Origin of the sequence: Mesorhizobium sp. M0062 (genome assembly GCF_040323125.1) — a bacterium.
In the GTDB taxonomy this organism is placed as follows: domain Bacteria; phylum Pseudomonadota; class Alphaproteobacteria; order Rhizobiales; family Rhizobiaceae; genus Mesorhizobium.
In genome coordinates this window covers 219,145-275,608 of the sequence record NZ_JAMYUO010000005.1, presented here as the reverse complement: position 1 = coordinate 275,608, position 56,464 = coordinate 219,145, and the positions used below count along the sequence as shown (strand labels likewise).

Sequence of the window (56,464 nt, the reverse complement as noted above, 5' to 3'; positions counted from 1 at the left end):
GCCACGCATGCGGCCCTATGTGGTCGCCGGGGACGGCAGCCCGTTTCGCGCGGCAAACGGCATCTGGGTGCGCCCAGATCACAGCCTTGCCGATTGCCCGCCACCCGACATCGTCTGTATTCCAGATTTCTTCGTCAATCCGGGCGAAAGCGTTGCCGGGCAGTATGACGCCGAAGCCGCGTGGCTGAAGCGAGCGCATGACGACGGCGCCATGCTGGCCAGCGCATGTTCGGGCGCGGTGCTGCTCGGTGAGGCCGGGCTGCTCGACAATCGCGAGGCCACCATTCACTGGGGCTATGTCGAGACGCTCACGAACAACTATCCCGGCGTGAAGGTGAAGCCGGGCCAGTCGCTCGTGCTGAGCGGCGAGGCCCAGCGCATCGTCATGGCCGGGGGCGGCTCAAGCTGGCAGGATCTCGCCCTCTATCTGATCGCGCGCTTCGTCAGCCTCAGGGAGGCGATGGAGGTCGCCAAGGTCTACATGCTGCAGTGGCACGACATGGGCCAGCAGCCCTTCGCAGCGCTGATGCGCTTTCGCCAGACCGACGACGCGGTGATCAACCGCTGCCAGAAATGGGCCGAACGCAACTACCGGACCCCTTCGCCCGTCACCGCCATGACCAAGCTGTCAGGCCTGTCCGAGCGCTCCTTCGTGCGCCGCTTCGCAAGGGCCACGGACATGAAGACAATCGACTACATCCACGCGCTCCGGCTCGAAGCGGCCAAGGAACTGCTGGAGACCGGCGACCTGGCGGTCGAGGGTGTGGCCAATGAAGTCGGCTACGAGGATGCGAGTTTTTTCGGGCGTCTCTTCCGCCGCAAGGTCGGGCTGACGCCGGCGCAATATCGCATTCGTTTCAGTGCTCTCCGGCGAGTTCTGAGCCGCGGTTGAATCTCAACCGTCTAGGCGCGATGCCATATTCCGCTATGCGCCGCAATTCGGCCATTGGGCCGAGCTCTGCCGCCGATTGAAGCGGACTCTGGTAGCTGGTTGCGCGTAGGCAGGGGTGCCACGTTAGAGCAAACCCAGGTGTAGGGCCGGAGGGGATCGTGGCGCGCCCAGAACGAAAGCTTGTGGCGGTTTTGGCAGCAGAAATGACCGAAGCGCCGTAAGATTGCGGCAATCCTGGTGGCGGACATCGTCGGGTTCAGCCGTCTGGGGCGAAACGACCAGGATTGTAGGCCCCCTTCACGCACACTTCTTGCGCTCAGCCACCTCGACGCTAAGGCGGAAAGCCTGGCCATCCGCATAGGAGCGTGCGTAGCTTTCTGCCTCGAAAGCGAAGGTCAGCGTGTTGCTATAGGCCGGCACGCGGACGGTCCAATTTCTTGTAGCGGATGATTTCGAAAGCATGCTCGGGCGATTCCATAGTTCCTCCCGCGATCACCGACGAGAGCTCTCAGATAGCGTCGCAAAAACCTTTGAATGCAAACCATCCGACACATCGGTGTCGTAATGTTTCAACGTTGCCCAAAGCTCCGCCAGTCCGGCCGGTAACCAAACAGTTCAGGCGGCGCTCCACATCATCAGCGCTTTCGCGACTCCGTCGAGAAGATGGTCAGCGTCAGATTCATGCTCGTAAAGCATGCTGGCCCGGATCGACTCCAGTGGAGTGTAGGATGGCGCGATACGCTTGAGTTCCGAAACGAGCCGCGATACCGCGTCCTGGTTGCCCAACTTCGCCTGTGCCGCCGCCAGCCATGTGAGCCTTACGGCCGAAGTCATGGGCAACATCGACCAACTGACAACGGCTCCCTTGTAGTCTCCCGCCGCGTATTGGGCGAATGCACGGTCGGAATGATACCAGTCTGGATGTATCGGATTGATCTGAACCGCCTTGTCGATCCAGGTCAGGGCTTCGAAAGGCTTGCCCCTGATGGCAAGCAGATAGCCGATCTGCGCGATCGTGTCCGCATCGAAGGGATTGAGGTCATAGGATCTTCGAAAGTGCCGCTCGGCGGCATCGTATGTGCGCGTGCACAGCAGTGCTTGGGCAAGAATCCGATGGCAGCGAGGCTCCTCTGGTGCGAGTCCTACCGCGAAGCGGGCTTGCTCTACTATGTCGGCCAGCACCTCCGGAGGAGCCATTCCATAATCGCCGATAATCAGGTCGGCAAATGCAAGGTATGAGCGCGCGAGCGCATAATGCGTATCCTTGGTGACGGCCGCAGCAAAGTAGTTCCGTGCTGCCTGATTATCGTCGGCGCCGTAGCCACGCAAATGCACCAGCCCCTTGAGAAGAAGCTCATAAGCCGCCAGGCTTGCTGGAGGCTTTGGACGGGCGCGCGTCAAGCCCGCATCGTCGAGCCGTGCGACAAGACGGTTCGTCACACGCAGCGCGATCTCTTCCTGCATGTCGAAAACAGCTGAGCCCGATGCTGTGAACTTCTCGCCCCACAAGACCGCGCCGTTTGCCGCTTCGATGAGGTTGATCGCCACCCGTACGGTGCCGTCGCGAAGGCCCATGCGTCCCCGAACCAGGAAGGTTGCCCCGAGTCTCCTGCCGACCTCGGTCCAGTTGCCGGGGTCCTCCGACGCAAAGGAAAAGCTTGAGTTGCGCGCCAGGACAACAGCAGTGCGAAATCGCGCCAGAGCGTTGACAATGTCCTCGGCAAAACCATCGACCAGAGGCGTGTCGGTCGCATCGCCTTCATTAGTGAAGCGCAGCACCGCTACAGAAGGCAGGTCGGACGGCGGCCTCGCCGGCGCGCCAAGCGGTGAAAGGAGGTAGCCGCGGCCTGAGACGGTGCGAATTATACTTTGTGAGTCATCGCGCAGCGCCTTGCGCAACTCGCGCACGCCTTGGGTGAGCGAGTCTTCGGTTACAAACAGCCCAGGCCAGACGGACTCCATCAGCTCCGACTTGCTGACGACGTGCCCTGTTTTTCCAACGAGATGGCTCAGGAGTGCAAATGTCTTGGGACGAAGTTTGACGGGATGACCCTGGCGCAACAGCAAGCCGCGCGAAGTGTCAAACACGCACTCGCCGATTGCTATGCTCCCTGATTCTGTATGCGACATTCAGAAGCGCTCTGCCAAACCGAGCCGGGCTCGTCGACATACAGGGGCCATCCGCGCTTACGGTCAAGACCTTTGCCGCAGCCGCAGGTTCTGCCCCCTCAGGCACGGGTTCATGGCGAGCCAGGGCGCCCAACTCTAGAAGTTCGAAGAAGGTGCCGGGCATTGGCGCGCAGGCCAAGCTGTTGACCCCACTGAAGTACAACTCGTAAAGCTCTTGCCGTATGCGGAGCCTTTCGACGTCGTTTTCCATGATGGCCACTCCCTAGATTGTAGGGATCATGGCGCATGTGGAGCGGTGCGTACCGGCGAAATTCTGAAACTTTTCTGAAACCTGGTCGCTGGAGTACAGATCGGCCGGCGCCGAGAAGCCAATGACTGGCTCGCCGGCGGCTATCGCGAAATGCGATCACGCGAATCGGGCGAACTATTCCTCGTCTTCCACTCTCGGCGAGGCGCCTTGGGTCGCTGCCTCGATGCGATCGACGACGCGCAGCTCTTTACGATGGCGAGGAATTCAGCTGCCAGGTGCTTGAACTTCACCGCGCCCCCAGAGCGAAGATCCTCGCCTTCGATATCTCTCAAGGGCATGGAAGTTGCGGCAGCGCCTTTGAGGAACCGCAAATATCCCGCTGCAGCTCGTCTTTCGTTCGTTCAGGGTGTGAGGCCGCCACATGATTGAAGACCCACCGCTGCTCACCATCAAAAGCCGTTTCGAACGGCCTGCGGCAGAGATCATCAGTGCCTTTTCCGGCTTGCCCGTGAGCCTAGTTGTTTAGTCCCAAGGTTTGATGGGTTGGATCGAGCCTGAATCGTTCGGGCTCTTTTGTCCAGATTTTGCAGATGTATTCAAAGGGCGTGAGGCCCTTGAGGGTCTTCAGTCGACGGCCGAAATTATAGGCTAAGACGAAATCGGCGAGATGCTGGCGCAGTTGGTCATGGCTCTCGTAGTAGAAGCGTTTGACGGTCGCATCCTTGATCGTGCGGTTCATGCGTTCGACCTGGCCGTTGGTCCATGGGTGCCTTGGCTTTGTCGTTCGGTGGTCGATATCGGCCTTGGCGCAAGTATGTTCGAAGGCGTGCGCCCATATGATTTCTCCCGCCGCCATGGCTTCCTTGATCAGCGGAACGGCCGAGCCGCCGGCACCTGGGGTCGTGAACTGAATGCCGTTGTCGGTAAGCACTGTGTGGATCTTGTAAGGGACAGCATCAAGAAGATGGCGCAGGAAATCGGCGGAGACCGCTGTCGTTGCCTTCTCGTGCAGCTCGACGAAAGCGAACTTCGAGGTCCGATCTATGGCCACGAACATATGCAGCTTGCCCTGCTCGGTTCGGACCTCGGCGACGTCGATATGGAAGTAGCCGATTGGATAGGCCTTGAACTTCTTCCTTGCCGGCTTGTCGCCCTCGACATCCGGCAACCTGCCTATCCCGTGACGCTGCAGGCAGCGATGCAAGGATGACCGCGACAGATGCGGGATCGTCGGTTGGAGAGCATAGAGGCAATCGTCCAGTGGCAGCAGCGTATAACGCCGAAAGGCGACGATGACCGCCTCTTCCTCAGTCGATAGCACTGTCGACTTCGGATCTCTGGGGCCAGTCGGAAGATCGGCGGCCGACGTCCGGTTCCTCCACTTCCTAACCGTCTTCTGATTGATGCCGTAGCGCTTCGCCAGCGCCCTCAGGCTCTCTTGACTATGCTGTATCGCTCGACGGATCGCCTCTGTCGTCGTGGCGCTCCCATGAAGAACCTGGCCCATAGCGCATCCTTTGATTCGGACGAAAAGTATGCGCCATCAAAGCCTGGGATCAAACACCTAGTCCTAGACGCCATGGGCGGGCGAGGGGCGTTGCACCAGGGATTAAGGCACTCTCGCCAGGTACTGCGATACTGGCCGATATCATCGTTGCGGCCACCGACAGCTTTGCTGGTGCGGCGGTCACTGAGGATCTGGTCCTTGGCATGGTGCGAAACAAGGGGTGCGCCTGCCTCGTGCGCGATGTTGTCGGGATCGAGGCGGGCGGGTGCCGGTTTACTGTGCCGGGATCGTCGCGAACTCGCCGGCGCGCAATGGTCCAGGCACGGCCGGGTTCCCGGTGGTACTGGGAGGAATGACCATCTCGCGGGGAGACATACTGGTCGGCGACCGCGATGGTATCGCCGTGGTGCCTCGCCTCGAGGCTGAAACGGTGCTGGCGCGGCTCACCGTATCAGGGCGGTGAGAAAACTCTTGATGGCCTGGTGCGGCAAGGTCTCGCCCGATTTCGCCGAGGTCATCATCAAGTCTGACAGGACGCGCTTCGTTGACTGAAAATTTTCAACGGCACCTAAGGTCCGCCTCGCCAACAGATCGTGGTTGCCGTAATTCACTTCCAATCAGATCCCGCGCTGCTTTGTTTGAGGCTATCTCGGAATTCACCTATCGAACGTCGCCTTCGAAAACGGGATTTTGTAATCTGTGCTATGCCACTTAGTCGACAGGAGTGGGCAAAGTGAGCCAGACGCGGAAACTTGCGGCGATCCTGGTCGCCGACGTGGTCGGATACAGCCGGTTGGCGGGGTCGGACGAAGATCAAACGCTGGCGCGGCTACGGGCGCTCCGGAGCGATCTCATCAATCCGACCATCGCTGTCCACAATGGGCGCGTTGTGAAGCTTATGGGTGACGGCACCCTCGTAGAGTTCCGGAGCGTTGTTGACGCCGTACGCTGTGCAATCGAAATGCAGAACGGCATGATTGAGCGCAACGCTGGCTTACCGCCCGGGCGACGCATTGAATTTCGCGTCGGCATTCATCTCTGCGATGTTGTCGAGGAGAGCGACGGCGATCTGATGGGAGATGGTGTCAATATTGCCTCCCGTCTAGAAAGCATCGCTGAGCCGAACGGCATCTGTTTATCGGCCGCCGCTTACGAACAGGTGCGCGACAAACTGAAGGAAGAATTTGTCGATCTGGGCGAGAAAGAGCTCAAAAATATCGCACGCCCGGTGCGCACCTATCGCATATGTATGCGCGACACGGTCCCAAAAACCGATCTGGCTGCGACTGCCGGGTCCTCCGAACAGCTGGCGCTGCCCGACAACCCTTCGATTGCTGTCTTGCCATTCCAGAACATGGGCGGCGACCCCGAACAGGAATACTTCGCCGACGGCCTTGCCGAAGACATTATTACTCGGCTGTCGCGTCTTCGTTGGCTCTTCGTGTCCGCCCGGAACTCTTTGTTCACCTACAAGGGAAAAGCGGTCGACTTAAAACAAGTCGGTCGAGAGCTTGGTGTGCGGTATGTGCTGGACGGAAGTGTAAGGCGCTCAGGTCATCGACTCAGGATAAGCGCGCAAGTCAGTGACACATCGACCGGGGTACAAGTGTGGGCTGAACGATACGATGTGGAATTGTCGGAATTCTTCGCGCTTCAGGATCAGATTGCCGAAAGTGTCATCGCTACGATCGAGCCGCGGCTCTACACGGCGGAACAGCAACGCTTTCAGAGCAGGTCCCCCACCAATCTTGACGCTTGGGGATTCGTCATGAAGGCGATGCCATATGTCTGGACCTGGAGTTCGGCTACGGAAATCGAGATTGCACAGGGATTTCTGAAGCAGGCTACGGACCTCGATCCTGACTATCCCCGCGCCAACAGCCTGTTGGCGTGGGCTCACGCGGCCCGCGTTTTGTCAGGATGGGCCAACGCAGCAGACATTCTGCCCACCTCTCGCGCCCTCGCGCAGCGGGCAATCCAAGGCGACCCCGAGGACCCGTGGACGCATTTAGCGGCAGGGTTTGTCCACATGATTTCGCGCGGCTTCGACTCTGCTGTGAGAGAACTAAATGAAGCGATCGAGCTAAACCCGAGCTTCGCCTTTGCGCATTCGATCCTGGGCTCAACTTACGGATATGGGGGCATGCCCGCCGAGGGGCTCGACCATCTTGAAATCGCGGGTAGGCTAAGTCCTCGCGATCACACATATGCTGCGAATTTCTCCATCCTTGGCTTATGTCATTTCATGGCTGGACGATATGCAGACGCGGTCGAATGCGAATGTCGCGCGGTTGAACTCCGGCCCCATTTTGGGTCTGCATGGCGGACGTACGCGGCGGCCGCTGGGATGGCCGGTGAAATGGACATCGCGGTTCATGCGCTTTCGCAGGCCAAGCGCCTTCAACCGTCCCTATCCCTTCAATGGGTAGACAAGTTTCATCCGATCGTTCACGACAAGCACCGGGCTCTCTATGTAGAGGGGCTGCGCATTGCCGGGCTTCGATAGTTGCGGATCGTGCCGTGCTCGTAGCTCGCTATCGGACCTACTATACCGCACGAGCGTGCGCTCAGCGCCTCAACTCGGTTGTCAAAGCTTCGGTGGGTTTCTTCCAACAGCAGACGTTCCTCACGATGAATCCGAAGAGCCGGCCGACCACTTGGAAGTATGCATTCGAATCGCTTCGGCGCGCTAGATCTCTGAAACCAAGGCGCTACTGGGGATGGCCCTGAGTTCGGCTGATCAATTGCCGCCGTCAAAACGGCTTCCGATCCCGGGGCTCTCCCTTCTCACCAATTTCCCGTGCGGTTCTGCGCTGCACTCTGGAGCGCGCGAGAGGCGGACCTATCGAAGCTGTCGGCGCAGGCCGCTTCGACGTCCGCTTCGGTCAAGCCAACGTCCCGCAGAAGGAAGTTGGACAGGTGACCGAGCCCGCGCTCTATGTTGCGGCGGGTCCTCCACTCACGGACAAGGGCCAGCAGGCGTTCGAGCGGAGGGTCAAGAAAAGTGCCCGGCAAGCGCCGTGCGGTCTGGCCTATTGTCGTTTGCGTCATGTTACGCCAAGTCATGGTGAACCTCCGTTGATCGGGAATGCGAATGGCGATCACGTGACGGCAGAAGGCGAGAAGGCGCCAGGGCAGCTTCGGAAGCGTTCCGCTTCAGATTGTGAACTGGCCTCAGACCTCCGAAAGGCCTAACCTGCGGCAAAGGAGCGGTCAGCCATGACGCGACGGCCTTACGGACTGGTCTGCCCGATCTCGCACGCCTGCGAGTTCCTGGAGCCACGCTGGACAATTCAAATCCTGACCGAGCTCTGGAACGGCTCGACCCGCTTTAATGACATTCGCAAGGGGGTGGGCAACGTCTCGTCCGCCCTCTTGTCGAGGCGGCTCAAGGAAATGGAAGCGTTGGGCCTGGTCGAGCGCGTCGAGGACGAGGCGACGGGCACCATCAGCTATTTCCGTACCGAAAAGTCGATAAGGCTCGAGCCGGCGATGAACGCGCTGGCGGAATGGGCGCAATGCAACATCGAGGCGGAGATCGCGCTCGCCGACGTGGATGTTTCGACCCTCATGTGGGCCGTGCGGCGAAAGATTGACCTCGCTGAACTGCCGCGGCGGCGCGCCGTCATCCGCTTCCATTTCCGCGACGATCCCCCACCGAGGTGTCCCCATTACTGGTTTGTGGTCGAGCCAGGCTCAGACTTGCCCGAGCTATGCACGCTCGACCCCGGCCGGGACGTCGATCTTTACGTCGAGACCGGCGTTGTTTCGCTGGGAGCCATCCTGGAGGGCCGCTCCAGCATCGAGCGTGAGAAAGAGAGGGGCGGCCTTTTCCTCATCGGCGACCCCGGCCTCGCGCGAAGCATGGACCGTTGGCTTCGAATCTCGGTCTACGCGGCGCTTGAGGGAATCGTCCAGCTTCCTTGAAAGCCATGTTTGGAGTGCAGCCTTATGCAACCCGCCCAGGACGACAAAGCCATTTGGCTGGCCTCAAAAGCTATGGTGCAATCGTCCGTTGTTGATTGCTGCTCAGTTAAAGCCGCCAGTCCGCATTCGGCCCCAATGCTGCCCGAGGAGCAATGCGCCTCTGAGGTGACCAGAGTGAAGAAGCTAGGCCAAACCCGCACGACGGGCGCCTTCTCTGATTGCAGCAATGGCGACAGGATTGGTAACCGGATAGGTTCTGATGAACACCTCAGCCGTGAAATTCGGGAACTCGTCCTTCAGTCGCGAATTGATCCTGGCGACCTGAGGAGTTTCATTGAGCATCGCATGAGCCATTGCCAGAAACAGAAGGGTGGCGGGCGAATCTGGCGCAGATTGACGTAGCGCGACCAGTGATTCACGGTAAAAGCCAAGAACGTAGCTGCATCGAGCGAGCATTCCATGATACCAGGGAACATAAGGATTTAGCCGGACCGCTCGCTTGGCCAGTTCGTAGCCACGCTTCGGGTCGCTGCCAACAAGAGCAAGGCTACCCGCAAGAAAGGCAAGTGAGTCCGCGTCATTTGGAGCAGCCACCAACACTCGGTCATGTTCTTCGACAGCAGCTTCGACATCGCCCTGCAATGCCCGAAGATCGGCAAGCATTATGCGGGCGTAAATGTCGGACGGATCGAGCGCCAGCGCTTGCTTGACACATTGGCTCCAGCTCTCGATCGAGCCGGAAAGGTTGTCGGTAAACCCGTTGATAGCTTCCACAGCATGCGCAAGTGCCAGCGCGGTCCAAGCTCTTGCTAGACCCGGGTCGAGTTCGATCGCACGCGCCAGTAGCCGTATCGCCTCCTTGTTCGACTCACGGGTGAAAAGGTGCTTCTGCTCAAGCCCAAGCAGATAGCAGTCATAGGCCTGCAAACTTGCTGGAGCCTTCCGACGAGCCGCATCGCGTCGCAGATTGGCGAGCTGACCGTGGCAAGTTGCAAGGACATTGATGACGTTTTCGGTCACGCTGTCCAGCATCGCAAACAGGTTGTTCGCGGAACGATCGTAACGCATCGTCCAGACATCGACCCCTGTGTGGGCGTCGACGAGTTGGACGCGGATGCGCACCCGCTGCCCGTCCACTTGAAAACTTCCCTCGATCACATAGTCGGCATTCAACTCTCGTCCGAGAGCTCGCACGTCAACATGCCGTCCCTTGTAGGAAAGCATTGTTTGGCGGGCGATCACCGCAAGGTCCCGGTAGCGAGAGAGATCAACTATGAGGTCCGCCGACAAACCATCAGCGATACGAGTCCAGCGTTCTTCTCCGCTTAAATTGTCGAACGGGAGAACTGCGAGGACCGGCGGACCCGGCTCATCGGTCGAAAGACTTCCGGGTGGTGCATGGCTGCGGTCCTGCTGGCGGTGATCGGCAAGTAACCCAGCAAGCGCCACTTTACTACGAACATCGAGCTTCCGATAAATGGCCGAAAGATGGGTCCGAACGGTGGTAGGCGCTATGAAAAGTGTTTCGCCGATTTCGCGATAAGTCATGCCCTCCGCAAACTTTGCCGCGACCATCAACTCCCGATCCGATAAGCCGGCGAGAGGATTGCCTACGGCACGAAGCATCGTTCCATTTTCCTTGCTGCCGACCTGTGGCCAGAACCCGATGGCCTTACATCAGGATGAAAATACTACAGATGCGATATCGAAAACACTGCATTTGCACGATTCCATGCGACGGGTCAGCATCCTAGTCTCTGCAGATCGGCAGGGCAGGTTGCTTGGCAGGCCTGGTCGATTCAGAACACGGAGGGCTCCATGACAAAGTTGTCTGTCTTGACCGTAATACTGGTGCTTTTGGTGTCGGTGGGGCGATGCTTGTCCGAAGGTACCCAAACCAACAGCAAACTGACTTCCGAAGAAGCGGTGAAAGCTGCCAGCTCTGAACTGTATTCCGACATTCTCGTGCGAGCATGCAGGAACGGATGGCGGTATCCGCGCAGCTACATCGAAAATGGATTCAGGCGCCACCTGGCGGAGCTGAAACTGCAGCTTGTCGATCAGGGTTACAGTTTCGTACCCAACATGACCGCGAATGATCTGCCCGTCCGAGGACCGATATCTGAGACCAAACGCCGTCTGGTTGGCTCGCGCCAATTCAGCTGTTCCCACCCATACTGGCGCGATGAATGACTCCACGCGACGGTGTGCAATCTGACAGCCTGATTTCCGGCGGTTCTCCCTAGGTTGGAAGGAGGCGTTGACGAATGGCAGGTTGTTATTCGAGGAGGAGTGACACTCCTCCTGGAGCTGTAAACAACGTCATGGAATGACCGCTCTTCGGCTGCGTGGCTCCACAAGCTGCCGATCCGCTACCGGCCCTGTTCCAGCCGTCAAGGTGCCGGCCGGTAAGAGCGCCCGCTAAACTTGGTCGTCAAAGCAGCGTATTCGTCAGTTGACAAGGCAAACTTCGCTCGATGACCGTGAACTCGAACGGCAGCTTACCGACGAGCGCTTCCTAGAAGCAGACCGTCCGGATACGGCTCCGAAGCTGCCGGACCGCTTTGCGGGTCATCTCAGTCGTAAAGTTGCATTTTCGTTGCCGAGAAGCAGACATTTTCTGCAAGGCGCTTCGAAGGGTTGGATAGGCTAGGCTCACGCGGACCTAGACCAGGCGAAGTTTATCTCGAGCGATCTGCCACGCCGATTCGACATGTCGCCGTGCCGCCGCTTCCGCTTCATCGGGCTTGCGCGCCCTTATCGCATCCATGATCTCATTCATCTCGGTGATCGCCGCTTCGCGCCGGTTGGTCGAGACGATGGTCATCGAACGAAGCTGGTTGATGCGGACATTCAGCCCGGAGACGATTTCCCAGGCGACACGCTTGTCGGCGGCCTCGAACAGCGCCTCGTAGAATTTGGTCGTCGCCCGCATCACCGCAGGCGGCGTCGCCGACGCCCACGCATCGAACAAATCCGCCAGCGCCCCTTCGAGCCTTGCCAACTGCTCGCCGGTGGCCGACAGGGCACAGGCTCGGGCCGCGATGCCTTCAAGCAGAGCCCGAAGCTCGTAGATCTCGTCGGTACGGCCGAGGTCCGGCCTGGCGACGGCCGGCCCATGCCCAGGGATCATCTGCACGAGCCCCTCTGCCTCCAGCTGCCGCAGAACCTCACGCACGACGGAACGGCTGACGCCGAGCTGGTCGCAAAGCGGCCGTTCGACGAGCCTTTCGCCAGGCTGGAAATGGAAATCCATGATCGCTTCGCGCATGCGCTCCAGCGCCAGCGTCCTCAAGGTCTTGGCGCTGCGGTCGATGCGAAGGTTGTCGTCTGGCATGTATGCCTCCTGCGCCCTACCAAAACAGATTCGACGCCCGGTTGACAAGGTACTTGGCGCTCCATATCATGGTATACCATAAGATGACAGCGGGATTGGACGTTCCGAGGCATCACCTACCCGAGGAAATCCAATGCAGACCGCCATCCGTAAGATCGTGACTTATACCGAGAACACGCTGATCGAAGGCGGCAAGGCCACCCCCCGGCCGCTGCGCCTTATCGGCGTCGCCGCGGTGCTGACCAATCCCTGGGCAGGTCGCGGCTTCACCGACGATCTGTCGCCCCAAATCCGAGCCTGTGCGCCGGTGCTGGGGGAGATCCTGACCCGCGAGATCGTTGCCGTCGCCGGTTCCGGCGAGGCTATCGAGGGCTATGGCAAGGCCGCCATCTGCGGTACGTCGGGCGAGATCGAGCATGCGTCGGCGCTGATCCACACACTCCATTTCGGCAATCATTATCGGCGTGCCGTCGGCGCCAAGACCTATCTTGCCTTCACCAATCTGCGCGGCGGGCCAAACACGCCGATCATGATCCCGCTAATGGATAAGAATGACGAGGGACGGCGCTCGCATTACCTGACCGTGCATTTCCAGATCGGCGATGCGCCGGCGCCGGACGAACTGGTGGTCGCGCTTGGCGCTTCGATCGGCGGTCGCCCGCATCACCGCATCGGCGACCGCTATCAGGACCTCAAGGAGCTTGGGGACGTGCATGGCTGATGCTTCCGCATGGGCTCGACAGGGCACGGCGCCCGACGGCACCGGCTTCATCCGGGCCGGTGTCGGTGCCCCAGTGCTGTTCATCCATGGTGTCGGCATGAACGCTGCGATCTGGCAGCCGCAGCTCGAGCGCATGGCTGGCCGCTTCGACGCGATCGCCATCGACATGCTCGGCCATGGTCAGTCGCCGCTGCCACCGCAAGATCCGGAACTGGCCGATTATGCCGACCAAGCCATTCGCCTCCTCGACCATCTCGGCCTCGACAAGGTATCCGTCGTCGGCCACTCGATGGGTGCACTCGTTGCTCAGGAACTCGCGCTGCGCGCACCGGAGCGCGTCCGCCGCATCGTTTCACTGAATGCCGTGTTCCGGCGTACACCTGAACTGGCCGAAGCCGTTCGCCAGCGCGCGGTGGCGCTCAACGGCCGCAGCGATACGGCCGGCACGGCACGGACCATCGCCCGCTGGTTCGGCGATCCGGTGCCGGTCGAGTTGGAAGCGGCAGCGCAGAAGACGGCATCCGCACTGAGCGCGGTCGACCCGGAAGGCTATGCCCGCACCTATCGCCTGTTCACTCGTGCCGACGGCGATCATGCTGATCGCCTGCCGACGCTGGCCGTGCCGGCCCTGTTCATGACCGGCTCCGAGGACAGGAACTCTTCACCGGCAATGTCAGCCGCGATGGCACGCCTGGCGCCGCATGGCCGCTGCACGGTACTGCCGGGTGAGAAGCACATGATGGCGGTCGCGGCACCGGACCTCACCACGCGCTGCATCGTTGACTTCCTCACCGAGGACGAAGCGACCGAACAAGACGGCCCTGCGCAAGCGAATACCGGGTTCGACAGCGGCGAATTCCGCCGTGCGCTTGGCTCCTTCCTCACCGGCGTCACCATCGTCACCACGATCGGCCCCGAAGGCGAGCCGCGCGGCTTCACCGCCAACTCCTTCACCTCGGTCTCGCTCGATCCGCCGCTGGTGCTGGTCTGCATCGCACACAAGGCGCTTGGCCATCCCGTCTTCGCGACATCGAAGAGCTTCGCCATCAACGTTCTCAACGAGGGTCAAAAGGCAGCGTCCGGCATCTTCGCCTCGAAAGTGGCCGACAAGTTCGCCGCCGTTGCCTGGCGGCCGGGACGGACCGGCAGCCCTGTGCTGGACGGCTCCGTCGCGTCCTTCGACTGTGACATGGAGCGACTGGTCGAGGCCGGCGATCATTCGATCCTCATTGGGCGCGTCCGCGATTTCCAGCACAATTCCTCGCAGCCGCTCGGCTATTGCCGCGGCGCCTATGTCGCACCCGGCCTCAGCCAGGACGCGCTCGCCGCAACCCAACCCGGCACCGATGTTGGCGCCATCCTCGAAAATGGCGGCCGGATCCTGTTCGTGGAAACCGCGGACGGTTTTGAACTGCCGCGTGGCCGGGGATTGGGCTCGGCGGGCGATGGCAATAGCCTCCGAGGGTTGCTTGTGGCAAAGGCCATTGAGGCTCAGCTCGGCTTCCTTTTCGCCGTCTGGGACGATGCCGGAACTGTTTCACGCACGCATGTCTACTATCGCGGCACGTTCGACGTGCCCGCTTCCAGCGATCGCGGCATCCGGCTGATCGAGATCGACGCGATCGAAGGATTGAAGATCGCCGATCCGGCCATCCGCTCGATGCTCGCGCGCTATGTCAGGGAATGCTCGGTGGATGCATTCGGTGTCTATGTCGGCAACAATGTCGAAGGCGAGGTCCGGCCGCTCGCCAGCGCCGGCGCTTCCGCCGTCAATACAGGTGACCAGCGATGAAATTCTCGCTCTTCGTGCACATGGAACGATCGGACCTGGCCAAGCCGCATTCCGAGCTTATGACCGAGCTAGAAGAACTGGTCCTGCTGGCCGAGCAGGCAGGGTTCGAGACCGCCTGGATCGGCGAGCATCACGGCATGGAATTCACCATCTCGCCGAACCCCTTCATCAACATCGCCTATCTTGCCGCCAAGACCAGCCGCATCCGCCTCGGTACCGGAACCGTGATCGCGCCCTTCTGGCACCCGATCAAGCTTGCCGGCGAAGCCGCGATGGCCGACGTAATCAGCGGCGGCCGGCTCGACATCGGCATCGCGCGCGGCGCCTACAGCTATGAATATCAGCGCATCTTTCCAGGCCTCGACGCCTGGGGGGCCGGCCAGCGCATGCGCGAGATCATACCGGCGATCCGCGGCCTCTGGGACGGCGACTTCGAACTCTCCGGCGAGTTCTGGCAATTCCCGGCCACCACCTCCTCGCCCAAGCCGCTGCAGAAACCCTACCCGCCGATCTGGGTGGCGGCCCGCGACCCGAATTCGCATGATTTCGCCGTCGCCAATGGCTGCAAGGTCCAGGTGACGCCGCTGGCTTCCGGCGATCACGAGGTGACCAGCCTGATGCAGCGCTTTAACGGCGCCTGCACCGCGCATCCCGAGATCGAAAGACCGGAAATCATGCTTTTGATGCACACCTTCGTCGCCGAAGACGCGACCGATGCCGATCGCCTCACCCAGGACCTGTCGACTTTCTACTGCCAGTTCGGCGCCTGGTTCCAGAACAAGAAGCCGGTGCATCAAGGCATATTGGAGCCGCTGACGGCGGATGAGATCGCCGCCATGCCGCAATACGCGCCGGACAAGATCAGGCAGAACCTGGTAATTGGCGAGGCTGATGAGGTCATCGCCCGGCTGAAGGCTTATGAGGCGCTCGGCTACGACCAGTATTCGATCTGGATCGACAGCGGCCTTTCGCACCAGCGCAAGATGAAATCGCTGCAATTGTTCATCGACCGGGTGATGCCGGCCTTCCTCTGATCGCGAGCCCATGACCGACGCTGTTTTCAGGAACTTCATCGACGGCCGCTTCGACGAGCCGTCCGCCACGTTCGACAGCGTCGACCCATCGGCCGGGACGGCCTGGGCCAGGATGCCGGCGGCGAGCGAAGCCGATGTCGACCGTGCCGTCGGGGCGGCGCACCGCGCACTGCGCTCAGACCTATGGCGAAGGATGACTGCGACAGCGCGTGGAAAACTGCTGGTCAAGCTCGGCGACCTCGTCGCCGCCAATGTCGGGCGCCTTGCAGAACTCGAGACGCGCGACACCGGCAAGATCATCCGCGAAACCCGCGCCCAGATCGCCTATGTCGGCGACTACTACCGCTATTATGGCGGGCTTGCCGACAAGCATGAAGGCACGCATGTGCCTGTTGACAAGGCGGATCTCGACGTCACCATACGCAGCGAACCGATCGGCGTCGTTGCCGCGGTGGTGCCGTGGAATTCGCAGCTCTTCCTCTCGGCCGTCAAGCTCGGCCCGGCGCTCGCCGCCGGCTGCACCATCGTGCTCAAGGCCTCCGAAGATGGGCCGGCGCCGCTGCTTGCCTTTGCCGAATTGGTTCATGAGGCCGGCTTTCCAGCCGGTGTCGTCAACATCCTCACCGGCTTTGGCCATGATTGCGGCCGGCGCCTGACCAGCCATCCGCTGGTTTCGCGCGTCGCCTTCACCGGCGGTCCGTCGACGGCGCGCGCCGTCGTCAGGAACACGGCGGAAAACCTTGCCTACACCACGCTCGAACTCGGTGGCAAAAGCCCGGTCGTCGTCTTTGCCGACGCCGACCTCGACAGTGCCGCCAATGCGGTGGTCGCCGGCATTTTCGCGGCGACCGGCCAGAGCTGCGTCGCCGGCTCGCGGCTGCTGGTTGAACGTTCGGTGAAGGATGAATTCCTCGCTCGCCTGAAGCGCAAGGCCGAGGCGATTCGCATCGGCGATCCGCAGGATCCGGCGACCGAAATGGGTCCGCTCGCCACGCTGCGGCAGCGCGACTGGATCGAGAAGGTTGTCGCGGAAAGCCTCACCGCGGGCGGCATGCTGGTCACCGGTGGAACACGGCCAGTCGGCAGCGGCTTCTACTACGCACCGACCATCATCGATGCCGGCGGCAGCGACCTGCCCTGCGTGCGGGAGGAATTGTTCGGACCGGTGCTCAGCGTGCTTGCCTTCGACAGCGAAGCGCAGGCGCTGGCACTCGCCAATGACACTCCGTTCGGCCTGGCTTCCGGCGTGTTCACCAGCAATCTCGGCAAGGCGCATCGCATGGCGCGCGACATCCATGCCGGCGTTGTCTGGGTCAACACCTATCGCGCCGTATCGCCGCTCGTTCCGTTCGGCGGCTACGGTCTGTCGGGCCTCGGCCGCGAAGGCGGTCTCGACGCCATCAGAGACTACACGCGCTCGAAATCCGTATGGATCAACACCTCGGACGAGCCGATCCCCGATCCCTTCGTCATGCGCTGAGTTGCGCAGGACGCAGGTGCACTGAGAAAAACAAGAACAGACCAACAGAGGAGAATGACAATGAAATTGATTTTGACCGGCCTGCTGGCCGGACTGCTCGCGGCGACAGCCGCCAAGGCCGATGAGATGGCGTTCACCAGCTGGGGCGGCACCACGCAGGAGGCGCAGACCAAGTCCTGGGCCGCCCCCTTCGAGGCCAGCTCCAGCATCAAGGTTTTGCAGGATGGACCGACCGACTACGGCAAGCTCAAGGCCATGGTCGACGCCGGCAACGTCACCTGGGATGTCGTCGACGTGGAGATGGATTTCGCCATCAAGGCCGCCAAGGACGGACTGCTCGAGCCGATCGACTATGCGGTCGTGCCCAAGACCGATCTCGACCCGCGCTTCAGCAATGAGCATGCCGTCGGCAGCTTCTACTATTCCTTCGTGCTCGCCTGGAACAAGGGCGCGGTCGCGAGCGAACCGGCCGGCTGGGCCGACATGTTCGACACCAAGAAGTTTCCCGGCAAGCGGACCTTCTACAAATGGTCGGCGCCGGGCGTGATCGAGATCGCTCTGCTGGCCGACGGCGTGCCGGCGGACAAGCTCTATCCGCTCGACCTCGCCCGTGCCTTCAAGAAGCTCGACACCATCAAGTCCGACATCGTCTGGTGGGGCGGCGGCGCCGAGTCGCAGCAGTTGATCGCCTCCGGCGAGGCCGCCTTCGGGCAATTGTGGAACGGGCGCGTCTTCGCCCTTCAGCAGGACGGCACCGATGTCGGCGTCTCCTGGAACCAGAACCTCACCGCCGCCGACGTGCTCGTCGTGCCGAAGGGTACCAAGAACAAGGCCAGCGCGATGAAGTTCCTTGCCGCCGCCACCAGCCCGACCGGCCAAGCGAAATTCGCCGAAGCAAGCGGCTATGCGCCCATCAACACCAAGGCCAAGGCGGAGATGCCGGCCGATTCCGTCAAGGCCCTGCCAGATGCCCATGTCGAGGGCCAGATCAACCTGGACATGAACTACTGGGCCGAGCATCGCGACGAGATCGCGACGCGCTGGTATGCCTGGCAGACCAAGTAACACCGTTGCAGACCGACGGGGCGCGGCTTGCGCGCCCCGTTTCGAGACAGGACCGCTCGATGCAAGGAAATTCTCCTAGACGCGGCTCGATCGTCGGCCTGCCGACCGGCAGTGGCAGCGCCTTGCCGGCCCTGTTCCTGGTCGGGCTGTTCTTTATCGTGCCGGTGGTCGCCCTGCTGCTGCGCAGCGTCACCGATCCCGAACCGGGCTTACAGAACTACGCGGCGCTGTTCGGCAGCGGCACCTATGTGCGGGTGTTCCTCAACACCTTTCTGGTTGCATCGGTCGTAACCGCCGTCACCATCCTGGTGGCGTTCCCCGTCGCCTGGATGCTGGCGATCATGCCGCCCGCCCTGGGCTCGATCGTCTTCGGCATCATCATCCTGTCTATGTGGACGAACCTTCTTACCCGCACCTATGCGTGGATGGTGCTGCTGCAGCGCACCGGTGTCATTAACCGGGCACTGATGGGCCTGGGCATCATTCACGAACCGCTGCCGCTCATCAACAATCTGGCCGGCGTCACCATCGGCATGGTCTACATCATGCTGCCCTTCATGATCCTGCCGCTGGTCGGCACACTGAGGTCGATAGACCCGATGACGCTGCGCGCGGCAGCCCTTTGCGGCGCAAGCGCGTTCGAGGCCTTCCGCCGCATCCTCTTGCCGCTGTCGCTTCCCGGCGTCGCTGCTGGCGGCCTGATGGTCTTCGTCATGTCGCTTGGCTACTTCGTCACCCCGGCCCTGCTCGGTGGCACATCGAACATGATGCTGGCCGAGATGATCGCCCAGACGGTGCAGTCGCTGCTCAACTGGGGGCTCGGCAGTGCGGCCGCCTTTGTCCTGCTTGCCGTCACCATGGCGCTCTACGCGATCCAGTTTCGCCTGGTTGGGGCCAGGCGCGCCGGGGGAGGGACCTGACATGCTGCTCGACTATGAACGGCTCGGATGGCTGCGGATGGTGCTTGGCGGCTTCACGGCGGCCGTCACGGCTTTCCTGCTGCTGCCGGTGGTCTTCATCGTGCTCCTGTCATTCGGCTCGTCGCGCTGGCTGGCCTTTCCGCCACCCGGCTGGACGCTGAAATGGTATCAGCAATTACTGGGCGACCCGACCTGGATCGATGCCGCTCTGACCAGTGCCCGAATTGCCGCCATGGCCGCTATCCTCGCCGTCATCATCGGCCTGTTCGCCTCCTTCAGCCTGGTCAGGGGTGAGTTTCGCGGACGCCAGGTCCTGCGCGGCTTGCTGTTGACGCCGATGGTGCTGCCGGTGGTCGTTTTCGCCATCGCCATCTACGCCTTCTTCCTGCGCATCGGCCTTGCCGGCACCACGGTCGGCTTCGTCATCGCCCACACCATCTTGGCGCTGCCTTTCGCCATCATTCCGATCACGGCCGCGCTCGAGGGTTTTGACAAATCCATCGAGGACGCGGCCATCGTCTGCGGCGCCAGCCCGCTGCAGGCGAGGCTTAGGATCACCTTGCCGTCGATCAGGATCGGCATCTTCTCGGCGGCGATCTTCTCTTTCCTGGCCTCATGGGACGAGGTCGTGGTGGCGATCTTCATGGCGAGCCCGAGCTTGCAAACCTTGCCGGTGAAAATCTGGGGCAGCCTGCGCGCCGACCTCAGCCCGGTCGTCGCCGCCGCCTCCAGCCTGCTTGTCGGCTTGACCTTGTGCCTGATGATCGTGACCGCACTCCTTCGCAGAAAATTGACCAGATGATCCCTCCCTTCCTGTCCATACGCGCAGTAAGAAAGACGTTCGGTGCCTTCGTCGCCGTCCACGACGTCACCGTCGATGTGCCCAAGGGCGAGTTCCTGACGTTCCTCGGCCCGTCGGGCTCCGGCAAGTCGACCACGCTGTACGCCATCGCCGGTTTCCAGGATCCGAGCTCGGGCGATGTGCTCCTGGAGGACAGATCGCTGCTTTCGGTGCCGTCGCACAAGCGCAACATCGGCATGGTGTTCCAGCGCTACACCCTTTTTCCGCATCTGAGCGTCGCCGAGAACGTCGCCTTTCCGCTGCGCGTGCGCCGCCGGCCCGACGGTGAGGTCAAGCGCAAGGTTGCCGACATGCTGGCGCTGGTGCGCCTCGAAAACTTCGCCGACCGCCATCCGGGCGCGCTGTCTGGCGGCCAGCAGCAGCGCGTGGCGCTTGCACGCGCGCTGGCCTACGACCCACCGATCCTCTTGATGGACGAACCGCTGTCGGCACTCGACAAGAAGTTGCGCCAGGAGATCCAGGCCGAGATCCGCCGCATCCACCGCGAGACAGGCGTCACGATCCTCTATGTCACGCATGACCAGGAGGAGGCGCTGCATCTTTCGGATCGCATCGCTCTGTTCAGGGAAGGCCGTATCGAACAGATCGGCACCGGTGAGGATCTTTACCTCCGGCCGGCGAGCGAGTTTGTCGCCGGCTTCATCGGCAACTCGAATTTCCTGCCGGCCGAGCATCTGCTAACCGCAGGTGGCGCGTCGACGGTCCGCCTGGCCGACGGCTCGATCGTGACCGGCGTAAAGACGACAACATCCTTTGGTCAAGGTCAAAAGGTGCGCCTGATGGTACGCCCCGAAGCCTTCCGCCTGACGCCCGGGCCAGCGAGCGCAGCACTCGGCGTCGAGATCGTCGATACCGCCTTCTTCGGCGACCGCCGGCGCATCGTGGCGCGCACGGCGGCCGGAGAAGATATCGACGTCAGGCCAACCTCCGATGCAGAGGAAGCGGACAGCGCCATCGCACCGGGTCAACGCATTTTCTTCGATCCTGCCTCGGCATTCCTGTTCCCTGGCTAGGGCTTGGATTGCGCCCTGTCAGGTCGATTCCATTGCGGCATGAAAGTCCGCTTGTGAAAATTCGTGCTTAGAAGCTGACAGTCCCCTTTCGGCCCCTTTTCAGTCGTTCAATGTCACCTGTGCGGATGGCCGCACCTAGTGCAAAAAGCAAGCGGGACGTCGGCGATGAGATTTAGACGATCGCTCGAAGCTGCGCGTTGTTCGCTATTGCCGTTTGGCCAAGCGCACGCCAGCGCCACCGCCGTTTTCCGAAATGAACTCGATGCCCGCCCTTTCCAGGGCACCACGGATCGCATTCCGATTTGCTATTGTGATTGGAGGGACGCCATCCGCAGCTTCTGCGCGCCTAACTGTGGCTACTCCCACGCTCGCCGCATCGGCCAAATCTTCGGCACTCCAACGTATTAATCCTCGCGCTCCTCTGATCTGGGCGCCCATAATTTCTTTCATATCATCTAATTTCAAGTTGATCACTTATGGCTCATGTGATATGAAATAGCTCACATAGTTTTTCTGCTTCCAAAGTTTCATAGGAGCAGGGGCTCACATTTGGACTCGGCTGAGGACGTGCGTCGGGGAGTCATCCCAGCCTGACCACAACCAAGCTTCAGGAAACTCGGATCATGGCTGATTCCGACAATACCACGACTTTGCCTCTCGTCACCCGCCGGAGGGTAGTTGTGGCGGTTGCAGCTGCGAGAACCTGTCCTTCCGCCAACGGGACATTCAAGCCTGAGGATCTAAGAGCCGAACACCTTCACCCTTTTGACCAGCGGATAAGAATTCGACACCCGCCTTTATCAGGGCCGCCTCAATGGCCTGCAAAGTGCTGATCCGGGAATCTACCTTGCCGTTTTCCAACCGGGTCAGAGCGTTCAGCGACACGATTGCCTTGTCCGCAAGCTCCTGCTGCGACCAACCAAGCAAAGCTCGTGCGGCTCGAATCTGTCGTGGACTGACCATGAGGCCACAATCGGCAGGCAGATTTTCTTTGCCACCAATAGGGTCATTTTGCACCCCATAAGGTATATAAAATGGCGAGTCGACCTGCAGATCACATCGGTGCGGAGAGCCCGGCGCGTGGCGACAGACTCTCTGTCCGGCTGACTAATGGAGGATCGAAAGGCCTTGTTGAAACCGCAACGCTCAGTCCTCCTTCGGACGGGGCCGAAGCCGAAGATCGAAAGCGACCCGCATCCCGCCGATCAGCATGTCGGCAGGCAGATTGCGACGGTTCGCGTCCAATCGGACGTATCGCAAGCCCAGCTTGCCCGATCCATCGGCATCAGTTTCCAGCAGCTGCAGAAATACGAGAACGCGCGCAATCGCGTGAGCGCGTCGATGCTCTACGAGATCGCCAGTTCGCTCGGCGTTCCTGTCGGCCGCTTCTTTGAAGGCCTGCCGGGAAACGATGAAACCCGCGTCGAGGCGCGGCCCCTGCCGGTCGATGAGCGCCTGGATTTCATTGCCAGCGCGGAGGGTCGGCGACTGATTGAAGGGCTAGTGAAACTTCCGCCGCGTGTGCGCGGTCGCGTCTCGTCCCTGATCGCGGCGTTAGGAGAAGAACTGGCCCAGCTAGACACAAAGGCAGATAGCGAGACGGGCGGCGAGTCCCCGCCGGCGGAATGCAAGACGGTGTGAGCGGTCGGTCGGGCCGTCAGCCGAATTTTCGTGCAGCGGGCAGGGCGATGCGGCCGCAAGTCGGGGACACTTCGATTTCGACGCCGAACGCCCGCGATCGGGTCGCGAATCCCTCGAGGATGTCTCGCGCCGCGCTTCCAGCGACGGCGACGGGTACCAATCTGCCCGTTGCTGATCCGAGAGACTGAGCTTTCGCGCCGATCACGACGGGCAGGAGGTCTATTCCTGCGAGGTTTCCGCTCCCATCATAGCGGCAGGCCGCGACGATGCTTTGCCAGACTTCCGGTGGATCCCATTCGGTTTCCTTCGGGTGGACGTGGAAAAGGAAATTTCCGAGGCCGTAGAAGATCGGCGAGCCATTGTAGATTTCCACTGCCTGCAGCACCGGAGCACCGTGGCTGACGAACAGGTTGGCGCCGGCGTCGATGCACATCCTGGCAAAGGCCTGCACCCAGCGCGGCACGTTCTGCCAACCTGGTTCCCAATGATGGTGGTGCAGATAGGCAATGACGAAATCGCCTTGTGCCGCGGCGTGCCGGATGGCGGACAGATGGATGGCTGCGCTCTGCTGGTCGACTTCGATGAGGCGGCCGAAATCGGCGGCTTGCGTGAACACGGTGCCGTAGAAATTGATCTCCTTGCCGGCTGCCACCTCTACCGGGTCCTCCGGTTGCGCATAGTTGGCCAGTTCAAACGGGGAGCTTTGCAAATGGGCGCCCAGCCTTGCCAGTCTGCTGAAATGTCCGTCCGGCACCCCCATCTTGCGAACGGTGCTCAGGCGATTGACGCCCGGCCGAACCGGCCGGAAGGCCGTACGGTCTTCGGCATACATGTTGGTCGGGCCAGGGCCTGCATCCATCGCAAGAAGTGCGACCTCGCGCGCGCCCAGCTGGCGGCGGCCCGGTTTCCTCGCATCCGTCTCGTCGGCCCCGATGCCGGCATGGAGGAAGCCCCGCGCTTCCACCTCCTCCAGCGTCGACAGGATGCCGCCAACGCCGAGATCGAAGGCGTGGTTGTTTGCGAGCGCAAGCGCGTTGAAACCGTTCGCCTGCAATGCGTCGAGCACTTCAGCCCTGGAATATCCGAAGTATTTGCCCTTGGTCGGCCACCCGCCGTGCTTGCCCAGGATCGTCGACTCGAAGTTGGTGAAGACGACGTCGCCTTGTCGCAGGAAGTCCGTAACCGCGATGAAGCGTTCGTCTTTGATGTCACGGATATCGTGCTTGATCAGGGATTGGCCGGTAACGACCGCGCAGAACTGGTCTTTCATGGGGCTCGCCTTGAAGGAGGGGAGGGCGCTGGCATTCCGGCCGGCGCCACGTCAATGTCGAAGTCGGTTGCTGCCTATTGCGCGACTGCAGGCGAGATATCGCTTTTGAACCATTTCAGGCTCAGCGCCTTGATCGTCCCATCCTTGGTGGCCGCGTCGATGGCCGCGTTGAACCTGGCGAGCAACTCCGTATCGTCTTTGCGCAGACCTGCGCCGACGCCCGGCCCCCAGAGCCCGCCATTCAGTTCAGGGCCGAAAAACACCACATCCGAGCCGGAAGGCGTCTCCAGAAAATCTCGCCACGTGAAATAGTCGGCCAGACCGCCGTCGATGCGACCTGCAGCAAGATCGAGCTTCATGTTGTCCTGGCTGTCATAACTGCGGATGGTCACGACATCGCCCAGCATTTCCTTCACCACTGCTTCCGAATTCGACGAGCGCAGGGCCCCGATCGCCCTGCCGGCGAGTGTCGATCTGAGGCGCTCGATGGTCGCCTTTTCCTTGTCGCCGATGGTCGAAAGGTTGACCTTCTGCTTGATGTCGCCGGCGTCGAGGCCCAGGTCCTTGCGCACAACGAACTGGTTGAAGCCGGTGGCGTAGGGGATCGAGAACGCGATCGACTGCTTGCGTTTTTCCGTGATCGCCATGCCGGACATGATGACGTCGAACTTGCCGACAAGCAGTGCCGGGATGATCCCGTCCCAATCCTGCGGGACGAAGGTACATTTGATCTCGATGCGACGGCACAGTTCCAGTCCGACATCGATATCGTAGCCATAGAGTTGACCGTTCGCGTCGGTGCTGTCCCAGGGAGGCGAGGCGCCTTCGGAGGCGATCGATATGACGCGCGCGCTTTCGGCGCCAGCGGGGAATGCCGACATCAGGGATGCGACAGAAACAGCAATAGCCAGGGGTATGCGCATGATGCACCTCTTCTTTGGTTTGTGATGGAGGGAGCCCAGAACCTGCGGCGTCAGGGCAGGGGCGTCGTGATCTCTGGATCAGGTAGGGCGGGGCGCAATCGCGCCTTTCGTCGACGCACCGGATGGCCGTCGCCCGAGAGCCATCGCTCCAGCAACTGGATCGCTTTCACCGCGATCGAGGTGAGCGATAGGTAGATCGCTCCGGCGACGACGAAGATCTCGTACGGCGCGAACGTGGTCGACACCATCTGTCTCGCCATCCCGGTGATCTCGAGAAGCGTCACGGTGCTGGCCAGGGACGAGCCCTTGATCATCCCGACGATCTCGTTGCCGTAGGCCGGGAGCGATATCCTGAAAGCGATCGGGAAGGTGACCAGGCGAGCGATCTGGAAGCGTTTCAAGCCCAGAGACGTGGCCGCCTCGGTGACACCCTTAGGCACGGACTGGAGACCACGGCACAGGATTTCGGTGGTGTGTGCCGCGCTGTTCAGCGAAAATGTCAGAAGGGCGCACCAAAAGGGGTCGCGCAGGATCACCCAGAAGATGCTGGCCCGCACCGCCTCGATCTGAGCGAGGCCGTAATAGAGCAGGAAGAGCTGAACAAGCATCGGCGTTCCGCGGATCACATAGGTGTATGAGAGCACTGCGAGCGAGAGGCCGGGGCGTCCGAAAGCGCGCATGAAGGCCAGCGGCACGGACAGAAGAAATCCGGCCGTCAGCGACAACACCGTCAGGATCAATGTAAGACCGATGCCCGAGGGCAAGACAACCAGTGCGTCAAATATCAAGCCGAGGTTCATGGGCCTTCCCTCCTACCGGCCGAGAGCCGGATAGCGCCGCTCAGTCAGCCGGATCGACAGCAACGTGACGGTGGTCAGCGACAGATAGAGAGCGGAGGCCGCAAGGTAGAAGGTCAATGGTGCGCGCAAGGATCCGGCCCCCACATACGCAACGCGCATGATGTCGGTCAGGCCGACGATCGAAACCAGTGCGGTATCCTTGAAGAGCGAAATCCAGAGATTGCCATAGGCAGGCAGCGCCAGCCGCAGCATCTGCGGACCGATGACGAACATCCAGCGCTGCCAGGCGTTCAGCCCAAGCGACTTTGCCGCTTCGGTTTGGCCCGCTGGCACTGCCGCAATCGCGCCGCGAAACACTTCGGTCGCATAACCGCTGAAAATGACCGAGAGCGCGATAACCCCTGCGGTGAATGCGTTCACCTCGACATACCGGCCGGCGATCTTGCTGGCGAGCGTGGTTCCGCCGAAGTAGATGAGCAGGATAACGAGAAGTTCTGGTACACCACGGACGACTGTGGTGTAGGCGGCCACGACCGCGTTGAGGCGCGGCTTTGCCGTGCCCTTCGAAATCGCCAAAAACAGCCCGAATGCCGTACCCAGGCAGCCGCTGACAAGAGCCAGGCTTATGGTCACGGTAAGTGCGACAACAAACTGAGTAGTAAAACCACCCATGGGGCGCTTTCCTCGGCTCGCAATTGCCGCAGGATACGCCGGTCTTTATTGCCGAGACCAAGCCATATAACCCAAGGTTGCGAGTTGTTATATTTCTAATGTGCAGTTAATTTGAGATACTGGCCAATTCTAACGCTTAAAATTACACACTCAATCTATAACTTTTATTATTTTATCTATAACGCGTCGTTATATACTGAGGCAGTTCGTTGCTCCCCAGGTTGGCGTTGTCTGCCGCCGGGTGGTTATCAGGGAAAGGCGCGCAGGGAATGGAGTTGTTGCAGAGCGACCTCAAGCTCCGTCAGCTGAAGGTCTTCCGGGAAGTGTTGCGGGCCGGTTCGACTAGGCGGGCGGCGGCTGCGCTCGGGATAAGCCAGCCGGCCGTCAGTCAACATGTGAAGCAGCTTGAGACCACGCTCGGCATCACACTCTTCAAGAGATCAGCCAACCGCATCGTCCCCTTGCAGGAAGCCTGGGAACTCCTGCGAAACGTAGAACTGGCCCTGACGTCGCTGGATCGCCTGGACGCGTCGATCTTCGCTATGAAGAACGAGGAAAAGCAGCGGATTGCGATTGCCGCGCCCTCTGTTTTCGGTTTCGTGACCTTGCCCAAGGTCGTGGCGATTATCCGCTCAAAGACCGCTTCGAATGTCCGGTCGATTTCTGGAAGCTACGAGCAGATCGGCGAACACATCCTGGCCGGCCGCGCCGATCTTGGAATTTCGAGACTGCCTCTGGATCCAGGCTTGTTTGAATGGGCGCCGCTTGGGTCGGCACGAAACGTATGCATTTTTCATCCCGACCACCGCTTTTCAAAACAGACCTGTATCGAGGCGCAAGACCTGGCAGGCGAAACGATCGTCGATATCGATCCCCAGTTTGCCGCCCACCAGATGAACTTCAATGCCTTGCGCTTCGCCGGCGTTGAGCCGGACATACTGGTGGAATTCGATTGCAACGGTCACGAAGCCGGATACGTTTCGGCTGGCCTGGGCATTTCGATCACAAACGAGATCATCGCACGTGAGTACGCGGCGTTTCAGCTGGGAGTAAGGCCAGTGGAACCGTCCGCGCTCTATCACTACGTGGCGATTTGGCAGAGGGGAAGGACCTTTTCCAACGCCTTGAATGTATCGCTCGAGGCGATAATCACAGCGTTTTCGAAGACGCCGACGAGAGAGCAACAGTTTCTCCAGACGTCGTCCTAGCCGGCCATGGTTTATTTCGGTTGGGACGTGCCGCATAAGGCCCAACCGGGAGGCTTTCTGCGAAGTGGCGCGAATGGCTAGCCTGAACGGCCAAACTGATAGCGAGCGCTCCGCGAACGGCTGGATCGACGGCCCCTATCCGGCGCAGATGGTGCCGTTGGCCGTTCCCGAAGCGGTGCAGGAATTGGTGGCTTCCAGTCTAGAAGTCCAGTCTCGCCCAATGGGCGGCCCTACGCCGCCTTAAGCGCAGGCAATTGCGGGATTACGCTCACCAGGCAGGGTGCTGGTCTGGACTGGCACTGGCAATCCGAAAAGCGGACAGACCTCCCAGAGCGCCGGCAGCTTGTTGCAGAGCTTGCGCGCTCCACGCCGTCCTTTCATGGCGCGGCGAAGTTTCTGTGTCGCGCTCGCAGGGCACCAACTCGCCGCTCCCTGGATCCTTGGGGAGCGACGAGCGCGGGTTGCTACCGAACCTTCCGCCGTCGTTGAACTATGCTGGATGAGTCCAGCTACTCCAGATCGATTGCCCGCCGGCTCATGCTGGCGGGCTTTTTGCGTCAGCCGGGAACATTCCCGCTCCAAGGCAGTTCGGTCACACCCGGCTCGTTCTTCAGCGGTCCGGCCGGTGACCAAGATGCGTCCCTCACTCGTCATGGTCGGCCCGCGCAGCCTCGGAAGCCGGCGCGGGCCATCCATCACAAAGCCCGCTGATCCGACCGACGGGCTTCTTCAGTTTCACCACGCAAAGAAAGGCCCGGTCGTGAACTGACCCCATCGAAGTTGGACGGTTCATTGAGTTGGTAGGTTTAATGGCTGGTTCCTGTATTGCACAGGGGCAAGCCCTTTCAAGCCCAGATTCCAATTTCCGGAACCATTCAGCGCCATGGATACACGCTCTGCGGGGTGGCTGATCAAGAGCCGATCTGCCCTCACATCATACTTGACGCATCCTCCCTGGGGGGATACCGGTGGGCATGTCCGAAGGCATCCATAGTTCTCATCCGGCTATCGTGAAGCGCTTAAAGCGCGCACAGGGGCATCTTGCATCCGTGCTTGGCATGTTCGAGGCGCAGCGATCCTGCCTGGACCTGGCGCAGCAACTCCATGCAGTGGAGAGCGCCATCAGCAGCGCAAAGCGAGAACTGATCCACGATCATATCGAACATTGTCTGATCGACACGGAAGCGGGAGGCAACTCGCTGGCAGAGCTCAAGCAACTGGCGAAATACCTATGACCAGTATCGGCGCACGCGTCTTGGATTGGTTCGGCTTCGGGTCACATGATCATGACGCGCATGCTCATGACGATGGCTCGCACGGCCATACGCACGGGGTCATCGACGCAACGATTGCAACCACTGACCGCGGCATCTGGGCCGTCAAATGGTCGTTCGTCATCTTGGCCATGACGGCGGCATTGCAGATGGCCGTGGTGTTGGTGTCACGCAGCGTGGCGCTGTTGGCCGATACGATCCACAACATAGGCGACACCACAACCGCCATTCCGCTCTGGATCGCATTCATGCTGGCACGACGCAAGCCGTCACGGACCTTCAGCTACGGCCTTGGCAGGGTAGAGGATCTGGCCGGTATCATTATCGTGCTGATCATTCTGTTCAGCGCCATCGTCGCCGGGTACCAGGCTATCGAGCGCCTGGTCAGTCCGCAGGCAGTGACTCATCTCGGTTGGCTGACCGCGGCGGGCATTGTCGGCTTCCTCGGGAATGAGGCCGTCGCGGTGTTTCGCATCCGTATCGGCAGGGAAATCAACAGTGCGGCGCTCGTCGCCGACGGCTACCATGCCCGCACCGACGGGCTTACCAGCCTTGCAGTGGTCATCGGCGCCATGGGCGTCTGGCTCGGATTTCCACTGGCCGACCCGATCATCGGGCTTCTCATCACGGTCGCTATATTCGGTATCGTCTGGCAATCGGCGCGCTCAGTGCTCACCCGCATGCTCGACGGCGTCGAGCCGGGCGTGATGGCCGAAATTCAGCATGCCGCTGCGCATGTGCAGGGTGCTCGCGTTGTCGACGCCAAGGCCCGCTGGATTGGCCACAAGTTGCATGCCGACATCGCTATTGCAGCCGACGGAACCTTGCCTCTCTCAGAGGCAAACAAGATCACGGCGGCGCTGGAGAACGAACTGTTCGAACACATGCCGGCGCTCGCAGCTGCCAACATCCGGTTTTCGACCGACCAAGGTGAGCACGAGCATCCGCACTCTCATGATCAGGGCGAACATCACGGCCACCAGCACTGACAACTGCCGGAAACCACTCGCTTTTGCCGGTCTCGGCTGATGTTCCAGGCGCTTGTCGAATTTCAGCGCTCCATATACCTGGCGCTCGCAGATCAGATAAAGCTGCTGTCAGTTGGCGGTGATTGGCTTGCGTTCCTTGCCTTTCTGCCGATGGGCCTCCTGTTCGGTGCGGCACATGCTCTGACGCCCGGCCACAGTAAGGCTGTCTTGGCGACTTACCTTGCAGGTTCGGATGCGAAGGTTTCGCGCGGCCTCCTGGTGTCGATTACGCTGTCCTTCACTCACGTGGCGACAGCGGTGCTGATCGCCGTATTCTCCCTGCCGCTCGTCTCGATTGCATTGGGCAGCGTTGGACGCGCACCACTGCTTGAGGGTGTGAGTCGCGGTCTGCTCGGGCTGATCGGCGTCTGGATGCTTTGGCGTTCGGTGAGCCACGGCCACCATCACAAGCATGAGGGCGAGGCCGTTGGAGTCATGGCCGGTTTGATTCCGTGCCCGCTGACCCTTTTTGTCATGACCTTCGCGATTTCCAGAGGGGTGCCGGGAGCTGGAATTCTGTTCGCAATCACCATGATGGTGGGCGTGGCCCTAACGCTGTCCAGCGTGGCGGTACTGTCGATCTTGTTTCGGGAGCGCCTGGTGCATTTTTTCGACAGCAGGCCACGGCTGTTCGATACCATATCGCGAGCAATCGAAGGCGCAGCGGGCCTTGCCCTCGCCAGCGTAGCGGTCTGGCAACTTACAGCCGGATAGAGCCACAGCTGTCCACAGACCCTCTCCTTTCTTAGGAAAAGGCGAAGAGAAGCTGCGGCACGCAAGGCTGCTGGATTCCGGGAGGATGATGCAAATGGCCATGCCTAAGAAAGATCAGGAACGCGCCACCTACGCCTGGATGTACGGCGCCTAAGCGCGCAAGGATGGCAAGGAGCGTGAGGTGCCAGCTTACTGGCAGGAACATGCCGACGCGTGGCTGCAGGGCTTTGACGGTGTGGCGATGGACGGTTTTGGCAAGACCAAGACCGTCAACGACGAGACATGGAAGCCGAGGTCGACGAAGCTGCCGTCGAGCGCCCCGACGAATAGCCATTTTGCCGTATGCCGTATGGTCGTTTTTAATTGGAGAAGGGTTTGGTTGGGCCTATAAAGATTGCGTTTACCATTGCCTTTTTAGGGAGAATGCGATGGTTGCAACGCCCATAGAAATCGCCCAAGCCGCTACTGCGACTACGGCCACCTTGCTGAAGTGGCAGAAGTCCATGGAGGAACGCGCCACATTTCGCCAGAACATGGATCAATCGCGCAGGGCGATCCAAGCCTCACGCGATCTGCTGAAGCGCCTTCGCCAACGTCATCGCGACGACATGGCGGAAAGTTCGGAAATGCCAACCCGTCTACTGTGCCGATATCGCAACGCGCCGGCAGCTAGCGGGAGGCGACCAGAGCCGATGTGAAGGAGAAAGTTTCAGTGGGCTGTTCCTGGGGTCGGCAACGAAGTTTAAGCCTTGTCAACCAGCGACTTTTTTCGCCCGCGTGGAAGCGCCACATGTCTTTCGACCAGGCGCACGTGCTCGGCGTCGACAGTCACCAATGGCCGGAGGCTGACGGTTACCTTGTCCCCGTCGATGCGTGTGACAGGGCCGATCAATTCCATATGCTGGCCAATTACAGCCTTCGAAGTCGAATCGACAACAGAATGCGGGAAGTCGTAGGAGGGGATCGTCACGCTTATGCGATCGGGCGTCACGCGGCCGCGCACAATCGCCGTGACTGCGACCTCGTCGCCAACTTTGATAGTTCCCCGAGCCATGCCCAAGACTTTGGAGCAGCCGGCGCCAGCGTCAAGATGAGGGGGAGCTAATAAAACCCCTCCGCGCCGCGATGCAACATCCAGCGCTAATGCGGATTCCACCTTGAGAGATCGATTCCCCAGGTCTTATAATCCGTAATTAGCCTATTGGAGGTGGAGGGAACTGCGATGGGCGGCACAGTTCAGAACACACACTCAGACAGTGTGGAGTGGCCGAAGCCTGCTGAGAATGGCTGGTCCGCGTTATAGAGAAGGGCAAGGAAGACAGCTGATCGAGCTCGAATCTTATGCCATGGCCTCTGCGGAAGGCCAACGGATCCGTCTAATCTCGAGAAGTTCGGTCGCGAGGCTTTGCCGGTCCTGGCCCATTCCACTGGATGAACTGCGCGTTCTGGCCGGTGATACGAGCCTTTGAGCTACGGCCGAGTATGGTGAGGCCACGGAGACGATCCGGATCGAAGGGCAAGGAACAGCTTGCCTGCCCCCTTCAGCATTTGGACTTAGGTCTGATTGCTCCGCGTAAATGGCCGAAGCCGGAAACATTTCTCCTTCTACTTTGTTGCAGTGGCCGTGCCGCTGAGGAGAACATGCACAGCGCCTCTATCAAATGAACTTCGCGACGTACCTTTAGAATTCCAATGCCCCTCCTGTTCACGCGCTATGGTGAGAAGGGGATCCTGGCTGAAACGATTGCCGGTTTCAAATGCGATAGTTGCAGGTCCAGAGTGCGGATCGGCTACCAAGAGAAGCTGGCCATATTCGAGCGGCACCTTAGAAAGGTGAGCGCCAGCACAAAGTCAGTGAACAACCGCCCTTGTTAGCGGCCGCTTTAGAGATCGGGTGCAGTGGGTACACGGGCTTTTCCCCGCTATCCTTTTTTCTCCCGGCCCCGCCACCGTCTATTATCGGCGGCTAGGCCGCTATCACCTTCTGAGCGGGCTAGCGATGGAGTGCCTTGGACGGTGAAAACGATTCCGGCATCCTCAAACGCTTTGCGGATGGCGGCGATGTTGTGGGGACGCGGCTTCCTGAATCCGTTCTCAAGATCGCTGATCACCATTTCGCTAAGATTGGCCTTGGCGGCAAGTCGCACACGCGGCCAGTTCAGTAGGGCTCGTGCTGCTCTGACTTGATCTGCTGAGAGGAAGGTTCGGCTGTCCATAGCCAGTCGAACATTTAGTAACGCTAAACTGTTCCTCTTGACCTTCTGCGATTTCTAACGGTGTGAGGCCGGCCTGTCGCAAGCCGTCATCGATTGTGGCTGCAACCTTTCGGACGGTTGTTACCTCGGCTCCAACAAGACGTGCTGCCTGCATTCTTGCTTGGAGATCAGCCAAGCGGGCAGCCAGGGCTTGCGTCCTCTCGAGTTCAGGGTTCGTCATGTTCATTGTCCGGCTGAGTGGCAATTTGAATTTGTCCGGCTGAGTATCGTTTGAATGCACACACTCGCCACCCAAGGGTGGCGAGCGTGGGTTCGTTCGAAATCTCAGTCGTAAACTTTCACGATCTTGCGGGTGCCCGGATCGACCAGGACCGTGCGGTTGTCGACCACCACGTAACGGTATTTGACGTTCGGGACCTCGTGGATCTCAACAGTTTCCGGCAGAGCTGTCCCGACGTTCAATTCCACGCCGGGAAGGTTCACCGAAGCCAAGGGCTGCTTCTTGACATACTCACGGATGACCGTGTCCTGTTCCGGCTGGATGATAATGTCGTCAGCGGCGGCGGAGCCGATCCCCGCCAAGAGCAACATGGCTGCGGCGGTGTTCACGAAGTGCATCTTCATATCTTCTCTCCTGCAAGGACCGGCACACGACGATCATCGTCCCGCACTGCCCGGCAACCAACTTTGAACCGGGGTAAACGTTCCCGCCTACGCACCTTTGTCTAATCCGATTGGTCTAAAGTCCGACCGTACAACGCAATGGTCTTACCTTTGGACTAGGCGGAACGGATTAGGGCTTCAGGTTGTTGGTTCTCCACAACGGGAGAGAACAAATGGATCAAAGTGTTGGCCAGGCGCGATGGTTGCTCGCACCGATTTTTGCAACAGCCGTTACCTTTCTGGTAATGGCGGTCGTCCTTAGCTGACATGTCTTGGATCGGCGCAGCCAGGTCCCTTCCTGCGCTGATAGGATTCGCGAGTTGCTTGAGCGGCTGGCGAATCCTCTATTTTACCGTGCGCTGGGCCTGCTCCTTCAGCAGGCGGGGCGCTTCGTTCAGCTCATGTAACTTGGGAGGTTTACTATGGATCGGCGATCCTTTTTGACAGCGATATTTGGCGTTGCAGGGGCAGCAGCCTTTGCAAGCGCGGTCCGGCCTATCAACGCATTGGCCGGTGTTCCAGCGGCCAAAAGCGGCATTCTCGAAGAACTCGACGCGCCAGACGCCTTCGACAACGAAGGTACTCACGCGGAAGTGGAGCCGGTCAACCATCGGCGCTACTACGACCAAGATTACGACCCAGACTACGACCCAGATTACTACCACCGGCGCCGCCGCCGCCGGCGGGGCTGGAGAAGAGTCTGCCGTAGTTACTGGCGACACGGGCGCCGTCGGGTCCGGTGCTATCGCCGACGTGGTCCTTCGATCGTCTTGCGATTTTAGCTAGTCGGCTGCTTCTGCCCATGGCCCGTTCCGGCTGACGTGCTGAGAACGGGCCGGTACGATTCCTTTTTCGTGGCAAACGCAATCCATCTGTCCAAGGGCACTCATCAGCAGGGCCGATGGACCTGACTTACAGCTTGGTGGTGTCGCTGTGGTGCGCCAGGAGCGGTCTGACGATCCCTCTTGTGCAGCCCTTCGGCTGCCGCCCAGCCTAGGAAGGCTTTTCGGAACGTTTGGTTCTGGCCGTTAGGCCACGGGGCCAAGCTCAGCCATCAGGACACCCCGCAAGCGATGAGCAGCGGGGCCTGGTAAGGCCCGGCGACCTCCTTTTGACATACGGGGAGAAACCAAGAAGGGCGCCGAGCCTTACCGGCGCTGCTTTGAGGGAGCGACGCCGGACGAGATGAGAGTAGGCGATAATGCTAATCTCTGCGGACCATGCAAATGAAGGAAAGCCGTGTGCGATTCTTCGCTATCCAGCCACGAACCTCTGCCTTTCGGACATGGCGGTCCGTCGCTCGATCGAAGATGAAGAACGCCTGATGTAGCTGCTCGACTTCGTAGAGCCCGACCCGGATCTCGAACCCTGTCTGGCCGGTGGCATCGAAGTCACCGGGACCGATGACAGGGAAGGCGACGACCATGGCGAAGCGGACGACGAGCGCGAAGCCGCCGATGCCGAGTATGGCTTCATAGAGGGAGGGCAAGGCCTCTAATTGTCCGGTCGAGAATGAATAGCCGGCTGCCTGACGGTGGCTGGCTTCAGTTTTTGTGTGGCACGATGTAGCGACTGCTCACCGCACCCGCCCCTGTGCCCCGCGTGACGACAATCGTGCTATACCCGGCTGGAACGGAACCTGTAGCGGAGGGATCGATCGAACTGCATCGCCCCACGATCTCCCCGTTGGGAGCGCCCTCGAGCCTCACGGATAACGCCAACTGGCATGTGTCAAGGGATCCGAACATGGACGGTGATGTATCGAGTGGCTTGCAGACTCCCTGGGCGGGACTGCAAGAAAGCAAAATCATCACAGCTGCAGTTGCCGGATCCATTCGTGAAGCTCCGTTGTTCGACGAGCCTCAACGCAGAATAGCGAGCTTTGTTTCGTCGGTGCTAAAATACGAGTTTTCTGGTCTGGCTCACGGTGGCGGGCTTTCCATTGTCACAGCTTTCGCCTCTCAATTGTCCCGATCCCGACCGGTAAAACAGCGCGATCGGGTCTCAGCCACAGGCCGACGACTATTTCGACCTAATGGTCTCGGAGCGAGCGCGGCTGCCCCATCCACGGTGTAGAGCGTGCTCCAGCTCTACAACTTACAGCGAAGGTTTCGTCTTTGAGATCGTCGAGCGCCGCGGCTGTCGCGGTTACCGGGCTCCCAACGCTCTCTTCCGCATTGCCGGCAGAGGCGAACACTGCGACCAAAAGGCATGCCAAGGATCTGACCGTTACGACGTGAGATGGCCACTGGACGGATATGGCAAGGGAACCTTGGATCGATCCTGACCATGCCGGGCCGATGCTGACGCGCATGCCGTTGGCTCATCGAGACCGAGGAATTCGCAGAGACCATTCATGCTCGCTAACTGCGCATCTCCATGTCAGTCGTCGTAGTCGGGAAGAAATCGATTTCGTTGCCGAAGCAAGTTCGTGACCGTGAAATCAGCTAACCGGCGCCGAAGGAGCGTCAGCATGGCGACGCCGCAGGCGAGACGCCGGGCCGCCGCCCCAAACGAGGGTGCCGTTTCAAGGCTGGTGATTTCGCCAGAGCACAGGGTGCGATTCTGACTACCCACAAGCCAGACGCTGTCATGGCGATGCTGGGTTGGCCGGGCGTAGCGGCTTCGAAGCCGCCGATTACTAGTATTCTCGCTCTGTGGCTGCCGATTCTGCGATTAAGGATTGGATGAATAGGCATGGGGGAGAAAGGCCGCTATTCTAAGCCTCATTCCCCCTCGATGCAGGAATAACGAGATCATGGAGTAGGAAAATCTCATGCTATACGGCGGAGGTTCTTACACGGGCGAGATTCACACCCGCCCAACCACAAGGCGCCCATCCGCTGCCCGATGGACGGTGGATAGAGTTTTGGTGCCATGAGCCAAACCCACACATTACAACCGTCATCTATCCGCTTCCCGGTACAACCACGGCTGGTGCCGGCGATCAAGGCGGCGCGTTATCTCCACCTGACGCTGCGGGAATTCATGGAATTGCTGCCCGAGTTGCAGGATCAAGGCTTTCCCAAGGCCTGCCCAATCACCGGCAACTACGACATGGTTGCGATCGACGCCTGGCTCGATCAACGCTCGGGTCTTGCAGGATCAGGATCCGGCGCGCAGTCTAGCATTGACATTGCAAGAGCGAGGCTGGCGACCCTTGGGTAAGATCAAGTTGAAGCACTACGTCATCCGTAAGGGCAAATACGGCTACTGGCTGCCGACGCCGAAGATGGTCGAAGCTGGCTTCAGATGCATTTCCTGTGGAATCGACGGGCCTGAGGCTTGGACGATAGCCCGGGAGTGGGAAGACCGCTGGCAGGAACTCCGCAAGGGCAGGGAGCCGTCGCGCCTGCATGTATGGCCAAAGGATTCCATCGGAGACGCCTTTGCACGCTATCGCCGCATGGATGCATGGAAGCGCAAGCCACCGCGCACCCGCGAGGATTGGGAGCGCGGTTGGACCTTCATCGAGCCGTACTTCGCCGACCTGCCGCCAGCCGACATCACCCTCGAGCTGCTCGACGACTGGTATGGCCGTCTGCTGCGGGTCAAAGGTGTCGACATCGCCTACCGTGCCGTAAAGACGTGGCGTTCGCTCTATAATGTCATGGCCGGCATGAAGCTATGCCCGCCCGGCTCCGACCCATCGCAGGCGATCCGCCGCCAGACGCCACCACCGCGCCACCAGACCTGGACGGCAGGCGAGGCGGTGCGCATGGTCAAGGGCGCCTGGCGCGCCGGCTACCGCGGACTGGCCTGCATCATCGCCGTTGCGTGGGACACGAGCTTCTCACCCGTCGACGTGCGCACGCTCAAACCGGCGCAGGCAATGCAGACAGCACAGGAATGGGGTTTTCTGATTGCACGCAGCAAGAGTGGCGAGGCGGCTTTCGGCACGCTGTCGTCACGCACGCAGCGCCTGGTGCTGGCCTATGTCGAATCACTAGGCGTCACCCTGCTTGACGATGCGCCGATCTTTCGCTCGCGCGGTTTCGCGCCGGGCCTGAAGGGCGGCCGGCCGCGCGCCGGCGTGCCTTACACGAAGGATTCTCTGGTCGACGACTTTGCCGATCTGCGCACGCTGGTATTCGGGACATCGGAGAAGCGGCGGCTGATGGACATGCGGCGTTCCGGCGCGGTCGAGGCGAATGCCGGAGGCGCGTCGGTCGAGGCAATCTCGGCCAAGATGGGCAATTCGATCGACGGGAACAAGGCGCTGCAGAAGACCTATATGCCGGTCAATCTGGCCGCCGTCCGCTCAGCCGATGCCAGCCGCCGCAAGGGCAGAAAGCTGCTTGGCCTGGAACGGAACGAATACAGAAAGTTGAAACTCTCCGGAGAATGAGAGTTGAAACTTTTCAAGGGGCGGTAGCTAACCCCTTGAAATGAATGGCGCGAGTGACGGGGCTCGAACCCGCGACCTCCGGCGTGACAGGCCGGCACTCTAACCAACTGAGCTACACCCGCGCATTGGACGAGCACGTGTCAGCCGTGTTCGTCGTTGGGGCGGTGGATAAGGGGTTCGCCACCGGGTGTCAAGCGCAGCTGGACAGCATAAACGCAAACAGGAGATGGTTTTTTGACAGGCGGCACTTTGCCCGCGAAAACCAGTATGCGGCTAAGCTCGCAGCTGTTCATTTGGTCTTGCGAAGCCGGTTGCGACCGCTTAAAGGTCCGGCCGGAGCGGGCGATTAGCTCAGTTGGTAGAGCGCTTCGTTTACACCGAAGATGTCGGCGGTTCGAGCCCGTCATCGCCCACCAAGATCCCGGATTCCGGGCGCGGCCTCAAAGAGCCGCCCCCCCTTTCATGCCGGCACCAGTCTACTTCCTGATGTAGCAGGTCTTCTTCGCACGGGGAGCGGGATCCTCGTCAAAGGCATCGTTGCCGCAGCGCACGCCGTTCCTGAAAACGCCTTGCGTGAACCGACCGCGCGCTCCGTATCTGACCACTTGGCGGCCACGGAAATCACAGAACTGATTCTCCCGGGCGCAGGCCACCCATCTGCCGCGGCCCTGGCCGTAATCATCATCGCCGTAATTGTCGCCGTCGTCGTCATTGTCGCCATAGTCGTTACCGCCCCCGCGCTTCACGATATAGCAAGCCTTGTCGCGGCCGGGCGCCGGGTCCCCAAAGACGCGATTCGTACACGGCACGGCACGGCGATCGAAGAAGCGGGAGGTGGTCTGGCCGCGCGCGCCGTAGACCACTTCCGAGGGGTAGGGCAGGCGGCACGTGCCGCCTTCATCGGCGCATTTCTGCATGCGCTGGGCCGACGCGGTGGCGGGGAAAAGGATAGAAACTGACGAGGCCAGGCCGACCAGGCAAATGAATGTAAACGTCATCCGGATCAAAGCAGTGAAGGTTTTTGACATGATTTTGTCTCCCGTTCGATTCGACCAGCATGGTACAGCTGCCTTGTTAAATGCACGATGAATGAAAGCCCTCGCGGAGGCAGCACAATGATCGACCATCCACGGCGGCTGATGTTACAGCTGCTATTGGCATTGGCAATCTCTGGTATTGGGCGCTTCGCCTATGCGGGGAATGTGGGCGACGGCGTCGACCAGCCCGCCGCCAAGGCAGCCTTGCTCAAGGCCTATCCCGGCCTTTTCACCATTTCGGGCAATGTCCTGACCTGGACCGACGGCACCACCATGGTGTGGAACGACGGCAAGGCGCGCGACGCCGACGCGCTGCTTGAGAGCCCCGACATCGAAGACATGTTTCGCTACGTCTATCCCAGAGCAGCCGAGGGCGCGCTGGTCCCGGCGGAGGATTTCGATCCCGGCCGTATCCGCAATGAACCTTTCTTCGAGAAGCTCTACGGGGCAAGTGCCGCCGAGGTGGGCAAGCACATCGCCAACGTCAAATGGTTGCCGAAGCTCGGCAAGAAGACCGTGCAGGTCACCAGGATTTTCGGCATCAACGACCGGCTGGGCAAGGTCTCCGCTGCGCTTGAGGCGATGCCCGCGGAGCTGAGCCGTTACGGGCTCAAGCCCGGCGGCGGCTTTGTCTGGCGGCCGATCGCCGGCACCGACCGGTTGAGCGTTCACTCGTTCGGAGCGGCCTTCGATATCAATGTCGGCTTCTCCGACTATTGGTACAACAACAGGAACAAAACCAACCCGAAGGCCCACATTCCCTTCAAGAACCGGATTCCGCTGGAAATCGTGGAATTGTTCGAGAAAAACGGCTTCATCTGGGGCGGGCGCTGGTATCACTACGACACCATGCACTTCGAGTACCGGCCTGAGTTGCTGCTGTACAAGAAATCCGGCTGATCACGGCGGCAGCAGCCGGAAATCCTTGCCTTCGGGGAGCAACTGGCCGCCGTCGACGACGATGGTGGTGCCGGTGATGTAGCTGGCATCGTCGGAGGCGAGGAACAGGAAGGCGTTGGCGACGTCGCGCGGACTGCCGAGGCGTCCGAGCGGGATCGAATCCTCCATGTTCTTGATGTAGGCGGCGCCGCGATGCAGCTCGATCGCTTCGGTCAGGATGTTGCCGGGCTCGACGCCGTTGACGGTGATGCCGTAGCCCGAAAATTCCAGCGCCGCCGAGCGGATGAAGCCGTTGATGCCGGCCTTGCTGGCGGCATAGTGGCCGTGGCCGGGGCTGGTGACGTGCGGACCGGTGATCGACGAGGTGTAGAGCATGCGCCCGTAACCTTGCGCCTTCATCGGCGCCAGCGCCGCCAGCGTGGCGTTGAACGTGCCGCGCAGATTGACCGCCATCACCCGGTCCCAGTCGTCCGGGCTGGTGTTTTCGATCAGCTGCCAGGGATAGATGCCGGCATTCTGCACGACGATGTCGAGGCGGCCATGGCGGCTCAGCGCCAGCGCCACCGCAGCTTCTGCATCGGCCATTTGCGAGATGTCGGTGCGAATGAAATCCGCGCCGAGCTCGTCCGCGGTCGCCTGGCCGGCTTCGGCCTCGCTGTCGGCCAGGACCAGCCTTGCGCCTTCCTCGGCAAAGCGCAGCGCAATGCCCTTGCCGATGCCGCGCGCGCTGCCGACGATAAGCGCGACCTTGCTTTCGAGCCGTCCTGTCATGCCAGCCGTCTCCTATGCCAGTCTTTGGCGAATGGTTTGCTTGAAGGCGTCGAGCAGCACGGCGGCGAGCACCAAAAGGCCGTGGATCACCTGGGTGAAATTCGCCGGCAGGCCCATCAGATTGATCGCCGTGTTGATAGAGGAGAGCAGCAGCACGCCGGCATAGACCCCGGGCAAGGTGCCGACGCCGCCTTTCAGGCTGACGCCGCCGATGACGACGGCGGCAAAGGCGTTGAACAACAGCCCGGTCCCGAGATTGGCGGTGGCGCCCGAGGTGCGGATGGCGAGCAGCCAGCCGGCGAGGCCGGCGATGGCGCCAGCCAGCACGAAGGCGATGATCAGGTTGCGGTTGACGCGGATGCCGGCGCGGAAGGTCGCTGTCTCATTGCCGCCGATCATTACGAGGTGGCGGCCGAACGGCGTCTTGGCCATGAGCAGCGAGAACAGGACGAAACAGGCGACGGCGATCCAGGCGGTCAGCGGCAGGCCGGCCATTCGCTGGATGCCGAACCAGCGGATGGCCGGCGCCAGATCCTGTGCCGAGCGGCCGCCGGAAATCACCAGCACCAGGCCGCGCACCCAGATGTAGGACGCCAGCGTAATGATAAAGGCGCTCATCTTCACCTTGACCACGAGATAGCCGTTGAAGGCGCCGATGAGGCCGCCGACGGCCAGCGCAACCAGCAGCGAAACCGGAACCATCAGCCATTGCGGATTGAGCTGTATGCCCATGCCGATGCCCGATGAGCAGAACAGGATGCCGACCGCCATGGCGCTGAGTGCGGCTACCGATTCCACCGACAGGTCCATATGGCCGGCAATGATGACCAGCGACAGGCCGATCGACATCACGCCGAGAACGCTCGAGGCCTCGATGATGTTGGCGAAGATGCCGAGCTGGAAGTAGTTGGGGACGAAGACGGAAAAGACAACCAGCACAAAGATCAGCATGAACCAGACGAGGTTGTCGAGGACGAACTCCAGGGCTTTGCGGCTGCGCGGGTTCATGGGCTGATCCGGTTGGCGCCCCCGAGAAAATCAGGCTGAGAAATCAACTCGATTTCGTCGGGTTCAGGCGCGGGTTTAGGTTCGCCACGGTGTCCTGGGACGCGGCGTCGTGAATGGGCAGGCTCCGGGCCGCAATGGCCCGGAGCGCTTCGCTAGGCGACTATTCGACAGACTTGATCGTGTCCGTCGGCGGCTTCTGGTTGCCCCAGAAGGCCGGATTGTCGACGTTTTCCTTGGTGATGGCGGCGCCCGGGATCTTGATGTTGGGGCCCCAGCTCTCCTTGGTCACGGTCGACTTCAAGCCGAGCACGTCATACTCGCCAGGCTTGATTTCCTGCTTGCCGGCGATCTTGTCCATGAACATCGCCACGGCCGCGGCCTGCGCGTAGAGCGGCTGCTCGACTTCGACATTGAGCCAGCCCTTGCGGATCAGGTCGAGACCGACCGGAGCGCCGTTCGAGCTCATCAGCATGACGTCGCCCGGCTTCTTGCCGGCGGCCTCGAGCGAGGCGACGGCTGCGACCGACAGGTGCGCGGCATGGCTGAAGATCAGGTCGATGTCGGGGTTGGCGAGCATCTGGTCGGCAACGATCGTGCCGGCGTTGCTGGCTTCCCATTGCATGGCCGGCAGCGAGATGATCTTGACGTCAGGAAACGCCTTCAACTTCTCCTCGAAACCCTTCTGGATGTCGAGCGTGTAGGGATCGCCGGGATCGCCGAGCACCTGCAGGATCTTGCCCTTCACAGAACCGTTCTTGGCGGTCAGAAGCTTTTGCGCCTGCTCGGCGGCGACGTAGCCGATCTCGACCGTGCCCGCCACCGAGGTGAAATCGGACGGGGTCGAGGTGATCTGGCGGTCGAACTCGGCCACCGGGATGCCGGCTGCACGCGCCGCTTCGATGGACGGCTTCAGCGCGTTGAAATCGACGGCGGCCAGGATGATCGCCGCCGGCTTCAGCGCAATGACGTCGTTCATCTGCGATTGCTGCGCGTCGGTCTTGTTGTCGGCGTTGAGTGTTTTCACCTCATAGCCGACCTGCTTGAGGAACAGCTCCAGCGCGCTCACCGAGCCGGTCTGGAATTCATCGAGCAGGGTCGGGACCATATAATAGACGGTTCCCTTGGTCTGGGACATTGCCGGCGTGAGCGAGGCAAGAGCCAGTGCCAGGATACCGAAGACAAGAACCAGTATTCGCTTCATGTCGTTCGCTCCTCTTTTATACCGGACCCCTCTTTTGTCCCTCAACCTGCCGGTCCGGCACCGGCAAGCGTCTCACCGGTGATCATGTTGATCACCGCATCGGGACTTGTTTTGTTGCGTGCGACATCGCCGGCCACGACGCCTTGCCGGATCACCACGATCCGGTCGGCGACCTGGAAGGCCTGTTGCATGATGTGGGTGATGATGACGACGCCGATGCCCTGGTTGGCCACCTGGCGGATCATCTCGAGACCGCGCCGCGTCTGCTCGACGCCGAGGGCCGCGAACGGCTCGTCAAGCAGCACCAGCTTGCCGCCCCAATGGACGAAGCGGTTGAGCTCGATGGCCTGGCGTTGGCCGCCCGAGAGATGCTCGACATTGGTGCGCAGCGACGGGATGCGGGTGCCGGCACTGGCCAGCGCCTTGCCGACGACGGCCTCCATGGCGCGCTCGTCGAGGATGGGGACACCGAGAACCTTGCGGGTGATTTCGCGGCCCATGAAGAAATTGGCGACGACGTCGACATTGGTGCAGAGCGACAGGTCCTGGTAGACGGTCTCGATGCCGGCAGCCTTGGCCTCGGCCGGCGTCTTCGCCAGAAACTCCTTGCCTTCGAACAGCATGCGGCCGGAGCTCGGCTCGAGGCCGCCGGCAATGATCTTGACCAGCGTCGACTTGCCGGCGCCGTTGTCACCGAGCAGCGCCACGACTTCGCCCTTGCCGATCGAGAAGCTGATGCCCCTCAGCGCATGGATGGCGCCGTAATTCTTGGTGACGTTTTCGAGTACCAGCAGCGGTTCGGTCATGCCGCCACTCCCTTGCTGTGCATGAGGTCGGACCGGCGCTCGCGCTCGGCAATGAACATCTGGCCGAAGCGCGGCGACAGCACGCCCGAAACGGCCAATGCGGCAGCGCCGCGCAGCACCGAATGCTTGCCGCCGGTCGCCACCGTCACGCGCGGTGTCTTGCGGTCGCGCCGCGCCGAGACCGAATTGGGAAGCTGTCCCGCCGCGCCGACCAGCTTTTCGAGCAGGTCGGTGGGCGCAAGCCCGCCGAGGATGACGGTTTCCGGGTCGAACACATTCTCGATGGTGACGATGGCGTTGCGGAAGATCGGCGCGATCTCGGCCACCCAGGCGGCGTCGCTGATGTTGCGGCGGCGACGTGCTTCGAGCGAGAGATACCGTTCGAGGCAGCCGCTGTTGCCGCATGGGCAAGGCTCGCCGCCCGGAACGGCAGGGATGTGTCCGATTTCGCCGGCATTGCCCCAGGCGCCGCGCATCACCGCGCCGTCATGTACGATGACGCCGCCGAGGCCGACGCCGAAATAGAGGTAGTAGTATTCGGAATAACCGGAGCCGAGACCGTAAAGCCGTTCGCCCATGGCCGCCGCCGCCATGTCGGTTTCGAAGAAGGCCGGCAGCCCGGTCGACGCCGCCAGCCGTTCCGGCAGCGCGACATCCTTCCAGCCGGCCATGGTCGTCGGGCCGACGAAGCTCATCGACTCCACGCCGAACGGTCCAGGCAGCGCCATGCCGATGCCGAGCACGCGCCCGCCGGGCCGCAGCGCAGTCAACTCGGGCACCATCGCGCCGATCAGCTCGAAGGCATGGTCGGGCGTCGCATGCGGCGCCTCGCGATGCATGCTCTCGATGACATCGCCGCTGAGATTGATGAGCGCCGCGTCGATCCCCAGCGGGGTGAGGTGGACGCCGACGGCGTAGCCGCCCTCGGGGTTGATCCTGAGCGTCGCCGGCGGCAACCCGCGTCCGCGCGGCTCTTCGCGCAGCGACAGCACATAGCCATGCTCTTCGAGTTCGCGAACGATGGTCGATACGGTCTGGACGGTGAGGCCGACCCGGCTGGCAATGTCGCCGCGAGCTATGGGACCGTGAAGGCGGATGGACTCCAGGACGATGCGCCGGTTGTAAGGCCGCCCGAACTCCTGATTGGTCCCCCGCAGTGCCATGTCCCGCGCCCCTTAGGAAGGCCAAGACTTGCACAGGCAATTTATTCAGTCAAATGGAATTCAAAAATAATTCGCGACGGTTCCCGGGCGCGGTGCAGGACCTGTCCCATTCGTCGCGCTGGCTGATTGCAGCCGGGCTGAAACCACCGCAATGGTGAATGACGTCAGGCGGGCGTGGGGCTCGCCGGCCAACAATCCAGCAGGAAAACCGATGATCGAATTGCCTTTTGCGCGCGATGAGTACCAGCGGCGGCTCCAGAAGATCCGCGCCGAGATGGCGGCGCGTGGGCTCGAACTGCTGGTCGTCAACGATGTCGCCAACCAGCATTACATCACCGGCTATGACGGCTGGTCGTTCTACACGCCGCAGGTCGTGCTGGTCCCGATCGAACACGAGGCCGAGCCGGTCTGGATCGGCCGCGCCATGGATGCGGCAGGCGGCTTGCTGACGGCCTGGATGAAGCCGGAGAATGTTGTCGGTTTTCCCGAGGACCATGTCCAGCGCGCCGATCGCCATCCGATGGACTGGATAGCGGCCTGGATCGTCGCCAAGGGCTGGGGCGCGAGACATATCGGCGTCGAGCTCGAAGCCTATTATTTCTCGCCGAAGGCGCATGCCCGGCTGGTCGCCGGCCTGCCCAATGCGAAATGGCACGACGCCGATCTCCTGGTGAACTGGATCCGCGCCGTGAAATCCGCGCCGGAAATCGCCTACCTGCGCAAGGCGTCGACCTTGGCTGAAGCAGCTGTTGCGCGGGCCTTCGAAGTCATTGCGCCAGGTGTGCGCGAGTGCGATGCGATTGCCGCGATCCAGGCGACGCAGATCGCCGGCAGCGCGGACTTCGCCGGCGACATCACGGCACTGCCGCCGACCATCCTCGGCGGCGAGAATGCATCGGCTCCGCACATCATGTGGAGCGACCGGAGGTTCGGCAAGGACGAGGCGATCGCGCTCGAACTCGCCGGCGTTTGCCGCCGATATGCCGCAGGCCTCGCCCGAACGATGCAGCTCGGCAAGACGCCGGCCCGTGTCGCCGACACCGCAAAGGCGGTGATCGAAGGCATGGATGCGGTGCTCGACGCGGTCAGGCCGGGGACCACAGCCGAAGCGGTCGAGGCCGCATGGCGCAAGGTTATCCAGCGCTACGGGCTGAAGAAGGAATCGCGCATCGGCTACTCCATTGGCGTCGCCTATCCCCCGGATTGGGGCGAGCACACGATCAGCCTGCGGCCCGGCGACAAGACCGCGCTGCAACCCGGCAATGTCGTGCACTCCATTCTTGGCATGTGGATGGATGGCTGGGGCATCGAGATCAGCGAGACCATTCTGGTGACCGAGACCGGCCATGAGACGCTAACCAAATTCCCGCGAGACATCCATGTCAAATCCTGACCGGTCAGCCACGACGGACGCCACCGCGACCCGCCTGACGCATCTGCTCAATATTGGATCGTCCGGCGCTCGATCAGCACCACAAGACAAAACAGGACGATCGACAGGCCCGATGACAGCACGATCGCCGCGTAGAGGCGGTCCGACTGGTAGTTGAAGGACGCCTGGATGATCAGCACGCCAAGTCCTTGGTCGGAGCCGATCCATTCGCCGACAATGGCGCCGATCACGGCGGTGGCCGAGGCAATCCTCAGCGATGAGAACAGCATCGGCAAAGCGCGCGGCAGCCGCAGGCTCCAAAACACTTCTGGGCGCGTGCCTCAGAGGGTTTCCAGCTTGCAGAAACTTCACGCCGCAGGGCGTGAGTCAACGATCACGACGCCGGAGCACGCGATGTCGGATTGCCAAACAACAGGATGGTACAACGGGTGAAGGAGGCGGGGGCGTGCAACCAGCCGCCTGGCTTGACCCTACAGATACTGCTCGACCTTCTTGCCGACGGTCAGGAAGCGCAGCGGGTCGATGGCCTCGCCATTGTGGCGGACCTCGTAGTGCAGGTGCGGGCCGGTCGAACGGCCGCTGCTGCCGGTTTTGCCAATGATGTCGCCGGCGGCGAGTTTTTGGCCGACGGCAACGTCGATCTCGCTCAGATGGCCGTAGCGCGTGGCAAAGCCGTTGCCGTGATCGACCTCGACCATGCGGCCATAGCCGCCGTTCCAGCCGGCCTTGGTAACGATTCCGGCCGCCGTGACCTTGGCTGCCATGCCGACCGGCGCGCGGAAATCCATGCCCGAGTGCAGGGCAGCGGTGCCGAGGATGGGGTCAGTGCGTACGCCGAACGGGCTGGTGACGGAGTGGCCCGGCGCCGGGTTGGCGAGCGGCAGCCGCCGCGCCTCTTTCTTCAACTCGTCGAGCGTATCCAGCGCCTCGTCCAGTTCCTTGACCTTGCTGTCGAACATCATCGAGCTGTCAAGCGGGATCAGCGGTCCGCCGACATCGCTTTCGTTTTTGCCGAAATCGCTGTCGACCGGCAGACCGGCCGCTTCCAGCGCCTGGGTGATGGCATCGGCGTTCTTGTAGGCGTTGTCGGCCAGGGTTTCGATGCGGGTGAGTTGCTGGCTCTCGATAGCCTTCAGTGAATCATTGATCGAGACGAACAATTTGTCGGCGCGGTCCGCAGCCGTTTCGCTGGGCAGCGGATCGGAACGTGTCGACCACAGCGAGAATGGCCTGGTGTCGCCCGAACCAAGGCTGGCGACCGAATAGGCGAGTGGCTCGCCGCCAGTCAGTTCGGCATGTTCGTCGGGTTTTGTTGTCGCTGCGGCATCAGCGGTTGGCGGCGTCCCGACTTCGTTTTCGGCCCGCTCGAGAATCGGGCCGAGGCGGCCATGGCGCTGGCTGAGCTGGCTCTGCCGCTCGATCAATTCGCTGACCTTGGTTTCCATCAGTTTTTGGTCGAGAAGCTGGCGGCTGGTGATGCGGTCGACCTGCGCGCGCAATGCGGAAATGCGATCTTCATAGGCCTGCTGCATGCGCGCCTGCCGGGCCGTGGTGGCGCCGATCAGATCGTCGCGCAGTACGAGATAGGAGGTCGCCAAGAGATAGCCGATGGCGATCGCCGCCAGTGCCGAGCCGAGAAAGGCGACGAGCCACGGCCGGATGGTGAAATGCCGTATTTCATTGCCCCGCGCAATGATGACCGTATGCGGCTCCTTGCGCCTGCCGAAGACCGCTGACTGACCGGTTAGGTTCACGGGACCAAGCTTTCGTTACGACACCAACGAAGCCCGATTACACATTATTAGGGTTAACAAAGTTTTGCCGTCGCGGGCGCGCTAGTGACCAACGGTGTCAGCCAACCGCATATATGTCTTATGCCCCTAATGCACTGCGCGGCGTTGGCCAGATCGGTGGCGCCTCAGAGCGCGCGGACCGCCTCCAGCACTGCTTCGGCATGGCCTTTCACCCGGACCTTGCGCCAGATCCCGGCGATCCGCCCGTCCTTGCCGATCAGGAACGTCGCCCGCTCGACGCCCATATAGTTGCGGCCATACATCGTCTTTTCGACCCACAGATTGTAAGCCTCGATCACCTTGCGCTCCTCGTCGGCAACCAGGTCGACGGTGAGATCGTATTTGGTTTTGAACTTGTCGTGCTTCTTCACGCTGTCCGGCGACAGGCCGATCACCACGGCGCCGGCCTTTTCGAACTCCGGCTTCAGCTGCGAAAAGCTGATCGCCTCATTGGTACAACTTGTGGTGTCGTCCTGCGGATAGAAATAAAGTACAACGGGCTTCCCCCGCATCGAGGCAAGGCTGATCGAGCCGCCGCCGTCGCGCGGAAGATCGAATTGCGGCGCAACGTCGCCAACGTCGAGATCAGCCATATCGATGCCCTTGTTTGAGGTTACGCGGCCCTAAATCAAAGAGATAGAGCATGATGTCTGGACAAACGGAAACCGTTTGTCCGAGAAAACCGCCTCACACTTTTCGGCATCATGCTCTAGCCTGCGTCGTTATAGTGTCGGGCGGGGATTCGTCCACGATCGAATTCGCACAACGGAAAATTGCGTGGATCAGGAAGAACCGCAGCACGAGAAAATCCGGTTCAGGCGTGACGAGATCACCGACCTGGGGGCTTTCCCGTCCGCTTGCCGCGTGCCGCCGCTCGGCAAGGCACGGATCGGCCGCGGCTTTCGCATCCTTGCCCGGCTGTTTGCCGGCATTGGAGCCCTTGTGCTGCTGGCGGCGGCCGCCGTCTACGTCATCGGCGCCACCGGCATCGGCAGCGAACGGCTGCGGTTGGAAGCCGAAACGGCGATCGAGAAACTGGCCGGTTTCGACGTCAAAGTCGCCGTCGGTCCTGCCAGCCTGACACTTGACGGATCGAGCTTCATTGCGCTGCAGGTCAAGGATGTCAGCGTCGAGACGGCCGACGGCAAGCCGATGGCCGATGCCGGGCGCGTCCGCTTCGGCATCCGGCTGGTCCCGCTGCTTTCGGGCGAGGTTCGGCTGACCAGCGCCAGGATTTCCGACGCCCATATCGTCACCGCGGCAATGCCGTCGGGTGGTGACTGGATAGCGCGCCTGCGCAATCAAGACGGTCTCATCGATCCGGAAAAACTGGCCGCCGTCGTCTTCAGTGACGTCAATCGTGCACTCGATGCCGTGCGCGAGGATTCGATGCGCCGCATCGATCTCAAAAATGTCGCGTTCGAGCTGCCCGAGGCCGGATCGGTCAAGCTGGTCACGATCGCCAACGCCACGGTGCTGCAGTCAGGCCCCGGCAGCATGGAGTTCTCGTCCGAGGCGGATGTCGATGGCCGCGCGCTCACCGTCACGGCCACCGCCACCCGCGATACGAGCTCGATGCGCGTTACCGCCTTGAACGCCGCCATCGACATGGCGGATGTCGCGGAGACAACGCCGGCGGCCGGCGGGCGAACCGGCGCGATGGCTTTGAAGCTCACGGGATCCGAAGGCTCGGGCGAGACCGATTCGCGGCTGACGGGCTCGCTGTCGCTAACCGGCTCGGTGCTCGACCTCGGCACACGCGGGCTGTTGCCGGCCGATGTCGATGTCGACGCCGCCCTTGTCTCCGGCTCCAACAAGATCGATGTCGGCAGGCTGGTTCTAAAGACCGGGCGCTCGGCGTTCAATTTCGCCGGCTCGATCGGGCCAAAGCCGTCGACCGGCGCGGCCGGCGAGGAGCCTTCCTATCGTTACGACATGACCAGCGACGGCTCGACGCTGGCGCCTTCGGAATCGCCCGAGCCGGCGCTAAATTTCTTCGCCCGCATCGCCGGCGTCTATCAGATCAAGAGCCGCAAGCTTGTCGCCGACCAGATCGGCATCAGGTCGGGATCGGGGAGCGAAGTGCTGGGAACCGCTGCGGTTTCCTTCATCGACAACGGACCGCCGGGTATCTCGGTGTCGCTCAACGTCCACGACATGGCGGTCTCGCACGTCAAGCAATTGTGGCCCTGGTTCTCGGCCAAGAACGCGCGGCTGTGGGTGCTGCAGAACCTGTTTGGCGGCCGCGTCGTCGATGCCAGCCTGCAGTTCCAGGTCGTGCCGGGGCGTCTCGGCAACGGCGTGCCGCTTTCGGCCGACGAGGTGTTCGGCCGCTTCCAGGTCGAGGGCTCGCGTTTCGACACCGCCGGCCGCATCCCGCCGATACGCGATGCCGTCGGCGTCGTTTCCTTCCACGGCAACGATGTCGACGTCGCGCTGTCGTCGGGCAGCGTCTATATGCCGAGCGGCCGCACCGTGGCGGCAAGCAATGGCACACTGTCGGTAAAGGCGGCAAACCACCCGCCGGTGATCGGCGCGCTCGACATCGACGTCGCCGGTGAGGCGCCGGCCATCGCCGAACTTGCCTCCTACGAACCGATCAACGCCATGCGCCATGTCGGCATCTTGCCGGACGACCTGTCGGGCACGGTGACCGGCCACGTCAAGGCCGACATTCCGTTGCAATCCGGCGTCGACACGTCGAAGCTCGATTGGCTGGTATCGCTCGACTACAAGGACCTGTCGCTCGCCAAGCCGTTCGAAGGCCAGATGGTGACCGATGCCGACGGATCGATCGAAGTCGGGCCTGACAAGGCGGTGATCTCTGCCAAGGCGCGGCTGAACGGCATTCCAGCCGAGCTCGATCTGGTTGAGCCGCTCAGGGATGGCGGGCCGCCGCGCAGCCGCAAGGTGGCGCTTGTGCTCGACGACAAGACGCGCGCCATCGCCATGCCTGGCCTGTCGCCGCTGATTTCCGGCACCATCAAGGTGGCAATCGACAAGAGCGGCGAAGGCGGCAGCCAGAACGTCGACGTTGACCTGACGAGCGCCAGGCTGGACATTCCCTGGGCAGGCTGGAGCAAGGGGCCGGGCATTGCCGCCAATGCCACTTTTACCATGAGCAAGTCCGGCGATACCACGACGCTGTCTGACTTCGACCTCGACGGAAAGAGCTTTTCGGTCGAAGGCGATGTCGTCCTGGTCAAGGGCGCGCTGTCTTCGGCCCGCTTCAGCAAAGTCGCCTTGAACCGGGGCGACGATGTCGCCGTGACGGTGAAGCGGTCGGGCAAGGGCTTCGCAGTCGATGTCAGCGGCAACGCGCTCGATGCCCGCTCGCTGATCAAGCAGTTCACCTCCGATGTCGATACCGCCACCAAAACCACCGGCACGGACGCGGTTTCGGTTAGCGCCGACGTCAATTCGCTAAGCGGGTTCCATGACGAGGTCCTGTCCAATTTGAAGCTCGACTACAGTGCCGCCGGCTCCAGGGTGAACAGGCTCAAGGTCAGCGCCGCGGCAAGTTCCGGCGCCGCCATCACCATCAGCAATACGGCAGGCAATGGTGCTCGCGCGCTCACCATGAAGTCGGCCGACGCAGGCGCCATATTGCGCTTCCTCAACATCTACGAGCATATGGAAGGCGGATCGATCACGCTGGCGCTCAGCGGCGCAGCCGACGGCCCGATGCGGGGACAGGTCGATTCGAGCAACTTCTTCATCGTCAATGAACCGAAGCTTGCGTCCATCGTATCGACTACGCCAGCCGGCGACAGCCGCAGCCTGAACGAAGCGGTCAAGGGCAAGATCGACACATCGCGGGTAAAGTTCGAGCGCGGCTTTACCGAGATCGACAAGGGGTCGGGCTATTTGAAATTGGCGAATGGCGTGCTGCGCGGCCCGCGCATCGGCACCACCTTCCAAGGCACGCTCTACGACCAGAACAACAATATGGACATGACCGGAACCTTCATGCCGGCCTATGGCCTCAACCGCATCTTCGGCGAGTTGCCGTTGGTCGGCGTTCTGCTCGGCAACGGCCGCGACCGAGGCCTGATCGGCGTCACCTACCGGCTTAAGGGCAACGCCAACAAGCCGGTGCTGGACATCAACCCGCTATCGGTAATCGCGCCGGGCATTTTCCGGTCGATCTTCGAGTATCGCTGAGGATCCCAGAAGACGGCTCAGGCAGGCCGCACAAGCACGTGCTTTTTCTTGCCCACTGAAAGCTTTGCGACGTTTTCCGGACTCAAATCCTGAGGCGTCACCATCCGCCGGTCGTCCGCCACCGGCTGGTCGTTGAGGCGCACGGCGCCGCCCTGGATATGCCGGCGCGCCTCGCCGTTCGACCCGGCAAGGCCCGCGGTGACCAGCAGCGACAGGATGCCGATGCCAGCTTCCAGCGCTGCGCCATCCACCTCGACGCTCGGCAGGGTTTCGGCCGTCACGCCTTCCTCGAACGTCTTGCGCGCGGTTTCCTCGGCCGCGAGCGCCGCCTCGCGGCCGTGCACGATGGCCGTGGTTTCTGTGGCCAGCACCTTCTTGGCCTCGTTGATCTCCGAGCCGCCAAGGGCGGCCAACCGCGCGATCTCCGAAAGCGGCAGCCGGGTGAAGATCTTCAGGAAGCGCTCGACGTCGGCATCCTCGGTGTTGCGCCAGTATTGCCAGAAATCATAGGGCGAGAAGAGGTCGCCGTTCAGCCACACCGCGCCCTTGGCCGATTTGCCCATCTTGGCGCCCGACGATGTCGTCAGCAGCGGCGTGGTCAGCGCATAAAGCTGCGGCGTGCCCATGCGGTGGCCGAGATCGACGCCGTTGATGATGTTGCCCCACTGGTCCGAACCGCCCATCTGCAGCCGGCAGTCGTGGCGGCGGCTGAGCTCGACGAAATCATAGCCTTGCAGGATCATGTAGTTGAATTCGAGGAAGGACAGCGACTGTTCGCGCTCGAGCCGCAGCCTGACGCTGTCGAAGGTCAGCATCCGGTTGACCGAAAAGTGGCGGCCGACATCGCGCAGGAACTCGACATAGTTGAGCTTCATCAGCCAGTCGGCATTGTTGACCATGATGGCGTCGTTGCCAGTGTCGCCGAAGCGCAGGATGCGGCCAAAAATTCGCTTGATGCCCTCGATGTTGGTGGCGATCGCCTCGGGCGTCAAAAGGCTGCGCTGGTCGTCACGGAAGGACGGGTCGCCGATCATCGAGGTGCCGCCGCCCATCAGTGCGATCGGCCGGTGGCCGGTCTCCTGCATCCAGTAGAGCATGGTCGCCGATATCAGATTGCCGATGTGCAGGCTGGTCGCCGTGGCGTCGTAGCCGACATAGGCGGTCACGGTTTCCTTCGCGAAAAGTTGATCCAGCCCGGTCTCATCCGAAATCTGGTGGATGAAGCCGCGCTCGCTCATGACGCGCAGGAAATCGGACTTGAAGGCGGGCATTGTTTCTTCCTGAAAGCGCCGGGTCCGAACGGCCCGGCATGGCCTGAACGCGGGCGTTTAGCATCCAAGCGCGTCAAGCAAAAGTGGTTTCCGATTTTGCGCCGGCATGGAGAGCCTATTCTGCACTGCCGCGCATGCTTGCTTCATCCTGTCGGCTGGCGTAATGAGGCGCCGCGCCAACGGGTTCGATCCGCTGGAACGGCACCGCACGGCATCCACCGAATGCCATATCTTGTGACAGAGCCCGACGCGATATGCCGGACGCATTGATATCCATCGTCATTCCCTGCCGCAACGAGGCGGCGAACCTGCCGCTGCTGATCGACGAGATCGAGGCGGCGATGACCGGGCGCGACTTCGAAATCATCGTCGTCAATGACGGTTCGACTGACGACACCGCTTCGGTGCTTGCCGCTGAAGCCGCCACACGTCCGTTTCCGCTTCGGCAGCTTCGGCACGAAAAATCCGCCGGCCAGTCGCTTTCGGTGCGCTCGGGCGCTTGGGCGGCGCGCGGCTCGATCGTCGCCACCATCGACGGCGACGGCCAGAACGACCCGCAATATATCCCCGTGCTGGTCGATGCGCTGCGTCGGGCAGGGCCCGATTTCGGCGCCGCGCAGGGGCAGCGGTTGAAGCGCCGCGACAGCAAGATCAAGCAATTGGCATCGCGTTTCGCCAACTGGCTGCGCGGCGCGATCCTGCATGACGACACCCGCGACACCGGCTGCGGCCTGAAGGCGATCCACACCGATATCTTGCGCAAACTGCCGTTTTTCGACGGTACGCATCGTTTCGTTCCGGCGCTTGTCATCCAGGAAGGCTACCGCGTCGTCCATTGCGACGTCGTCGACCGCTCCCGCCGCCACGGCAAGTCGAATTACGGCATCTTCGATCGCGGCCTGCAGGGCGCGCTCGATCTCGCCGGCGTCTGGTGGCTTCGGCGCCGGCGCCGCAGAATGCCAAAGGTAGAGGAAATCACGCATGGCTAACGTGTTTCAGGAATTGGCGACCTGGCTGCACCAGGTTTTCGTCAAGCAGTTCGACGCCTGGGTTCTGCTCGGCTTCGTTGCCCAGTTCTTCTTCACCATGCGCTTCCTGGTGCAGTGGATCGCTTCGGAAAAGGCCAAGCGCAGCGTCGTGCCGATCGCTTTCTGGTTCTTCTCGCTGTTCGGCGGCGGGCTGCTGCTCGTCTACGCCATCCAGCGTGAGGATCCGGTGTTCATCGCCGGCCAGGCCATGGGCATGGTGATCTATGTCAGAAATTTATGGCTCATCGCCAATGAGCGCAAGGCGGCGATGACCAAGGTCGACTGAGCCACCAGTCCCGCCAAATCCAGTCTGTCCGGTGTTGACCAGTCTGTCCGGTTTCGAAATGAGCAGGAACTACATCTTTCTCTTCCTGTTCAGCCTGATGATGACGGCGTCGGGACTGGCCTCTTTGCCGCCGCTCGACCGCGACGAGCCGCGCTTCGTCCAGGCGACCAAGCAGATGACGGAGACCGGCGACTATGTCGACATCCGCTTCCAGGACGCGTCGCGCTACCAAAAGCCGATCGGCATCTACTGGCTGCAATCGGCGGCGGTGACGCTGAGCGGCGAGGGGGCACAGGCGCCGATCTGGATTTACCGGCTGATCTCGGCGCTGGGCATCGCCATCGCCGTCGTCGCAATCGCCTGGACCGGGGCCAATCTGTTCGGCGCCAATGCCGGTCTTGCCGCCGGCCTGGTCATGGCGGCGATTTTCGCCACCGCCTTCGAAGGCCGTGACGCCAAGACCGACGCGATGCTGCTTGCCTGCTGCGTTCTGGCGCAAGGCGCGCTGGCGCAGATTTATCTGGCATCGCGCCGCAACGAGCCTGTCGCCGGCCATCTGCCGTGGATTTTCTGGGCTGCGCAGGGCGCGGCTATCCTCATCAAGGGGCCGATTGCACCGCTGCTGTCGGCGCTGACGGTGCTCACGCTGGTTGCTTTCGAGCGCGACTGGCGCTGGCTGGCGAGGCTGAAAGCCGGGCGTGGGCTGATTCTGGTGCTGTTGATCGTGCTGCCTTGGCTCGCCCTCATCACCTGGAAGAGCAACGGCGCCTTCCTGCAGCAGGCCGTCGGCAAGGATATGCTCGGCAAGGTCGCGCAAGGCGAGGAGTCGCACGGCGTTCCGCCGGGCTTCTACGTGCTGACCTATTGCCTGTTCATGTGGCCGTTCGGCCTTGTGGCGCTCGGCGCCGGACTGCAGGCGCTCAACCGATTGCGCGACGATCCGCGCCTGCGTTTCTGCCTCGCCTGGTACGTTCCGTTCTGGCTCGTCTTCGAATTGATCCCGACGAAACTGCCGCATTATGTGCTGCCGGCCTATCCCGGCATGGCCCTGCTCATCGGCTGGCTTTTGACGCTGACGCCGCAAGAGGCAAATGCGCCGCTCAGGCGCTGGCAGACATGGCTGTGGTGGGCGACCGCATTCGGCACCGTTCTGGTGACAGTCGGTCTCGCCGTGCTTTGCGTCGGTGCGCCGATCTATCTCATGAAGACATTTTTATGGTGGAGCGTTCCGGCCGCCGCGGCAGCATTGGGCGCCGGCTACCTCGCTGTTTCGCGCCAGACGCTGGTGCCGCTGGTCCGCATCGGCGGGGCTGCGGTTTGCGCCGGTATAACCTACGCCCTGCTGTTCGGTGTCATCGTGCCGTCACTGAAACCGATTTGGATGAGCCGGGAAATCGAGGCTGCGGTTCGCGCCGATCGTCCCTGTGAGATGAGCGTGCTCGCCTCCGCGCAATATCACGAACCGAGCCTGGTATTTCTGGTGGGCACAAAGACGGTACTGACCGATGTCGACGGGGTTGCGCAACATCTGCTTGGCGATCCGGCCTGCGCGCTGGGCCTGGCGCCGGTCGGCGATGAAAAACGGCTGGATGACCTGCTGGCAGGGCAAGGCAAGAAGGCCAGCCGCGTCGCCGAGATCGACGGCATCAACTATTCGTCAGGTGATAAATTGTCGCTCGGCCTGTACCGTGTGGCGAACTGATAGCTCTTCAATGATCGCGCCGAGCTCCGCATGTTGATGAAGTCGCCATCGCCGGCGCGTGCCGCTTTGCCTGCCATGCTCCGGCAGTCTGTCGCTAATTTCCGCGATACTTTCGGGATTGTACGGCATCGCCTGGCGACGCGCCCGGCGCGCTACCCGAAAATCCTGTGGTCGGTCTGGGTTGTGGCCTGGCTTTTGCTGACGATCGCGGTGTCGCTCCGTTTCGACCATCTTGCAGGGACCATGGCGAGGGA

General features: G+C 61.5%; 53 protein-coding genes, 2 tRNA genes and 1 pseudogene (2 of these 56 running past the window's edge). 28 read left to right on the top strand and 28 right to left on the bottom strand.

The window, feature by feature from the left end; all coding sequences use genetic code 11:
- Positions 1-892 carry the 3' portion of a GlxA family transcriptional regulator gene (locus NKJ64_RS09260; RefSeq protein WP_245260153.1) on the top strand. It extends 113 nt beyond the left edge of the window, so 892 of the gene's 1,005 nt are visible here — the last part of the coding sequence; its start codon lies off the left edge, out of view; its stop codon occupies positions 890-892.
- 297 nt (positions 893-1,189) lie between these two features.
- Here NKJ64_RS09260 and NKJ64_RS09255 read toward each other — a convergent pair whose 3' ends face one another.
- The 3 genes from NKJ64_RS09255 to NKJ64_RS09245 all read right to left on the bottom strand — a co-directional run bounded on the left by NKJ64_RS09255 (position 1,190) and on the right by NKJ64_RS09245 (position 4,779).
- A complete protein-coding gene (locus NKJ64_RS09255; RefSeq protein WP_023825152.1) occupies positions 1,190-1,312 on the bottom strand; it encodes a hypothetical protein in 123 nt (40 codons plus the stop codon).
- A 195-nt stretch (positions 1,313-1,507) separates the two neighbouring features.
- On the bottom strand, positions 1,508-2,980 hold the full coding sequence (locus tag NKJ64_RS09250; RefSeq protein WP_023829984.1) for a winged helix-turn-helix domain-containing protein: 1,473 nt from the start codon (positions 2,978-2,980) through the stop codon (positions 1,508-1,510).
- Between the two features lie 806 nt (positions 2,981-3,786).
- The gene (locus tag NKJ64_RS09245; protein WP_352462407.1) at positions 3,787-4,779 is read right to left on the bottom strand and encodes an IS481 family transposase; all 993 of its coding nucleotides are present in this window, start codon (positions 4,777-4,779) and stop codon (positions 3,787-3,789) included.
- 265 nt (positions 4,780-5,044) lie between these two features.
- Here NKJ64_RS09245 and NKJ64_RS09240 point away from each other — a divergent pair, with 265 nt between their 5' ends.
- Together NKJ64_RS09240 and NKJ64_RS09235 are read left to right on the top strand one after the other, a co-directional pair.
- Complete coding sequence (locus tag NKJ64_RS09240) at positions 5,045-5,242, top strand: RraA family protein (RefSeq protein ID WP_196813640.1); 198 nt, start codon at positions 5,045-5,047, stop codon at positions 5,240-5,242.
- A gap of 270 nt (positions 5,243-5,512) precedes the next feature.
- The gene (locus tag NKJ64_RS09235; protein WP_352462406.1) at positions 5,513-7,285 is read left to right on the top strand and encodes an adenylate/guanylate cyclase domain-containing protein; all 1,773 of its coding nucleotides are present in this window, start codon (positions 5,513-5,515) and stop codon (positions 7,283-7,285) included.
- A 281-nt stretch (positions 7,286-7,566) separates the two neighbouring features.
- Here the strand turns inward: NKJ64_RS09235 and NKJ64_RS09230 are convergent, their stop codons facing one another.
- Entirely contained in the window at positions 7,567-7,830 is a 264-nt protein-coding gene (locus NKJ64_RS09230; RefSeq protein ID WP_023829982.1) for a DUF1127 domain-containing protein, read from the bottom strand.
- A 168-nt stretch (positions 7,831-7,998) separates the two neighbouring features.
- Here NKJ64_RS09230 and NKJ64_RS09225 point away from each other — a divergent pair, with 168 nt between their 5' ends.
- Complete coding sequence (locus NKJ64_RS09225) at positions 7,999-8,706, top strand: winged helix-turn-helix transcriptional regulator (protein WP_023716185.1); 708 nt, start codon at positions 7,999-8,001, stop codon at positions 8,704-8,706.
- 183 nt (positions 8,707-8,889) lie between these two features.
- Here NKJ64_RS09225 and NKJ64_RS09220 read toward each other — a convergent pair whose 3' ends face one another.
- Positions 8,890-10,332 (bottom strand): LuxR C-terminal-related transcriptional regulator, encoded by a 1,443-nt coding sequence (locus NKJ64_RS09220; protein WP_023716184.1) that lies wholly within the window; start codon positions 10,330-10,332, stop codon positions 8,890-8,892.
- 192 nt (positions 10,333-10,524) lie between these two features.
- Between NKJ64_RS09220 and NKJ64_RS09215 the strand changes: the two genes are divergently transcribed.
- Positions 10,525-10,899: a hypothetical protein gene (locus NKJ64_RS09215; RefSeq protein WP_023716183.1), complete on the top strand. Its 375-nt coding sequence runs from the start codon at positions 10,525-10,527 to the stop codon at positions 10,897-10,899.
- A 472-nt stretch (positions 10,900-11,371) separates the two neighbouring features.
- On the opposite strand, the gene NKJ64_RS09210 is transcribed toward NKJ64_RS09215, so the two are convergent.
- Positions 11,372-12,043, bottom strand: coding sequence for a GntR family transcriptional regulator (locus tag NKJ64_RS09210; protein WP_023716182.1), 672 nt, complete (start codon positions 12,041-12,043; stop codon positions 11,372-11,374).
- A gap of 133 nt (positions 12,044-12,176) precedes the next feature.
- Between NKJ64_RS09210 and NKJ64_RS09205 the strand changes: the two genes are divergently transcribed.
- The 8 genes from NKJ64_RS09205 to NKJ64_RS09170 are packed head-to-tail and all read left to right on the top strand — an operon-like array spanning position 12,177 to position 20,930.
- Positions 12,177-12,764, top strand: coding sequence for an amino acid synthesis family protein (locus NKJ64_RS09205; protein WP_023716181.1), 588 nt, complete (start codon positions 12,177-12,179; stop codon positions 12,762-12,764).
- Complete coding sequence (locus NKJ64_RS09200) at positions 12,757-14,556, top strand: alpha/beta fold hydrolase (RefSeq protein ID WP_023716180.1); 1,800 nt, start codon at positions 12,757-12,759, stop codon at positions 14,554-14,556. Before NKJ64_RS09205 ends, NKJ64_RS09200 begins: the two co-directional genes overlap by 8 nt.
- Positions 14,553-15,590, top strand: a complete 1,038-nt coding sequence (locus tag NKJ64_RS09195; protein WP_352462404.1) for an LLM class flavin-dependent oxidoreductase — start codon at positions 14,553-14,555, stop codon at positions 15,588-15,590. Before NKJ64_RS09200 ends, NKJ64_RS09195 begins: the two co-directional genes overlap by 4 nt.
- Before the next feature lie 10 nt (positions 15,591-15,600).
- On the top strand, positions 15,601-17,070 hold the full coding sequence (locus tag NKJ64_RS09190) for an aldehyde dehydrogenase (RefSeq protein ID WP_023825145.1): 1,470 nt from the start codon (positions 15,601-15,603) through the stop codon (positions 17,068-17,070).
- Positions 17,071-17,130: 60 nt separating this feature from the next.
- Positions 17,131-18,135: an ABC transporter substrate-binding protein gene (locus NKJ64_RS09185; protein WP_023716178.1), complete on the top strand. Its 1,005-nt coding sequence runs from the start codon at positions 17,131-17,133 to the stop codon at positions 18,133-18,135.
- A gap of 59 nt (positions 18,136-18,194) precedes the next feature.
- A complete protein-coding gene (locus NKJ64_RS09180; protein WP_023829979.1) occupies positions 18,195-19,055 on the top strand; it encodes an ABC transporter permease in 861 nt (286 codons plus the stop codon).
- Position 19,056: 1 nt separating this feature from the next.
- A complete protein-coding gene (locus NKJ64_RS09175; RefSeq protein ID WP_023716176.1) occupies positions 19,057-19,857 on the top strand; it encodes an ABC transporter permease in 801 nt (266 codons plus the stop codon).
- The gene (locus NKJ64_RS09170; RefSeq protein WP_023716175.1) at positions 19,854-20,930 is read left to right on the top strand and encodes an ABC transporter ATP-binding protein; all 1,077 of its coding nucleotides are present in this window, start codon (positions 19,854-19,856) and stop codon (positions 20,928-20,930) included. The genes NKJ64_RS09175 and NKJ64_RS09170 overlap by 4 nt, the downstream gene beginning before the upstream one ends.
- 204 nt (positions 20,931-21,134) lie before the next feature.
- Here the strand turns inward: NKJ64_RS09170 and NKJ64_RS09165 are convergent, their stop codons facing one another.
- Both NKJ64_RS09165 and NKJ64_RS09160 read right to left on the bottom strand, forming a co-directional pair.
- On the bottom strand, positions 21,135-21,380 hold the full coding sequence (locus tag NKJ64_RS09165) for a hypothetical protein (protein ID WP_023804518.1): 246 nt from the start codon (positions 21,378-21,380) through the stop codon (positions 21,135-21,137).
- 276 nt (positions 21,381-21,656) lie between these two features.
- A complete protein-coding gene (locus NKJ64_RS09160; RefSeq protein ID WP_023716174.1) occupies positions 21,657-21,893 on the bottom strand; it encodes a helix-turn-helix domain-containing protein in 237 nt (78 codons plus the stop codon).
- Positions 21,894-22,058: 165 nt separating this feature from the next.
- Between NKJ64_RS09160 and NKJ64_RS09155 the strand changes: the two genes are divergently transcribed.
- A complete protein-coding gene (locus tag NKJ64_RS09155; RefSeq protein WP_245260152.1) occupies positions 22,059-22,571 on the top strand; it encodes a helix-turn-helix domain-containing protein in 513 nt (170 codons plus the stop codon).
- 16 nt (positions 22,572-22,587) lie between these two features.
- Here the strand turns inward: NKJ64_RS09155 and NKJ64_RS09150 are convergent, their stop codons facing one another.
- From NKJ64_RS09150 to NKJ64_RS09135, 4 genes are all read right to left on the bottom strand, one after another.
- Positions 22,588-23,841, bottom strand: a complete 1,254-nt coding sequence (locus NKJ64_RS09150; RefSeq protein WP_352462402.1) for a CapA family protein — start codon at positions 23,839-23,841, stop codon at positions 22,588-22,590.
- Positions 23,842-23,915: 74 nt separating this feature from the next.
- The gene (locus NKJ64_RS09145) at positions 23,916-24,764 is read right to left on the bottom strand and encodes a transporter substrate-binding domain-containing protein (RefSeq protein ID WP_023829978.1); all 849 of its coding nucleotides are present in this window, start codon (positions 24,762-24,764) and stop codon (positions 23,916-23,918) included.
- A 50-nt stretch (positions 24,765-24,814) separates the two neighbouring features.
- Positions 24,815-25,564 (bottom strand): ABC transporter permease, encoded by a 750-nt coding sequence (locus tag NKJ64_RS09140; RefSeq protein WP_023731781.1) that lies wholly within the window; start codon positions 25,562-25,564, stop codon positions 24,815-24,817.
- Between the two features lie 12 nt (positions 25,565-25,576).
- Entirely contained in the window at positions 25,577-26,236 is a 660-nt protein-coding gene (locus tag NKJ64_RS09135; protein ID WP_023683618.1) for an ABC transporter permease, read from the bottom strand.
- A gap of 269 nt (positions 26,237-26,505) precedes the next feature.
- On the opposite strand from NKJ64_RS09135, the gene NKJ64_RS09130 reads away from it, so the two are divergent.
- The 4 genes from NKJ64_RS09130 (at position 26,506) to NKJ64_RS09115 (ending at position 30,460) form a co-directional block, all read left to right on the top strand.
- Positions 26,506-27,444 (top strand): LysR family transcriptional regulator, encoded by a 939-nt coding sequence (locus NKJ64_RS09130; protein WP_352462401.1) that lies wholly within the window; start codon positions 26,506-26,508, stop codon positions 27,442-27,444.
- 974 nt (positions 27,445-28,418) lie between these two features.
- Entirely contained in the window at positions 28,419-28,679 is a 261-nt protein-coding gene (locus NKJ64_RS09125; RefSeq protein WP_023684828.1) for a metal-sensing transcriptional repressor, read from the top strand.
- Entirely contained in the window at positions 28,676-29,707 is a 1,032-nt protein-coding gene (locus tag NKJ64_RS09120; RefSeq protein WP_023684829.1) for a cation diffusion facilitator family transporter, read from the top strand. The genes NKJ64_RS09125 and NKJ64_RS09120 overlap by 4 nt, the downstream gene beginning before the upstream one ends.
- 39 nt (positions 29,708-29,746) lie before the next feature.
- A complete protein-coding gene (locus NKJ64_RS09115) occupies positions 29,747-30,460 on the top strand; it encodes a HoxN/HupN/NixA family nickel/cobalt transporter (RefSeq protein ID WP_023684830.1) in 714 nt (237 codons plus the stop codon).
- A gap of 742 nt (positions 30,461-31,202) precedes the next feature.
- Here NKJ64_RS09115 and NKJ64_RS09110 read toward each other — a convergent pair.
- The 5 genes from NKJ64_RS09110 to NKJ64_RS09090 form a co-directional block, all read right to left on the bottom strand.
- Complete coding sequence (locus NKJ64_RS09110; RefSeq protein WP_023731497.1) at positions 31,203-31,514, bottom strand: hypothetical protein; 312 nt, start codon at positions 31,512-31,514, stop codon at positions 31,203-31,205.
- An 868-nt stretch (positions 31,515-32,382) separates the two neighbouring features.
- Positions 32,383-32,676: a helix-turn-helix domain-containing protein gene (locus tag NKJ64_RS09105; RefSeq protein WP_081726963.1), complete on the bottom strand. Its 294-nt coding sequence runs from the start codon at positions 32,674-32,676 to the stop codon at positions 32,383-32,385.
- A 324-nt stretch (positions 32,677-33,000) separates the two neighbouring features.
- On the bottom strand, positions 33,001-33,300 hold the full coding sequence (locus tag NKJ64_RS09100; RefSeq protein ID WP_023669226.1) for a DUF1236 domain-containing protein: 300 nt from the start codon (positions 33,298-33,300) through the stop codon (positions 33,001-33,003).
- Positions 33,301-33,683: 383 nt separating this feature from the next.
- Positions 33,684-33,968, bottom strand: a complete 285-nt coding sequence (locus tag NKJ64_RS09095) for a hypothetical protein (protein ID WP_352462400.1) — start codon at positions 33,966-33,968, stop codon at positions 33,684-33,686.
- 575 nt (positions 33,969-34,543) lie between these two features.
- Entirely contained in the window at positions 34,544-34,828 is a 285-nt protein-coding gene (locus NKJ64_RS09090; protein WP_023684836.1) for a hypothetical protein, read from the bottom strand.
- A gap of 1,388 nt (positions 34,829-36,216) precedes the next feature.
- On the opposite strand from NKJ64_RS09090, the gene NKJ64_RS09085 reads away from it, so the two are divergent.
- Both NKJ64_RS09085 and NKJ64_RS09080 read left to right on the top strand, forming a co-directional pair.
- Positions 36,217-36,507, top strand: coding sequence for a hypothetical protein (locus tag NKJ64_RS09085; protein WP_023731498.1), 291 nt, complete (start codon positions 36,217-36,219; stop codon positions 36,505-36,507).
- Complete coding sequence (locus NKJ64_RS09080; protein ID WP_050589311.1) at positions 36,500-37,687, top strand: site-specific integrase; 1,188 nt, start codon at positions 36,500-36,502, stop codon at positions 37,685-37,687. Before NKJ64_RS09085 ends, NKJ64_RS09080 begins: the two co-directional genes overlap by 8 nt.
- 45 nt (positions 37,688-37,732) lie before the next feature.
- On the opposite strand, the gene NKJ64_RS09075 is transcribed toward NKJ64_RS09080, so the two are convergent.
- Positions 37,733-37,809: transfer RNA gene (locus NKJ64_RS09075), tRNA-Asp, on the bottom strand.
- Between the two features lie 218 nt (positions 37,810-38,027).
- Between NKJ64_RS09075 and NKJ64_RS09070 the strand changes: the two genes are divergently transcribed.
- A tRNA-Val gene (locus NKJ64_RS09070) sits at positions 38,028-38,103 on the top strand.
- 60 nt (positions 38,104-38,163) lie between these two features.
- Here NKJ64_RS09070 and NKJ64_RS09065 read toward each other — a convergent pair.
- On the bottom strand, positions 38,164-38,715 hold the full coding sequence (locus NKJ64_RS09065; protein ID WP_352462399.1) for a hypothetical protein: 552 nt from the start codon (positions 38,713-38,715) through the stop codon (positions 38,164-38,166).
- A gap of 87 nt (positions 38,716-38,802) precedes the next feature.
- On the opposite strand from NKJ64_RS09065, the gene NKJ64_RS09060 reads away from it, so the two are divergent.
- Positions 38,803-39,624, top strand: coding sequence for a M15 family metallopeptidase (locus NKJ64_RS09060; protein ID WP_023825134.1), 822 nt, complete (start codon positions 38,803-38,805; stop codon positions 39,622-39,624).
- Here NKJ64_RS09060 and NKJ64_RS09055 read toward each other — a convergent pair whose 3' ends face one another.
- The 5 genes from NKJ64_RS09055 to NKJ64_RS09035 all read right to left on the bottom strand — a co-directional run bounded on the left by NKJ64_RS09055 (position 39,625) and on the right by NKJ64_RS09035 (position 44,573).
- The gene (locus NKJ64_RS09055) at positions 39,625-40,395 is read right to left on the bottom strand and encodes an SDR family oxidoreductase (protein WP_352462398.1); all 771 of its coding nucleotides are present in this window, start codon (positions 40,393-40,395) and stop codon (positions 39,625-39,627) included.
- A gap of 12 nt (positions 40,396-40,407) precedes the next feature.
- Entirely contained in the window at positions 40,408-41,403 is a 996-nt protein-coding gene (locus tag NKJ64_RS09050; RefSeq protein WP_023706422.1) for an ABC transporter permease, read from the bottom strand.
- Between the two features lie 160 nt (positions 41,404-41,563).
- A complete protein-coding gene (locus NKJ64_RS09045) occupies positions 41,564-42,604 on the bottom strand; it encodes a sugar ABC transporter substrate-binding protein (RefSeq protein ID WP_352462397.1) in 1,041 nt (346 codons plus the stop codon).
- A gap of 41 nt (positions 42,605-42,645) precedes the next feature.
- Entirely contained in the window at positions 42,646-43,410 is a 765-nt protein-coding gene (locus tag NKJ64_RS09040) for an ATP-binding cassette domain-containing protein (RefSeq protein ID WP_023669142.1), read from the bottom strand.
- Positions 43,407-44,573, bottom strand: coding sequence for an ROK family transcriptional regulator (locus NKJ64_RS09035; protein ID WP_023697545.1), 1,167 nt, complete (start codon positions 44,571-44,573; stop codon positions 43,407-43,409). The genes NKJ64_RS09040 and NKJ64_RS09035 overlap by 4 nt, the downstream gene beginning before the upstream one ends.
- 211 nt (positions 44,574-44,784) lie before the next feature.
- On the opposite strand from NKJ64_RS09035, the gene NKJ64_RS09030 reads away from it, so the two are divergent.
- Positions 44,785-45,966: a M24 family metallopeptidase gene (locus NKJ64_RS09030; protein ID WP_352462396.1), complete on the top strand. Its 1,182-nt coding sequence runs from the start codon at positions 44,785-44,787 to the stop codon at positions 45,964-45,966.
- A gap of 47 nt (positions 45,967-46,013) precedes the next feature.
- Here NKJ64_RS09030 and NKJ64_RS09025 read toward each other — a convergent pair.
- The 3 genes and pseudogenes from NKJ64_RS09025 to NKJ64_RS09015 all read right to left on the bottom strand — a co-directional run.
- A pseudogene (locus tag NKJ64_RS09025) lies at positions 46,014-46,280 on the bottom strand (ABC transporter permease); the annotation flags it as partial.
- A gap of 156 nt (positions 46,281-46,436) precedes the next feature.
- Positions 46,437-47,720: a M23 family metallopeptidase gene (locus NKJ64_RS09020; RefSeq protein ID WP_352462395.1), complete on the bottom strand. Its 1,284-nt coding sequence runs from the start codon at positions 47,718-47,720 to the stop codon at positions 46,437-46,439.
- 164 nt (positions 47,721-47,884) lie between these two features.
- Positions 47,885-48,352, bottom strand: coding sequence for a peroxiredoxin (locus NKJ64_RS09015; RefSeq protein ID WP_023706427.1), 468 nt, complete (start codon positions 48,350-48,352; stop codon positions 47,885-47,887).
- A 184-nt stretch (positions 48,353-48,536) separates the two neighbouring features.
- Here NKJ64_RS09015 and NKJ64_RS09010 point away from each other — a divergent pair, with 184 nt between their 5' ends.
- Complete coding sequence (locus NKJ64_RS09010; RefSeq protein WP_352462394.1) at positions 48,537-51,923, top strand: YhdP family protein; 3,387 nt, start codon at positions 48,537-48,539, stop codon at positions 51,921-51,923.
- Positions 51,924-51,940: 17 nt separating this feature from the next.
- Here NKJ64_RS09010 and tyrS read toward each other — a convergent pair whose 3' ends face one another.
- Positions 51,941-53,194: a tyrosine--tRNA ligase gene (gene tyrS, locus NKJ64_RS09005; RefSeq protein ID WP_023669134.1), complete on the bottom strand. Its 1,254-nt coding sequence runs from the start codon at positions 53,192-53,194 to the stop codon at positions 51,941-51,943.
- 254 nt (positions 53,195-53,448) lie between these two features.
- Here tyrS and NKJ64_RS09000 point away from each other — a divergent pair, with 254 nt between their 5' ends.
- The 4 genes in view from NKJ64_RS09000 to NKJ64_RS08985 are tightly spaced (at most 58 nt apart) and all read left to right on the top strand, a layout consistent with a single transcriptional unit that may run on beyond the window.
- Positions 53,449-54,183, top strand: a complete 735-nt coding sequence (locus NKJ64_RS09000; protein WP_023669133.1) for a glycosyltransferase family 2 protein — start codon at positions 53,449-53,451, stop codon at positions 54,181-54,183.
- Positions 54,176-54,508: a lipid-A-disaccharide synthase N-terminal domain-containing protein gene (locus NKJ64_RS08995; protein WP_023669132.1), complete on the top strand. Its 333-nt coding sequence runs from the start codon at positions 54,176-54,178 to the stop codon at positions 54,506-54,508. Before NKJ64_RS09000 ends, NKJ64_RS08995 begins: the two co-directional genes overlap by 8 nt.
- A gap of 58 nt (positions 54,509-54,566) precedes the next feature.
- On the top strand, positions 54,567-56,210 hold the full coding sequence (locus tag NKJ64_RS08990) for an ArnT family glycosyltransferase (RefSeq protein ID WP_023819423.1): 1,644 nt from the start codon (positions 54,567-54,569) through the stop codon (positions 56,208-56,210).
- Positions 56,211-56,240: 30 nt separating this feature from the next.
- Positions 56,241-56,464 carry the beginning of a phosphatase PAP2 family protein gene (locus NKJ64_RS08985; RefSeq protein WP_352462392.1) on the top strand. 682 nt of this gene lie beyond the right edge of the window, so the window shows 224 of its 906 coding nt (coding positions 1-224); its start codon is at positions 56,241-56,243; its stop codon lies off the right edge, out of view.

Bases quoted from the DNA above. Each gene is read 5' to 3' on its own strand.
- NKJ64_RS09220 (WP_023716184.1), bottom strand. From the start codon at position 10,332: ATGCTTCGTGCCGTAGGCAATCCTCTCGCCGGCTTATCGGATCGGGAG.
- NKJ64_RS09060 (WP_023825134.1), top strand. From the start codon at position 38,803: ATGATCGACCATCCACGGCGGCTGATGTTACAGCTGCTATTGGCATTG.
- NKJ64_RS09190 (WP_023825145.1), top strand. From the start codon at position 15,601: ATGACCGACGCTGTTTTCAGGAACTTCATCGACGGCCGCTTCGACGAG.
- tyrS (WP_023669134.1), bottom strand. From the start codon at position 53,194: ATGCCCGCCTTCAAGTCCGATTTCCTGCGCGTCATGAGCGAGCGCGGC.
- NKJ64_RS09045 (WP_352462397.1), bottom strand. From the start codon at position 42,604: ATGAAGCGAATACTGGTTCTTGTCTTCGGTATCCTGGCACTGGCTCTT.
- NKJ64_RS09200 (WP_023716180.1), top strand. From the start codon at position 12,757: ATGGCTGATGCTTCCGCATGGGCTCGACAGGGCACGGCGCCCGACGGC.
- NKJ64_RS09135 (WP_023683618.1), bottom strand. From the start codon at position 26,236: ATGGGTGGTTTTACTACTCAGTTTGTTGTCGCACTTACCGTGACCATA.
- NKJ64_RS09105 (WP_081726963.1), bottom strand. From the start codon at position 32,676: ATGGACAGCCGAACCTTCCTCTCAGCAGATCAAGTCAGAGCAGCACGA.
- NKJ64_RS09215 (WP_023716183.1), top strand. From the start codon at position 10,525: ATGACAAAGTTGTCTGTCTTGACCGTAATACTGGTGCTTTTGGTGTCG.
- NKJ64_RS09210 (WP_023716182.1), bottom strand. From the start codon at position 12,043: ATGCCAGACGACAACCTTCGCATCGACCGCAGCGCCAAGACCTTGAGG.
- NKJ64_RS09040 (WP_023669142.1), bottom strand. From the start codon at position 43,410: ATGACCGAACCGCTGCTGGTACTCGAAAACGTCACCAAGAATTACGGC.
- NKJ64_RS09000 (WP_023669133.1), top strand. From the start codon at position 53,449: ATGCCGGACGCATTGATATCCATCGTCATTCCCTGCCGCAACGAGGCG.
- NKJ64_RS09170 (WP_023716175.1), top strand. From the start codon at position 19,854: ATGATCCCTCCCTTCCTGTCCATACGCGCAGTAAGAAAGACGTTCGGT.
- NKJ64_RS09245 (WP_352462407.1), bottom strand. From the start codon at position 4,779: ATGGGCCAGGTTCTTCATGGGAGCGCCACGACGACAGAGGCGATCCGT.
- NKJ64_RS09140 (WP_023731781.1), bottom strand. From the start codon at position 25,564: ATGAACCTCGGCTTGATATTTGACGCACTGGTTGTCTTGCCCTCGGGC.
- NKJ64_RS09110 (WP_023731497.1), bottom strand. From the start codon at position 31,514: ATGGCTCGGGGAACTATCAAAGTTGGCGACGAGGTCGCAGTCACGGCG.
- NKJ64_RS09015 (WP_023706427.1), bottom strand. From the start codon at position 48,352: ATGGCTGATCTCGACGTTGGCGACGTTGCGCCGCAATTCGATCTTCCG.
- NKJ64_RS09125 (WP_023684828.1), top strand. From the start codon at position 28,419: ATGTCCGAAGGCATCCATAGTTCTCATCCGGCTATCGTGAAGCGCTTA.
- NKJ64_RS09195 (WP_352462404.1), top strand. From the start codon at position 14,553: ATGAAATTCTCGCTCTTCGTGCACATGGAACGATCGGACCTGGCCAAG.
- NKJ64_RS09185 (WP_023716178.1), top strand. From the start codon at position 17,131: ATGAAATTGATTTTGACCGGCCTGCTGGCCGGACTGCTCGCGGCGACA.
- NKJ64_RS09030 (WP_352462396.1), top strand. From the start codon at position 44,785: ATGATCGAATTGCCTTTTGCGCGCGATGAGTACCAGCGGCGGCTCCAG.
- NKJ64_RS09225 (WP_023716185.1), top strand. From the start codon at position 7,999: ATGACGCGACGGCCTTACGGACTGGTCTGCCCGATCTCGCACGCCTGC.
- NKJ64_RS09205 (WP_023716181.1), top strand. From the start codon at position 12,177: ATGCAGACCGCCATCCGTAAGATCGTGACTTATACCGAGAACACGCTG.
- NKJ64_RS09230 (WP_023829982.1), bottom strand. From the start codon at position 7,830: ATGACGCAAACGACAATAGGCCAGACCGCACGGCGCTTGCCGGGCACT.
- NKJ64_RS09115 (WP_023684830.1), top strand. From the start codon at position 29,747: ATGTTCCAGGCGCTTGTCGAATTTCAGCGCTCCATATACCTGGCGCTC.
- NKJ64_RS09055 (WP_352462398.1), bottom strand. From the start codon at position 40,395: ATGACAGGACGGCTCGAAAGCAAGGTCGCGCTTATCGTCGGCAGCGCG.
- NKJ64_RS09035 (WP_023697545.1), bottom strand. From the start codon at position 44,573: ATGGCACTGCGGGGGACCAATCAGGAGTTCGGGCGGCCTTACAACCGG.
- NKJ64_RS09145 (WP_023829978.1), bottom strand. From the start codon at position 24,764: ATGCGCATACCCCTGGCTATTGCTGTTTCTGTCGCATCCCTGATGTCG.
- NKJ64_RS08995 (WP_023669132.1), top strand. From the start codon at position 54,176: ATGGCTAACGTGTTTCAGGAATTGGCGACCTGGCTGCACCAGGTTTTC.
- NKJ64_RS09160 (WP_023716174.1), bottom strand. From the start codon at position 21,893: ATGGTCAGTCCACGACAGATTCGAGCCGCACGAGCTTTGCTTGGTTGG.
- NKJ64_RS09130 (WP_352462401.1), top strand. From the start codon at position 26,506: ATGGAGTTGTTGCAGAGCGACCTCAAGCTCCGTCAGCTGAAGGTCTTC.
- NKJ64_RS09065 (WP_352462399.1), bottom strand. From the start codon at position 38,715: ATGTCAAAAACCTTCACTGCTTTGATCCGGATGACGTTTACATTCATT.
- NKJ64_RS09180 (WP_023829979.1), top strand. From the start codon at position 18,195: ATGCAAGGAAATTCTCCTAGACGCGGCTCGATCGTCGGCCTGCCGACC.
- NKJ64_RS09150 (WP_352462402.1), bottom strand. From the start codon at position 23,841: ATGAAAGACCAGTTCTGCGCGGTCGTTACCGGCCAATCCCTGATCAAG.
- NKJ64_RS08990 (WP_023819423.1), top strand. From the start codon at position 54,567: ATGAGCAGGAACTACATCTTTCTCTTCCTGTTCAGCCTGATGATGACG.
- NKJ64_RS09100 (WP_023669226.1), bottom strand. From the start codon at position 33,300: ATGAAGATGCACTTCGTGAACACCGCCGCAGCCATGTTGCTCTTGGCG.
- NKJ64_RS09085 (WP_023731498.1), top strand. From the start codon at position 36,217: ATGAGCCAAACCCACACATTACAACCGTCATCTATCCGCTTCCCGGTA.
- NKJ64_RS09120 (WP_023684829.1), top strand. From the start codon at position 28,676: ATGACCAGTATCGGCGCACGCGTCTTGGATTGGTTCGGCTTCGGGTCA.
- NKJ64_RS09165 (WP_023804518.1), bottom strand. From the start codon at position 21,380: ATGAAAGAAATTATGGGCGCCCAGATCAGAGGAGCGCGAGGATTAATA.
- NKJ64_RS09175 (WP_023716176.1), top strand. From the start codon at position 19,057: ATGCTGCTCGACTATGAACGGCTCGGATGGCTGCGGATGGTGCTTGGC.
- NKJ64_RS09050 (WP_023706422.1), bottom strand. From the start codon at position 41,403: ATGAACCCGCGCAGCCGCAAAGCCCTGGAGTTCGTCCTCGACAACCTC.